Below are 57,671 nucleotides of genomic sequence, written 5' to 3'. Positions count from 1 at the left end.
AATTGTTCCAATTGCTGAACAACATTTTGCCCACGATTATATACTGTTGTCGCAAATAAACTTTGTTTCACTTCTTCATATGTTGGATTCCTTTTTCCTGAAACTTCAAACCAACTATCTATGCTAACAATATCCACCTTTTTTAAATACGGGCGATTGATTTTTTCTTTAAACTTCGCTTCATAAGAAGAGTCCCAACTTGCTGTTAACCACCAGTTCATTTGATACAAAACATTTCCTTTATACTGATTACGAACAAAATCAATTGTATCGCTCCAGTATCCTTCTGCATACTCCATATTCACGAAATTAGAAGCAATCTTTAGTCCATACACATTGTATTTACTTGTAATGGAATTAAAAATATCTTGCAGAATAACCGTCTTCCAATTCCAGAAGAAATCATTAATGTTACTTGGGTTCCATTCTGTCTCTCCAACATTCCCCTGTTGAATATACGGGAACGGTTCCACTATAACTTGAATATTACGCTTTAATAATTCTTGAATTAAAATTATAGCTTGTTGCTTTTGCGCTTGATTAATTACCATGTTAGTAGAAGTCACATTTGGGATATCTACTTGAATCGGTACATTTACTGTATTTAAATTTAAGCGCTCCACATCCGCTAATACTTTCGCTACATTTCCAACTTCCCATACTGTTACGTTTCCTGATTTGATTTTTCCAGATTGAACAGTATTTACATCTGCCTGTACATTTCCTTGAAAACAAAAAGAAAACAACATAATAAACACTCCTAAAAAACTTATTAAACTCTTATTTTTCTTCACAACTTTCCCCCTATAATTTTTGGCTTTCTTGATTATTTTATACAACGTTTCATATATATTCCACAAAAAATCCAATAAATTTTTATTGATAAAAATGCTATTCATCCTTTATTCACATCTTACTCATACTAAGCCCCTAAAAATAGTAAGATAAATAAAAAAGGAACGGATTTCCGCTCCTTTTTTATCTTTTTACGATTATCAATCCATTTCCCTTTTAGGCTCTACCAACATGATGTGGGATTCCTTTTCAGTGAAAGGTTTATGCTCAACGCCTCTCGGGACAATAAACATCTCGCCCTTAGAAATTTTCACCTGTCCATCACGGAAATCGATGAACATCTCCCCTTCAAGCACAATAAATAGCTTATCCGTATTAGGATGCTCATGCCATATAAAATCTCCATTAGCTTTAAAAAGCTGAATTTGATCATCATTCATTTCACCAATCACTCGTGGATACCAATAATCGTTAATTTTAGATAACTCGTCATTTAGTTTAATAGGTTGGTAATGGATAATAATCCCTCCTCATTTTTAACTTCCACTATATTACAATAATCTAAGTAAAAAAGTCGTCATTACGCTTAAAAAGAAAATGCTTCGGCCAGAACTTTTCATTCAGACAGTACAAAGGAGTGATTTCAATGAAAGTTCTTTCAATCCAATGTTTCCTTTAACTCTCCATAAGTATAGAACAGTGATTTTCAAATAAGAATGGACCCCTGTTGACATTAGTATGGATTATTGATGAACTTCTCGCGATATTTAGTAGGCGAAATGCCAACTCGCTTCTTGAAAACTCTACTAAAATAAAAAGGGTCTGCGATTCCAACAGCCTGCGCAATTTGTTGTACAGGCACACCACTTGTACATAACATTTTTTGAGCCATCTTTATACGATAGTTCAATAAATATTCTGCTGGCCCCATACCTGCATGCTTTCTAAACACGTAAGAAAGACGATTTCGATTAACATTATTTTGTTCTGTAAGCGTATGTATTGTAATATCTTTATAATAGTATTTGCGAACGTAACTAGATATTCGTTCGAATAAAGTATGCGACTCATAGTTGTTTTCTCTATTGACAACACTTAATAAAGCTTCATTCAACGCTTCGCGAAACAGCATTTCGGTCTGAAGCATCGAAATGCCTCCACGCTGATTATACACATCCCAAAGACGCATAAGTAATTCGACAAGACGAGGAGATTGTCCTGTTAATAATTCAAAATGCTGATGAGTAAAGCCAGAGTCTTCTCGTTCTGAATTGCTTATCTGATATAAAACAAGAATATATTCCCAGTTTATTTCACCAAGCATTTTATGGGCTAATGTCATTTTTGCACCCCCATGTATAACTTTTCCTGGGGAAAGGATATACGGCATACCATTAAATTGAAATTGCGTCTTCCCTGTAAGTGGAAATACAAATCCTGGGAAAGAATCTGTAGACTCAGCACAAGGCACACCTGGATTTTTAGCATAACGATATACTCCTTCTACTCGGAAAGGATTATTGGCAAGATACTCTGCTAACTCATTCACGTCCAACTTCACAATGCACGCCTCATTTCAATAATAGTTTTCTTGTAATTCGCGAGATTAATTGGTGTACATTCTGGGCAACGCTAAACTAAAAATAGTACATACGACTTAACAAGATCTGGTTATTAACCTATAAATATATTGTTTTTCATTTATTGACAAAAGTATCCTCCCTATATTATTGATAATGATTTTCATTGTAGTTTGATAAAAAAACATTTGTCAAGTTGGATAGCGTAGAAAAATGACGAAACAAGGGGTACAGAGGGACCGTTCTGTTGCAAATAATACCTGGTCTTTGTTAACTAATTCCCCTCAAAACTGGAATAATCATGTTAATAGTTGTAATGGCTTTATTTGTTACAGCACTTGCAGCATGTGGAAATAATCGTAATCCTGAAGAAGTTGCTACAGCGTATTTCGAAGATGGAAACAGCCTACTATCAAATTAAATGATAGTAGGCTGGCTGTTAAAATTATTTAAGAACTGGGTTATGTTCTAAATGATAAGCTTTCATTATCAAAAAGATTATTACTAGTCCCTCCACAAACAAAAACACCCTATCACTTCGGTTCTAAATTTAGCACCTTCCCCTCTATTCCCTCCGTATTCAATGTAGTCGTATGATACGTTCCACTTACCCAATCATCTATTTGATCATGATACCAATCGCTTCTAAAATGTCCCGATTGTCCTGGCCCTACGATATGATAACCGTTTGACATATCTTTCGTATCAATAACAAATCGCCAAGAAGCCCCGTGATTTACAATGCCGTTATCGCCGTAACTCGCTGCTTGAACGGTAACTTGACTTCCGCCAATTGGAACTGGTTTCTCACGATTAAAAGCGAGTAACGCTAACATACTAGATGATTTCGAAATTGGATGTGTAAAAGCGAGTTGATGATAATCGCCCCACTTCCAGGCTCCAACATCGGGTCCATATTCCTTCTGCAATTTCTTCATTACATTCTCGTACGATGTATGCACAACTTTTGTGAAACCTCCGTACTTAGAAAACCATGCACTATTTTCTCCTGCTACTTGTTTCCGGATTAATTCATCCACAACTTGTGACTTCCCTTTAAATAACTCCATTACATCTTTAGGTATTTCTTTTGAAAATAACGTATTTGAAATCTCTTTCATTAATAAATGGAATATTAATGGTGCCGCTTCATCTTTACTATCGTAAAAATTCCACTTTGTTAATTGGTTTACACCTTCTTTCTCTACCTCATTTAAAGATGCTTTATTTAACTCTTTTAAAAATATAGGAGTAAACTCTTTCCCGTATAAATTCTTTTGATCCATCTGTAACTCTTCTAAATCTTTCACCGTATACTTTTCCTTCTCTTGCAAAAATTCTTGAATACGCATTTGCCTATATGGCTGTGCCCACGTATTGCTAATATGGTACGGATAATCATCATCAACAATTTTATTATTCGCAGTTGAAATAAAACCTTCTTTCGGATTTATAACTTTCGGCAGCTGATCAAATGGAATATATCCTTCCCATTCATATTCATCTGTCCATCCTGGAACAGGCAAGCTACCATCGCCTTTTTTACGCACTGGTATATTTCCATTCGCTTTATAAGCAATCGTGCCATCGTTTGATGCAAACACAAAGTTTTGCGTTGGTGTATGGAAATCTTGAAGAGCGGTTTCAAACTCCGTCCAGTCTTTTGCTTTGTTCATATTTAATACAGCTTTTAACTCAGCTGACGGTTCTAAAGCAGTCCACTTTAAAGAGAATACGGTTTTCGTTTTCTCCTTCCCCTTATCCGCAAACTCTGAAATTACTGGCCCATGCCTCGTAATCGTAACGTTATAAGGAATTGTCTTCCCGCCTTTTACTTTAATGGATTCATCAACAACTGTAGCTTTCTCCCATTTATCGTTATACAGAAATTCAATTTCATTATTAGGATTTCTCTTCTCAATATATAAATCTTGCACATCAGGCCCCGTATTCGTAACGCCCCACGCTATTTTATCATTGTGTCCTAATATAACACCTGGTACTCCAGCGAAAATAACGCCACTCACATTTAAATCTTTCATTTCAAGTCTCGTTTGATACCATATAGAAGGTGTCGCAAGAGATAAATGAGGGTCATCTGCTAAAATCGGCTTACCTGACGCACTCTTCTCACCGCTCACAACCCAGTTATTACTACCGTTAAACTCCGGGGGAATTATCGTTTTTGAAAAACTTTGCGCTACGTCCACATTTGTATTTTTCAGTTCAGCTAGCAATCTAGGAGCATCTTTCGGATATTTAGGAAATAGCTCATTTGCTTGCTCTTTCGAAAGGTTTTTCAGCGCCCAATATCGAAACGCCTGTCCATGCCAATGTCCTCCTAAGTCAAACGCCATATACTTTCCAATTGTTAAAGAATCCACGATTGACCATTCAGAAGGCTCATAACCTAATATAGTAAACTCAACCGGCAATTTCTTTTCCACTTTTGCCTCACGTATAAAAGCGTTCACCCCATCAGCAAATGACTGCAGGGCATATTTTGCTTCTCCATCATATTGACTAACTGAAGCTTCTGCCGCTCGCCGTAAACCGAGTGTTCGAAACAATTTATCTCGGTCAACAGCTGCTTCCCCAACAACTTCACTTAACATACCAGAAGCTTGTCTTCTACTTAAATCCATTTGGAACAACCGATCTTGCGCTTGTACATATCCTTGCGAAAAATATAAATCATGTGCATTTTCCGATTTAATATGCGGGACACCTTTACTATCCCGCTTCACCGTAACAGCGTGTTGTAAATCCTCTAGCTTTATCGTTCCATCTATCTTTGGCATAGATTTCAGCGTATATATATTCAAAAAAATCGCAGCGGAAATAACTAACAAGAGAACGATACTACTAGCCCAAATAAAAATTCTTCTTCCCCTTTTTCGTTTCTTCTTTATAACTACCTCCATATAACCACCCCTTTCTCACACTATTCGCTTCTTTTTGAGAAAGAACCTTTTAAAAACATTGAAAAACCCCCTTCATTTTCCTACCAATGAAGGGGGTCTTTCTTATCGTTTGCTACGCCAACTTTCATTATGCCCAAGATTTGCACCTGTCGCTACTTGCACATCATATAACATTTCACTAAAGAAGCGTTTATCTACTTCTTTTGGTACAATGCGTCTTTCATCATCAATTTCATCGTATTCATATGAACCATGATTCACTGTACCTGCTTTATAAAATTGAATGTCAAATACACATACATCTTCTTCATCTTCATAACCAATCGGCGCTCCGCTAAATGAAAGCTCTGCCCCTAATCCAGTACGAGTATCTTCTTTATAAAACGTATAATACACACCGCCATCTTGAACAGATCCACGGATCCATCCAAGCTTCGTCATCTTACCGAATAACAAACGACCATTTAGTAAAATACCACCAAATCTCTCAATAGCACTCTCATCATTCTCTTCTACTACAAACACTGGACGCTCAATTTGTAGGAACGGCTGAACAATTCCCGCACTTTCTAATTGCTCTTTCCATAATTCCTTCTCCGCCCCAGACAATTCTAACGGATGAACGAAACCAATAACAGTGCCAAATGAAAGTTCATAACTCTTCCCGTCAATTGTACAGAACACGCCACCTTCTGCATAACGGAATGCGTTCAGCAACTTCCCTTCCTTATACTCACCCCAAATGAGTGAAATAGAAAATTGCTTCATAATTGGATTATCCATAAATACAGACTTCCATGCATTATGTGACCAATAACGCTTTAACGAAAGTGCCGCTTCTAATCGTTGTTTTTGCATTGAAAGAGTAGTTCGGAGCTCCTTCTTTAAAGAGGCTAATTCTTTTTTAGCCTCTTCAGCCTTTTCTACATCATCTTTTGCATTCGGCTTTGGAAGTGACTTCATACGTTTTCCTTCCTCTGTCTCTAATTCAATTTTTGACTCTGTAGTTAAAATGGTAGTAAAACTTCGATTCCCGAAATCAATTATCTTTTCACCATGTATAGTAAAGCCAAGGTCCGGCACCAATTGATCTTCCAGCTCTTCCTCTGTTATACCACGTGTTTTCGCAGCAAGACTTAGCGCTTCTTTTGCTGCATTACGTACTTGCTTATGTTTATATTTAAATGCTATTGCATGAATAGACATAAGTGCAAGCTTAGATGAAGACAAAGCTAAAGCACGAACGGCATCCGCTGCTATCTTTCCTCTCATTTGAAGCACCCATTCATCAATTTGCTTTATAAGTATGTCGACCATTTTGTCGTCACTATACATTCCGTATAACGAAAGAATTCCACGCTTCTTCACATCTGCGTCTTGAGAAATCCATATTTGATATATCGTTTGCACATATTCTTTTAAGTCCTCTTCATTTAAAGCTCTACCAATTACTTCTGCCGTTTCTTTCTTCTCAATAACAGCATCTGAGATATACTGTTGTAAATAGGCTAACGGAATTGCAGCATCAGCAATTTCATTAGAGTCACGTAAACGGATTTGTGGCTCATCCCCAATCAATTGCAGAAGTGAATTTCTTGTTTGTTCCGTTAAAATACGTGCACATAGTTCTTCGATCTTTTCTTCCTCCGTTTGAAATAAAAACGAGAATTTTCCTGCGAAAGATTCATTTTTACTTTCTTGCAAAGCTTCCTGTACAAGTTTCGTATATTTTTCAAGCTTATACTCTATTAGTATTTTCATCACATTTTCACGAACAATCTTCTTTTTATTATGAAGTTCAACTGCTACATCTGCTGCAGCTTCTACATCTTTTGAAAGCAGTTTAACTACAGACTCACGCATTTTTTTAGATGAATCTCCTAAGCCTTTAATCAAAATCGGACGCATTTTAACCATGTTATCCTTTGCTAACTCTTCTAAAATATATGCTTTTGCCATAGCAGAATACTCATCAAACCGTTCAATTATATATGCTTGTTCTTTTACAATTACACAAACAAGCGCTTCCTTCGCCTTATTTCTCTCTTCACTGTAGCATGCAGCTTCTTCAACTGCATAAGCGATAAGTTTTTCCTTACTTAACCCATACGAAAGCAGATCTTCTAATACTTGTTTCGGCTCTACTCCTCTGACAGAACATTCGTAAAGAAGTTCGTATAAATTAACACTATCATCATCTCCAAACTGTAGTGTAAGTACAGCTTCCCTTTTCGCTACATCATCTATATCCCAAAGAAGCGCAACCTCTAACACCGGCATACCCCAATACATACTTCTATATTTCGGATTTTTAAGTATTTGCTTTATATCCTCAACTGACAACTTCCCTAGTAAATAATCACAATATGTATCCCGCAATGTAGACAATTTAATTTGCAAAGCAGCAACAAAAAATTCTTCTCGCATTTTCCCTCTATTTAGCTCATATCCTTTTTCGGCTAGCGTTCGTGCGATGATGAGATAATTCATTTTACTTACATATTGCAAAGTTTGTTGAATAAATTCAGGATTTCCCTCCAACATAAAGTATAGCAATTCATATTCATACGTCTTACAAAAATCCTCACTATTCAAATCATGTTGCCTTAGACGATGCGCAAAAAATCTTTCCTTAGAAATCCAAAACTGTGTACAAAAACTTTGAATTTCTTCATATGTTTCTCTATTTACACTACCAGTTTTTTTGTAGTTTTGAGACTGACCAAGAGTGTGACACATATAACGTGTTGCATAGTTTATAAAACCCCAAACATTTTTCTTCGCCAATATCTCAATATATCGCCTCGCAACATTCGAATGTTTATGAACACAAAATAATAGCCGCCAAATATGTTCCGGTAAATTCCCACCTATAAATACTTCACTATCATCTTCACCTTTTAAATACCGTTTAACTGCTTCAACCTTTTCCTTTTCCCCTAGCAGTTTCAATATAAATTCTGTATGTTCTTCTAACCTCTCATTCAATAAAAAACTATATGTACGAAACTTTTCATACTCTACATCAAACATTACGAGAAGTAATGTTAATTGCTGTTTAGTTGGTAAAGTATGTAATTGTTCCTCTATATAGTTCGGTTTCTCTTTTGTTAACTCTCTAAGAAAAACATCTGCTTCATTGACGTAACTTGAAATACTAGATAAATACCTACATGCAATTGCTACAAGTTTGTCCAAAGGTAGTGCACTTTTTTCTAAATAAACCTTCATTTTAGAAAAACTGACATGCGCAAAACGGACTACAAGAACATTTAATAATTGCTCCTCGAGTATATGATAAAATAACCGAAAGAAACCCGGATCTTGTTTATGTACTTTCCTAAAATCGTTTATAAATCGCTCCGCAAAATCGCTTCTTTTTTGATCACGAATCGTCGTTAGTTCAATATCTTTTAAAATCTCTTCTTCTTTTGTCTGTAAATATCGTAGTGATAATTGTTCCTGTTCTTCTGTCATATTAATATATTGAAACAACTCAGATGTACTAGTAGTCAAACTTTGTACCCCCCGCATCTTTTTATCTATTATAAAAATACCCTTATTTAATGGTAGTATAGCATAAAACCCACAAAAACGAACGTACATTCTACATTAAATTAATGTAAATTAAAATACACTACTCAACATACATTTCCTTCTCTCTAAACTTCCCATTACACACTTCTCCCCACTAAAATCCTTTAACTTTTTGCTACACCAATTCCTCAAAATCCCCTTCACATAAGCTAACGTTTTCTTATTATTTTCAAACGCAATTTTAAGTGCCTCTAAGACTTTCTCTCCAGAAAGCCTTTGTATCCAATTCTTCAATTCCTTCACAATATATGGGGATAAACTACTAATATTTTGTTCATAAAACTTATAAACTTCACTATTTGGAACGTCCTCTTCTATGGTTTCCACCTCTTCCGCTTCTTCTTTTTCTTCAATAACTACTTGTGAACTACTATTATCCGCTTCTTTTGGCATACCAAAATGCTGCAATAATAATGGAATCTTGTATTCTTCTTCAAGACATTTACGTAAAAATATATGTATGAACTCATTACTTTTTATAGTCTTTAACTCACGTAATACGCACTTCTCTACATTCATATTTGAAATAGGGTTATAGTGTAACCAGTTTATTATGAATACCTCTTTCGTTTCCGTATCATATAAAATCTTTCCATACTCAACAAACCTGTTTAGCAACTTCTCAACAGTCTCCATACTGTAGCCTGTTTCAAGCTCTGCCACACGCTTCGGTAATACGTAAATTCCACATTGCTTCGTTTTCGTACCAGTTAACAAATATATGTAAAAATAACGCTCCTCTGGCGTTAAGTCTAATATGAATTCATCTTGCCAAAAGTTCACCTGCACATTACGGTATACTGCCATATGTTTCCCTCCACTCTTTGCTAGTAAATAGGAAAATTTTAATCCTTCATTATAAAGATAGGACTGCGGGAATGGTTTTGGCATTCGAATTACAATTTTTTTACTACTACAACGCCGGTTTCATTTTTTCGCGCTTGTTTTGTTCTTGTAGTTGTTTTTGTTTTTGTTTTTTCTTAGTGATTTATTACTTGGTAGGGGCTTATGAGGGGCTTGGAAGGGCATTCCACATTACAATCTATCAAATACAATTTGTTCTTCCTACTAAATAGGAGCTATTCCAAATTATTATTTTGGATAGCTCCTTTCAAATTCTTCTTATTTTTTACTTCTATCAATTTCAGCTTCTACATACAATTTATTCTGCTATTTGCGGGCAGTAAAACTCTCATTTCAAAATTCGGTGAATAAACTGCTCGATTGCAGTGCGAGTGGCCCTCACTGATTAAAGTTTCCTTTTATTTTTGCATTGAATCTAACATCTTCACAATAAAGGCAGCTGCCTGACCACGAGTTGCTGTGCCTCGAGGATCAAACTCATTATTTCCAATACCATTAACTACCTTTAGACTGTATAATCGTTGAACCGATTCTTTGTATGTTATTAAATGCTTATCTGTAAATGGTAATGCTACTAACTCACCTGTAATTCCTTTATATCGTAATGCTTTGTCAATCATAATAGATACTTCTTCACGAGTAATTGGTGAGTTAGGATCAAAAATTCCTTCACCACGACCATTAATAATTCCTGCACTTGCACAACGTTTAATACCGTCATGAAGTGATGGATGTGCCTCATTAATATCTACAAATGACTTATTTCCCTCTGGTAGTTTAAGAGCATTCGAGATTAATTTCGCAAACTCCGCTCTCGTTACATTTCGATATGGCGCAAATACACCATTACCTTCGCCTTGCATAATACCTAGACTGTTTAATTTACGAATATGCCCTTCAAACCAGCCACCTGTAATATCATCTTTTGGTTTTTGTACTTCTTCCTTTGGTACATTGTAGTTAATTTTAATCCAACTTGGGTCATAGAAAATCCATTCTCCATTACCTACTTTATACCAACCATTTTTAACCGCTAATACTTTGTATCGATCTCCGTTTGAAGCTTTACGTACAACACGATGTTCAATACCCGCATCACTACGTACATTGATGCCACTACCATTTACCACTAGTTCCATGCTAGGTTCAGCTGGATTATTTTCATTTGGATTAAATGAGTCATTTTTATCTTGTAAAGGCGTATCAATCTGCGCATTTATATTTGCATACCACTGAATTCCTTGTACGAAACCAGCCCAATTACCACGTGAAATTAAAATGTCAGGACATTTTTTCCCGCTCCATTGTTGATGCTTGTAAATATGATCTGCACCAATTCCTTCTTTGTTCATTAAATAACCTGCAAGTCGTTTTGCATTTTCTAACGCTTTATTGTAATCACCGTCTTGGTTAACCGCAATCTCGATACCGATAGACTCCCTGTTTCCTGAACCATCTCCATCTCCTGCATGCCAACCATTTTCGTTTGTTGGTAAGTGTTGATAAATTTGTTTATCATCTACAGTAAAATGCCATGAAGCTGTTCGGAAAGTGCCTTCAGTTGCTTGCTTGTATAAATATTTTGCATGATTTTCAGCATTAGCACCAGCGGCTGTATTTGCGGTCTCATGAATTGTAATGTAACGTGCTTTCATCGGATTTGCAGGACGAATATCAGGATTTCCTGCTGGAACAATCCACTCCACAAATGGAACTCCTGCAAGTGTTCCATATTTCTTCGTACTCTGTGCACTATATTGAATACCTCTTGGCTTTGCAACAGGTTTCATTTGACGATCAGATCCATCATTTCGACCATCTACAGATTCAAATGCCTTTTCAATGTTTGAAATAGCTTCCTTTTCTGCTACTTGTCCCTTCTTAGCATCTTGCATTTTGTTTAATTCTTCTGTTTCATCATGTTTATGCTTATATTCTTCTAAAAGCATTTTTTCATTTTCAGATACTTCTGCTTCGTTAATTTGTACATGATCAGGAACTTCCAACTTGAAATTAGAATAATTTAATCCGCTCGTTCCATGTTCTCCTTCAGCAATATTTAGTTGATCAGTTTGAGATTTGTTTATCTCTTCTGCTGATGCTGATAAAGGTACACTCCCTAAAATCACTAGACTTGTTGATAGTGCGATTACTTGTTGTTTGATTGTCTTATTCATTATTATAAATAGATATACACACATTCTCGCCGTGTATATATCTCAACCTCCTTTTGTTGTCACATTAATTTTAAAAATACAAATCTACTATGTACTTCTAATATATTTTCTTTTTATTTATATATTTAAATTATATTATTTTATGCCCGTTAAGAAAATATTTATATGTCATCCCTACAAATGAATTTCATCTAACATATTTTTTACAAAATCCGTCAACAAAAATTATTTTACAACTAATTACCAATACCGTCAAAAGCATTTTCAACAATCCACACTTTAATAGCTATAGTAAATGTTATTTCTTTCACATTATATACTATTGAATTCCCCTATCAAATTTCTACTTCTCAAAAATAGATTATAATACCCTGTACTAATTCTTCACTAAGAAGAAACTTTACAATTTTGCTATAAATACAAACATATATAACTTTCCACAGCAAGAGTGTATACAATCACCAGCGGATAGCATTTATTTTGAAGAACTAGAAGATACTTGGGAAAATTATTTCAAATTAAAAGAAGTTATTGATAATAGCTATAATTTTTAGAAAGACAACTTACACAATATATAATTATAACAAGTCGATTTCTTATTTTAATAAGGAATCGACTTTCTTACTATTTAATTTACTGATTAACATCCCACTCTAAAATTATTTTACTAAAGATACTATTATAGATACCGAATTATCTATAACGGAACGTTCTGGGCGTGATTTCATTAACACTGTTAATCCAATTAGGGACGTGACTAATGTTTGCGCTAATGCTTTTGCGTTCAAATCACTTTGTAGTTCTCCTGATCGAATTCCCTTCATAATTAATTCTTGAAAAATAACTGCAAGATACATTTGATGTTCTCTAGTCAGTACTTCAAACCTTTCATTATGAGGAGCAAGCTCAACCATTGTGTTAATACAAAAACAGCCTTTACTGAACTCTTTTTTATATTCCTCTTCCACCATGTTTTCAAAAAACATCCGAATTGCTTCTTTTACAGATTGTTCTTTTTGAAGTTTTGTTCGTATACGAGCCGCATGTAAGTTGGTGTATCTCCTTAATGCCGCTTCAAATAAACCCTCTTTATCACCAAAGGCTGAATATAAACTCGGTTTTTGTATTTCCATTTTAGCAGTTAGATCACTTAATGAAGTTGCAGCGTATCCTTTCTCCCAAAAAAGTTGCATAGCAGCATCCAAAGCTTTTTCTTCATCAAATTCGCGTAGTCGAGCCATTTAAAAATATCCCCTTCCTCTACATTTTTAGATTATAAACCAACACTTTATGTACCAATCAGTATATTATATATCGTATTAAATTATAAATGACGTGTCAAAGAAAACGAAATTAACTCAAAATAAACTTGACATATACATTTACTCGAGATTATATTTTACTTACAAAATAACATACCGTTCGGTACGTTATTTACAATAATACAAAAAGGAGCTGATTTTATGAATAACAAAGAAAAGATGATGACCACTCTAAAACATAATCATCCCCAGTTACATTCACCTATTAGCGCAAACATGTCCCGCTATATGACTCTATTATTCGCAATAGCTTGCGGGATGGCGGTCGCAAATATATATTTCGCTCATCCACTACTTGATTCTTTATCAAATGAATTTAAGATTAGTCATTCAACTATCGGTATTGTGATTACTATTACTCAAGTTTGTTATGCAATCGGATTACTTTTATTAGTTCCACTTGGTGACTTATTAAACCAAAAAAGACTTATTATTGTTCAAATGCTTTTATCCGTTATCGCTTTAATTGTAATTGGGGTCGCTCCCTCAGCCATCGTACTTTTTATAGGTATGGCCTTAGTAGGAATTCTTGCAACAGTTACACAAACACTCGTCGCATACGCATCAATTTTAGCGAATCCAGCAGACCGTGGACGTATAGTAGGTTTCGTTACAAGCGGCGTTGTAATCGGCATTCTCCTTGCGCGTACATTTGCAGGCGCATTAACAGATTTAGCTGGATGGCGGTCCGTTTATCTCACCTCCGCTACACTTATACTATTCGTAACTGTTTTGTTATATCGTAATTTACCTACTCTCGAACAGAACAGAATGACAACTATACCTTACCAGAAGCTAATACGTTCTGTACTTTTATTATTTGTAGAAGAACGACTCTTACGCATTCGCGGAATATTAGCATTGCTCATTTTCACTTCATTCAGTATTTTATGGACTTCTTTAGTATTGCCTCTAAGTGCTACACCACATAATCTTTCACATACAGCTATTGGTGCGTTCGGCCTTGCTGGAGTTGCAGGTGCATTAGCTGCTACTAAAGCTGGACAATTAGCTGATAAAGGATTAGGACAAAGAACAACTGGCATAGCTTTATCTTTATTAGTACTTTCATGGCTCCTAATTATATCTATTAAACACTCTCTATTATTACTAATTTTCGGCATTATCCTCTTAGATTTAGCGGTGCAAGCTGTACATGTCACCAATCAAAGTATGCTGTTCACAGTGCGTCCCGAAGCAAGAAGTCGACTTACTGCCAGTTACATGATTTTTTATTCTATCGGTAGTGCAACAGGTGCAATTCTTTCAACAAATACGTATGCAAAATATGGTTGGGATGGAGTCTGCATATTAGGTTTATCTGTTAGTGCTTGTGCTCTTTTATTTTGGGCAATGACCTTACGGCGATCATCACAACTAAAAGAAGAATAATTCATTTGTATATTTTTCTACAAGACTATAGAATAGCATTTATTTTTCAAAATAAATCAACGGCATTTTCATATAAAAAATGCCGTTGATTCCAAACTTTTATGTATACGATTCGCCATTTCATGATAATAGATCAATATACTAGCGAAATACATCTATTACAAATTACCTTTAACTTGTCCGACAATTTCGTTTATCGTATTTCGATCAAACTTATCACTAATTTCGTATGGCTCACGATCTCCTACGAATTGCACGCCTACAATATCATTGCGATCCTTACCGTATTGCACTTCAATGATAGATCCACGCTCTATTTGTTTCCAAATGAGGCCTGCTTCATCTTTATTATCTAAAATAATGCAGTCTTCAATATTTTCGTCAATCCCAATTAACTTGTTATCATCCATATATCCAATCTCGTATTGTTGACGTTCTTTCGCTTTTCCGCTTACTAATATACCTTTGCTACCATATGAGTAATCCATATAGTCCTTTTTCTCCGTTTGTACCACTTTCGGCTTTTGTGCTTCAGTTTTTTCAGCAGCTCCACAACCTGTAATAAGACTGATTGGCATAACCATAGTTAATACTACTCTAGTAAATTTCTTTATCATTTATAACTAACCTCACATACTTAATTTAAAATACTATTTATTTCCTTATTATAAAATAACATGATAATACAGAGAAAGAGCCAAAGATAAAATATTATTTACATCCGTATTGTCCCTCCCTTTACATTAATATAGTATCCTCATAAGTATGAATAGCTAGGCTTTCAAAATTAATACGGGAATATTATAGAAAGTAGACATCCTACTCACATAAGATTAGTATTAGAATTGAAAATATATAAACTAGATGATTACTTATATTAAGGAAGGAAGTACACAGCTATGGATTTTAAAACAGTCATGCAAGAGCTTGAATCCCTTGGTAAGGAAAGAACGAAAAAAACATACATCTCTAACGGTGCACACGAGCCGGTTTTTGGCGTAGCTACAGGTGCTATGAAACCAATCGCTAAGAAAATAAAAGTAAATCAAGAGTTAGCTGAGGAACTTTATGCCACAGGTAACTACGATGCTATGTACTTTGCAGGCATTATTGCAGATCCAAAAGCTATGAATGAGTCTGATTTTGATCGCTGGATGGACGGGGCATATTTTTATATGCTATCTGATTATGTGGTAGCAGTAACTTTATCGGAGTCAACTATCGCCCAAGACGTTGCTGATAAATGGATTGCAAGTGGGGATGAGCTACGAATGTCAGCGGGCTGGAGTTGCTACTGCTGGCTTTTAGGAAATCGCAAAGACAATGAATTTGCCGAAAGCAAAATTTCCGATATGCTTGAAATTGTAAAAAATACAATTCATGATGCACCAGAACGAACAAAATCTGCTATGAATAATTTTATAAATACTGTAGCAATTTCATATGTGCCACTACACGAAAAAGCAGTCGAGACTGCAAAAGAAGTTGGTATAGTTGAAGTAAAACGTGATAATAAAAAAAGCAGTTTGTTAAATGCTTCCGAAAGTATTCAGAAAGAAGTCGATAGAGGAAGAGTTGGTTTCAAACGTAAATACGTTAGATGTTAGATTATTAAAAAAGGTGTCAATCAAGAAAGATTGGCACCTTTTTTAATGTAGAAGTAGAAAATGAACTACCTCCCTAAAAATCATTCATTTCCCTCTTTACAACTTATATGTTAGAAATTTCTTCTTTCACTTTATACACCCTATCTCTTTTCTCATCGTTTTTAACAAAAGTAAGCTTTCCTTCTGTAACAAAACCTTCCAATGCTAAGCATACTTGTCCATATGCTTTTGGCTTATTCGTTGTAAATCTTTCATCTGATATTTTACCAGATCGTATTAATTGTTCGCATAACTCCAGTGCACTTATTTCTTCAGAATCCATTAATTCCAATATATCTTTTTGCAATGCTGATAAAGGTGCAGGTATCTCGGCTACCTCTACCTTTTCTTGTTTATTTTCTTTTTCGTCTTCAAATAAATCTTCAAATGAAATTTGATTCATTACATCTTTTCCTTTCTCATAACGAATTTGCTTAACATGAACTGAACCCTATATGTACTAGAACTTTTACATTTAGTTATTGTTATGTAGTCCTTACCTCTTTACATAAATTTTATAACTCATGTGCATTATTTTAAGTAGTATATTTCCATTATACCAAATATACGTTCTGTCATCTATTGTAGAATTCGTTATTACTGAACTGAAAGCAATAGTGAACATCGGTTGCACAAATCATGCAAACAAAAAAATGCTAATCGCATTGTTTGAACTACTTCCACATGTCTATCAAGCTAAGAAAAACGAACATCCAAAATAAAAAAGCGAGGTTACTATTGTAGTACCTGAAAAGCAGGCAGTCTTTAAGGCTTAGTTAAGTAAGTATTCTATGTTGCGAATGAAAAAGGATCTGATATGAATATCAGATCCTTTTTCATTGCTTCTTTTATAAATGTAACTTCTTGATACATACATCGTTTCACACGATAACTGGTTCATACGTGCTTACATTATCATACACAGTTTTCGCAATTCTAGGAGGAAGATTAACACACCCTCCAAATCTGACTTTTTAATAGAATCAAAGTGTATTTTTACTTACCAGACTTAATTTTTTCATTATATTCTTCTAAGGTTAACCCTTTTTCTTTTAGATAAACAGCAACTTCTTTTCCTACATAACGATAGTGCCATGGCTCATACTTAATGCCAGTAATATTCTCTTTATCTTTCGGATAGCGGAGAGTAAATCCATACTCCGCAGCATTCTTATCTAACCATTTGAATGCATCGGTAGTTTCAAATTTTGCATTTAAATCTTCTACAGTATTCTGCCATTCAACTGAAATAATGTCTAACGCTAATCCAGTATGATGTTCACTTGCACCAGGATACTGAAGATATTCCAATGCCTTAGCACTAGCCTCTTTATCCGACAAACCTTGCGATTTATAGCTTTTAACTGAAGCATCATAATACGTTTGTTGTAATTTTATAGCTCGATAACCTGATCTTAAATAAAGATTGATTCCCTCTTTTTTTGCAGCTGCTACCATATCCTGATAGGAAGTTGCAATTCTACTATCTATTTTCATATTCGGCTTAGCATTTTGAGTAATACTTGTTAATTCAATTCCTAGTTCCTTTGATAACATATGCTCTCTATTTACAAGAATAATTCTCCAATCATTAGGATCAGAGATAGGTAAAACATCTTTTTTATTCGCATGTATCTCTTTTTTATTTTTATCGTTATTATTAGTAGTTTCCTGAGATGTTTGCTTTCCACTACAAGCAGCAAGACTCCATCCCATTGCCAATACCAATGCTAAAATTATAAATTTTTTAATTGTATCTCATTCCCTTTTTGTTTATTAGTCTTTATACCAATTTCCCAACACGTCTCTAGGAATCTCCTTGAAATCCTTCAAAGAAACGGGGCCGACAAATTTTTTAATTCCATGTTTTTTAGACTCTTCATCCGAATAATCTTTTAAAAATTGAATTTTAAATTGTTTCTTACCATCAGCGTAGTCGGTTACTGTCGGTACGATTGCCGCTTGTCGTATACCAAAAGTTTTATCTTCATACTCAACAAATTGTACATAAGATAATCCTCCAACCAATGTTTCTAATTTTTCTTGCGCAGAAATAAGATTTCCAAGAGAATAATAGATTAGCGTTTCATGTCCATCTTTATTTTGTTTCCACTCAATTGGTTGAATTACATGTGGATGATTTCCAATTACTACATCTACACCTAAATCTGTTAAATATTGAGCAACTTCTTTTTGTTGCTTTGAAGGTGTAGATGTATATTCTACTCCCCAATGCACCATAACAATCACCATATCAGAGCTACTCTTTGCCTTTTCCACATCATTTTGTATCGCTTTTTTATCAATTAAATTTAAAGCCCAAGACTTATCAGCCGGAATTTTAATTCCATTCGTACCATATGTATAATTTAGTAACGCAAAGCGAATACCATTTTTTGTAATCGTTTTTATTTCATTACGCTCGTTTTGACTCTCATTAATGCCTACTGGGATAACATCCGGATATTTCTTCCAGTATTCTCTTGTATTCGCAACACCTTTAATACCCATATCCATAGCATGATTTGTCGCTTGAGTCACTATATTGAATCCAGTGTCCACTAAAGATTGGCCTACTTCTTCAGGTGTATTGAAAGTCGGATATCCCTGTACTTTTAGATTATTTCCTGCAATTGGAGTCTCCTGGTTCACGATAGCAAGATCACTTGATTTAACAGCTTTTTTGATATTTTCATAAATATAGTTATAATCATATGAACCGTCTTTTTGTTTGCCATCTTTAATTACTGCGTCATGATATAAATTATCACCCGTTGCTATTAAATTCACAACCGATTTTACTTTTTTATCTTCCGTAAAATTAGGAGACTGTTGGATAGGACTCTTCTCTACCCAATTTGGTGCTTTTAATGATGTATCTATATTAGATTCAGCCGGTGGTAATGAAGCTTTAGATGTCTTAACATCTGTATTACCACAAGCAGTTAAAAGCACTAAAAAAATAAGACATAATAAAAAAAACTTTTTACTTCTCTGTAAAGTATCTAACATGTGATCCTCTTTTCTGTTTTATTACTTATAACCAGTTCTAACAAATCATTCTTTAAAACAACGTATTTTGGTTTTACCCTTAATTATGGAAGGACACTCTGTTACATCTGCTTCGGAATATACAGATAATCATTTTCCATTCTCTAGCAATCTATCAATTCCATCAGAATTGATAGATTGCTAGAAAAACATGATCCATCAGGATGTCGACTAGTTTCATATACCTGTTCCAATTGCAGTAACTCGTTTAATCTAAACAAGATAGAAGAATAGTTCATATAGCCTCTTCTCTTGCTTTACGTTTGTGAGTGGCTCCAAAAAGAGGGGATCGTTGCTGTACCCCCTTTAAATATTATGGAATCATTGTAACTAATTTCTTTACGTTAAGCGACAAACATTATACCGATAACGATAAGTAAGACCCAAGAACTTATTTTACCAATATACAAAAAAAGTAGCAATCTTTTGACCCATATAAAGAAGCCAATTAGGAGAAATGAAAGGAAGATTCATTTTAATTAATTCCTTCCTTCATTGATTAATAAAAAAACAAGCCACCCAACTATTGGATGGCTCTATACTATAAAGAGAATTTGTTATTGGATTACTTCAATTTCCCTTCAAAAACAATCTTCCTACCGCACGGCTCAACTACTGTTTTGCCGTCTTTCTTTACTTCATGAAAGATTGGCTCTTCCATACGACGAGACGGAGCGTAGCCTTCTTGTTCCATACGTGCTAAGCAGTCTGTAATTGTTTCATTTTCAAGTACTTCAAATTTCTTTTTATTAGGTTGTTTTGTCATGCCCTAACCTACTTTCTATTTTTCTTGATGCGAATTGATTTTTCATGTAGACCATATATAACATTGCGAGAATTCCCATTATAATCATAACCGCAATAAAAAAGCTTGTATACTGTATTTTTTCTATAAATACGCCGCCTAATACAGGCCCCATAATACTTCCTAAACTAAAAGCGATTCCGGATAATATATTACCTGCCGGTAGTAAATGTCTCGGTAATAAATCAGTCATAAATCCAAGCCCTAAAGAGAAACACGATCCAATAACCATACCCGCTAAAAGCATGCAGGCAAAGACGATCCAGTAATATTGATCAAATACAGCGGCAAGTAGAAAAATGCCCGTACTTATGCTAAACGTCCACGTTAATATACGGTCCCTTCCGTATTTATCACTCAATATACCGAGCGGAATTTGTGTAATAATACCCCCAACTGCAAATGCTGGTAATAAGAAGGATACATCTGAAACAGACCACCCTTTACGAAGTGCGTATACTGGTAAGTTACTGTTTAGCATTGCTTCAAGTACGCCATATGCAAGTGGTCCCAGCAGTGCAATCCATCCTAATCCAACAACTTGTTTATAACGAGAAAATGATGATTCACTCTTCACCTCTCTTTCATCTTGCGCTGGGAATGCATTTTTTGTTGGAAGTAGTAAAAGCCAACCTATTAAACAAAGTATAGTAGATATAATAAATGGTGTTGCAAGACCGTACTGCACAGTGCTTGCTAAATACGGACCAACAGCAAAACCAATTCCGAAGAATACACCGTATATCGATACTTGTCTCCCTATTTTACTTGGGTCTGATGTTGTCGTGATCCATGTTTGTGTTCCGACATGAAGCATATGATCTCCGACTCCAACTAGAAATCTAAGGATAAACCATACCCAAAATGAAAATGTTTGTGTAAAAAAGAATAATGAAATAATAACGAGAAACCCACCTATAACAATAATCGGCTTCATTCCAAACCTTTGCATCGGTTTTTCAAGAAACGGCGAAATAACTAATATCCCGATGTACAATGCCGTCGCATGAATACCATTAATACTTGAACTAACCCCTTCTTGTTCAAAAATCATTGCAATGGCTGGTAAGAGCATTCCTTGTGACAAACCCGAGATTGCTACAATCCCAACCATAATCCAAAAAGTAAAACGCATTGACATCCTCTGTCCCTCTCCTTCTCACGCTTCCACTTTTCATTATAAACTGTTTCTTCAAATGCGTGTACGAATATTCGCAATAAAAAACAAGCTAAAAGAATGAACCTTTTAGCTTGTTATCTTATCCTTCCCAAACTTGCGCTTTCACATTGTAATGAAAGTGTTTAAAATATGGATTTTCATAAAATGAAGGTCCATATAAGTAATGTTGCATATGAGCTGTTAGTGGCTGCTGCATTTGTAAAGGAACTACAGCTGGTGAAACTTGCATATACATCGGATCTATCATTATTTTTTTATAGATATGATGATTATATGGCGAATAAGCGATTAAGGATGGTTTATACATTGATAATCTCCCCTTATACATACAAATGTTATAGTATATGCAACACTTCTCATTTCGGGGATTATTTATGTTCTAACCAATTCTCTACATGTTTTATAAATACATCTAAACAATCAATAAACGGTGAGTGTCCGCAATCTTCTAATACCTTCAACTCTGCATTTGGCAAATGTTTCGCTAATTCCTCACCGACTACTTGCGGTACGACATAATCTCTATCACCTTGTATGACGAGTGTCGGCGCTTTAATATGATGAATTTGCTTACTTCCCTCTACAACCCCATTATGTTCATCCGAAATATTAAATGTAATGAGCGCATAATTCACATCTACGAAATTACGTTGCGTTAACATATCATCTAAATACTTTTCATAACGGTCCGGTTCAGGTTGATTATGTGTATATATTAATAGATTCCATACTGTACGGTAATATAGTTTGTTCATATTTTTTATCGCGTCTAATACTGGAGCGATTTGTACTGGATCTTGCGCAATTTCTTCTTTTGTCTTTACTAAACTTGATACGATTGGCTGCCCATTCGTATCTTTTTTAAAGATTGGGTATCCTTTCATTCCTACTGATTCTACTAAAATTAACTTTTCTACAAAAGTTGGGTGATTCGCTGTAAATTGCATCGCAACGCCACCGCCCATTGACCAGCCCATTAATGAGAATTTCTCTAGCTTTAACTCGTCGATAAATAATTTTACATCGTCTGCAAAGTCTTGTAATGAATCTATCGACTGATTATACGTTGATTGTCCAAACCCTCTTAAATCAAGAGCGTAAATATGGTATTGATCTTGCAACTTTTCAATAACTAAATCCCAATGTTGTGACGATGTCATGTTCCCGTGAATGAGTACAAGAATATCTGTATTTCGCCTTCCAACTTCCTGATATGCAATCGTTTCTCCGTTCGATAGTGAAACAAACTCCATTGTTGCAGGCTTAATCATCACAAGTTCCCCCATTCTATTTAATAGAAAGAAAATTCTTTACTTAATTAAAGAATAGCACGCAGAATATACGTTCGCAACATAAAACCTATAAGAATTTTTTACATAAATCAACATGTCTATTACTAGACAATTATTATAAAAAAGTATATAGTTAGCTAGGTAACTAATTTGAAAGGATCAAAATACATGGACGAAAAACAACATTTTTTTCACATCGTCAGCCAGACTTCTCGGAAGTTTACGAAGAAATTTAATGAACGTGTATCTCCAACAGGGTTATTTAGTGCGCAATGGGCTGTTATTTTCCGCATTAATCAAACTGGTTCTTGTTCACAAACAGAATTGTGCCAGTATTTAAATGTTGAATCACCAACGATGACTCGTACGTTAACACGTATGGAAACGATGGGATGGATTATTCGTACAGAAGGTAAAGATCGCCGCGAGAAGCTCATTTCTTTATCCGAAACAGCGATAAAGATGATTCCAGTATGGCAAGAAGAAGTTGATACTTTCGAAGAAAAAACGCTAGAAGGTATTAATGAAGATGATTTACATCAAGCATTTCAAGTGTTACAACAAATTATTAAAAATTTAGATTAAATTGGAGGGATGACGATGCAAAGTGAGAAACTTTGGACGAAGGATTTCCTCGGAACTTGTTTTAGTAGTCTATTTCTCTTCTTAACATTTTACATGCTTATGACTACTCTGCCTGTCTATGTAATAGACGGCCTAAAAGGAAAACCTGAGGAAATTGGTTTAGTTGCAACTGTGTTTCTTATTTCTTCTGTTTTATGTAGACCATTCACAGGAAAATGGCTCGATGATTTAGGAAGAAAGAAAATATTATTTATTTCACTTTCATTATTTTTAGCCGCTACTGTTATGTATTTCGGTGCGCAAAGTTTATTCTTATTACTTGCCCTTCGCTTCTTGCACGGTATTGGGTTCGGGATGGCAACGACAGCTACTGGTACGATTGTAACTGATGTTGCGCCAGCTCATCGACGAGGCGAAGCACTTGCATATTTCGGCGTATTTATGAGTCTGCCGATGGTAATTGGTCCTTTTTTAGGTTTAACAATTATTTCTCATTTTTCGTTTACTGTGTTATTTATCGTTTGTTCCGTATTTTCATTACTTGCATTTTTATTAGGACTACTTGTAGATATTCCGCACGAAGCACCTGTTAGCAAACAGAAACGTGAAAAAATGAAATGGAAAGACTTAATCGAACCATCTTCTATTCCGATTGCACTTACAGGATTTGTTTTAGCCTTTTCTTATAGTGGTATTTTATCCTTTATTCCTATTTATGCGAAAGAACTCGGTTTAAGTGAAATTGCAAGTTACTTCTTTATTGTATACGCACTTGTCGTTGTCATTTCTCGTCCATTTACAGGAAAGATTTTTGATCGCTTCGGTGAAAATGTACTTGTTTACCCTGCTATCATTATTTTCACAATCGGAATGTTCATATTAAGCCAAGCACAAACTTCATTTTGGTTCCTTGGCGCAGGTATGCTAATCGGTTTAGGTTACGGGACATTAATTCCGAGTTTCCAAACGATTGCGATTTCTGCCGCTCCAAACCATAGACGTGGTTCTGCGACAGCTACGTATTTCTCATTCTTTGATAGTGGTATTGGTTTTGGTTCTTTCATTTTAGGTATTGTCGCAGCGAAATCCAGTTATCATAATATGTATTTTATCGCAGCTATTATCGTTGCGTTCACTTTACTTTTATATTATGGATTACACGGACGAAAACAAAAATTCAAGAAACAACCTACAGACGGAAAAATTTCCGCTTAACGTTAATAAGGAAAGTAAACTTCCCCGTTTACTTTCCTTATTTTGTATTTCTTTCAAGACGAGCGTATACTTATAGTAGAAATAAAAAGGAGGGCCATATATGAAACTAAAAAAATCTCCCCTACTCTTACTTATACTAACATTCATATTTGTAATTACAGGGCTTGGGTTTACTTACTTCAAACAAAATAAAACGACCCCATCAAAACATAATGTGACAAAAGAAAACTGGTTAAATGACCCTTACTTACGTTGGTCGTACACACACATGAAAGAATTCACTTTAGTTAATGACGTAAAAAACAATCCTGACCAAATTGCTCACTTCCCTTCCGCATTGCAAAACTTAGACGATTTTGCTGTGGAGCGTAGATTCGGAAATACAACTCCTCTAAAAAAACTTTTAGACGATAACAAAACAGATGCTTTTGTCGTTGTACATAATGGACAACTTGTTTACGAACGATATTTCAATGGGTATAAACAGAATGAACCTCATGGTATGGCATCATTAGCAAAAGTCTTTACCGGGGCAATTATACAATCTCTCGCTGAAGAGAATCGTATCGATTTAGAGAAAACAGCTGACACTTACATAAAAGAATTAAAAAACACACCGTTCGGTAATGCCACACTTCAGCAATTAATGGACATGCAAGTGTCAGCAGAATACCCGACCCACGGATATGAGCAGCCTGGGCTAGAAAATCAAGATGCACAATTATATTTAGCTAGCAATATTTTACCCCGCGGCAAAAATTACGACGGTCCGATGAAAATTTATGATATGTTACGAGAAGCCGAAGAAACGGCACCGCCTGGTTCTGCCTTTTCTTACAATAACGGATCAACAGAAACGCTCGCTTGGATTATTAGAACTATTACTAGTAAATCACTAGCTGAAAATGTAAGTGAACGAATTTGGTCTCAAATTGGTATGGAAGAAAACGCGTATTACGTTACAGATGAATCAAAAGTAGAACAAGCTAGTGCTGGATTAAATGCAACTGCTAGAGATATGGCGAGATTTGGGCAATTACTATTAAATAATGGGGAATATAACGGAAAACAAATTCTCCCTTCTTCTATTACAGAAAGTGTAAAAAATGTCCAAGAAGGTGAACTTGCAATTGGCCCTGGAGCTTCCATTTCTTATCATAATCAATGGTGGATTCCCCACAATGAACAAGGTGCTTTCGAAGTGTTAGGTAGTTACGGACAAACACTTTACATCGATCCGAAAGCAAATATGGTAATCGCTCACTTCTCTTCTAACGCAACGCCAAGTAATGAAATACATTCGGTTTACTCAAATATGTATATTGATATTGCACATCATTTGGAGAAGCTTCCACGGTAGTGGAAGCTTCTTCTTATTGCGTTGTTTTATTTGAAACCACTACCCTCATCACGGTTATTCATAATGAAACTTTTTATTAGCAATCCAATAATACGTTACGAAGAGTGTCAATAAAATCCACACTATAGTTAGTAATCCAGTAATTATTGCGTTTGAATTTACTACCCCCGTGACTAACGTTTCCATTGCATACTTACTCATACCGGCTGGATTAAGCTGATCCATTATTGGATTCAAACCGACGATTACTCTGCAGGCTAAAAGGAAAACAATTGAAATTAATGCAATAATACCTTGACTGTGAAAAATAGCACTTATCATTGTTGTGAAAGATACGATAAAAAGAACCCAAATTAGATAAAATAGTAATCCAGTAATTAGGTGTGCAAATGGAACGGCAGTAAAAAGAAAATTTACATATAGATAAGAAGCTACGTATCCAATTGTTACACTAAACGCTACCATTAAATAGTTTGACACTATTTTCCCACCTACATATGAAGTAACAGTAACGGGCCTTGTTAAAATAAAGGCCAACATACCATTAGCTTTATCTGTTTGAATTGCACCCATCATAGAAATCACTAGAATCATAAGTCCAAGCTGATCAAACTGGGATCCTAAAGTACTCGCTAATACTTCGCCCCCTTTTTGCGCTGCCATACTCAGATCAATTGTAATTCCCTGGCCTCCACCTAATGCTTCTAGAATTGATGGCAAATAATGAGTTACTATCGGCTGTGTTGCACCTAAAAATATAAAAACAATTGGTAGCCAAATAATCTTAAAATCACGTAACATTTGAACATATTCTTTTTTTATCAATACCATTGAGTTATTCATTTTTACACCACCAATTTCAAGAAAATTTCTTCTAAAGTATCGTTGCTCATTTTAAATTTAACAATGTCCACTTTATGTTCGAGTGCATTTTGCAGTAACATATTTTTGTTTATTTCGATACTTTCAACCTTCACTTTGATTTTAAGCCCAACCACTTCTACATTCTTCACATACGGTAATTTCTTTACAACTTCAATCCAATTTTGATCTTTAGTTGTTATTTCAATAATTAATTTATTTTCACGATTACGTTGTAAAAGCTCCGTAATCGTTGTGTCTTCTATTTTTGTTCCATCTTTTATAATGACAAATCGTTCACAGATTTCTTCTGCATCGCTTAAGATGTGGGTTGATAATAAAATGGTTGTATCTTTTTTTATTTCTTTAATCAGATTCAATACTTCCCGCCGGCCGATCGGATCTAATGCGGATACTGGTTCATCCATGACAATAAGCGAAGGTTTATGCAATAATGCTTGTGCAATACCAAGTCGTTGTTTCATTCCACCAGAAAATGTACTAACCTTTGCATTTTCTTCTTCCTTTAGTCCAACTTTCTCCAACATTTTTGGAATCGACTTTGACAATTCTTCTTTTTTCAACCCCGAAAGTTGGCCCATAAACGTAAGCGTTTCTCTCGCTGTCATCCAATGAAAAAAATTAGGATATTGAGGTAAATAACCAATTTCACTTTTCATTTTTGATATTTTTATCCCATTCAATAAAACTTCACCAGCAGTTGGATTAGTAATATCCGAAATTACTTTTATTAATGTGGATTTCCCTGCTCCGTTTGGTCCAATTAATCCGACGCATTCCCCTGCTTGCAGTTCCATCGAGAAATTATTCACAGCAATTTTTCCTTTAAATGATTTTGTTACATTTTTAATCTCTAATTTCATAATTTCTCACTGTCCTTTCTCCCTATAACAAAGTACAAGATAGGTCCCAATATATTAACGAAAAGAATAATTAACGTCCATACAAGTACATTTTTTCTTGTTTTCCTATGTCGATATAAATCAATGAATGCAATTAAAACTAAAAGTGCTCCCACTGCAATAACTGGTAATATAATGGGTAGAAAAGCCATAATATCAATGTCTTTAAGATCATTCAATCCATAATGTATTTTCATTGTCATCACTCCTTTTAAATCTCATTATCATTATTGATAATGATAAAATAAAAACGGATGGATTGCAATCATTATTCTCATTATTTATAATGAGAATAAAAAAACAATACATAAGGTGATATAATGAGTAATAAAGTTGAAATTTTAATGCATCCGGTAAGAATGAAAATTTGCCAAGTGTTAATGAGAAATAAGGAAGATGGGCTAACACCATTAGAAATGGTAAAAATCATTAAAAATGTACCACAAGCCACACTATATAGACAGCTACAAACTATGGTTGATTCTGGTATCGTCCATGTAATTAAAGAAAAAAAGGTGAAATCTGTTTCTGAAAAATATTACGCAATCAATGAAGAAGATGCAAAAATTGAAGGAAGTGAATGGAAAGGATTATCTGATGATGAAAAGTTAAACTACATTTCCTATTATCAGTTATCACTTATGACACAATATCAAAGTTACCTTAAGAAATTAGAGGAACAAAACAGTCAAGAAGATAAGGCTACTTTTTCTGTAGTAGAATTAAAGCTAGATGAAGAACACTTTGGAAAATTTCAAAACGAACTTAACGAATTAATGATTAAATACTACAATAGCCAAAGTAAAGATGACGAAATAGAGACTCCGGTTCGGACTGTCGCTATTACAATTATTCCAGAAACGTGAACTCACTCAATATACATAATACAAGCCGATGCTTCCTTACCATAGGAATCATCGGCTACCTTCATTTCGAAAATTGTTTTGACTACTACTGTACGGCTAGCGAAAAAACTTATCTAGAAGCTGCAATGTTGTAGCATCTAGAATTAGAATGTGCTTAAAGGTCCTATCTTTCCTATATTACATGAATTCTATTCTTTCTTTTCTCATGCTAGTCTCATACGATCCACACTCTCTCCAAACGCTTTTTAAAAAGAAGCATGGATAGACTAATAAATATAAATTAGGGATCCACCAAGACATATCAAAATCTAAACGGATTGTCCAAAATGCTAGAGCTTGTAACCCTGAGCAAAAAGTTAAAATTAATGATAAAAACGCAAAGTGGCTCCAAATATGTTTTTGTTTAGAATACAAATACAAACTTAAAAGTCCCGTTAAAGAGATTAGCAAATCCAAGGGTAAAAAAGACCAGTTCCATGCTACTAAAATTGGGTCTTCATAATCTTTAAATAAATATTCTTGCGGAATCATATGGAAAATTGTTATAAACCAATATACAACAAATCCAAGATCAGTAATAAGGAAAAAATACTTTAATTGATTCAATGTATACGTTCCTCCACCATTTCTTTTTTCTTCGCTTCATGTGCCGCACTATTAAAATTTAATATTACGACTCCAACTAAAATAAAAAGAATTGCTAGTATCTTAATTATATTGATACTTTCTCCAAAATAAATAAAACCAATTGTTGTAATCGTTACAATTCCCATACCTGACCATACCGCATACGCTACGGACATTTCCATCCCCTTTAATGCAAATGAAAGAAATGCAAAACTTACTACATAAAATACAAAAATAAGAATGCTTGGTACAAGTTTCGTTAATCCATCAGATAGTTTCATCGCAGCTGTACCCGCTACTTCAAATAAAATTGCTAAACTTAAATAAATCCACTGCACTATTCTCCCACCTTCTATTTCGAATTAGAAATTCCGTACAGTAACATATCCATAATTGATTCAAGCATACTTCCCAATGTATAATCACTCTTTTCAATAAACATAGGATCATATATGCGATTCAGTGCCCCTAAATACACTTCAATAAAAAATGGAATTTGAATTTTTCTTATGCTTCCTTCTCTTATTCCCTCTTCTATTAAACCGATTACAGTAGACCAGCCTTCACGTAAAAACTGATCTAATTTTAACCATTGGTAATAATGATGTTTTTTTAGTTCTACTAATAATCGTGCATCCATAAATGTAAATTGTTGTGGAATGCAAATTAAAATGAGCCTTATTTTTTCAACTGTTTGTAACGTATCATCTTTAGCGATATTTTTTTCCTTTTCTTGAATACTTTCTATTACATTACGAATAACTTCATCTACTATTCCATCTTTTGAAGAGAAGTGCTCATAGATTGTCCTCTTACTGACAGCTAATTGTTTTGCTAAATCACTAATTGTAAATGTAAACCCCTTCGTTTGAATTTGATGAATTGTTTCTGTTACTATTCTTTGTTTCATAATCCGCCCCCTAAACCTTTGGTACCACTTTAGTTTTTTTGGTACCATTTCATTTTACAATATTTAACACGATATATACAACTAACATTTCAAATTTTCTTATTTTTAACTCAAAACAGGTAAACATAAGAGCGTTGAGAATCATACCTGCATATTCAACAATTAAGTGAATGTATAAAATAACACTCATACATAAAGATTTAAATAAAGTTAAATACAATTCTATAAGGCTATGTTTGTATATGTTCTTTTTTAGTTTGGTGAGGCCGGATAGAAAATATTAGTCACTGAGCACTAATATTTTTTGTTTCATATGATTCCTATAACAATTACAAAGCTGAATCATCATTGTTGGGGCTGCTTACTTCTGCTAAAAAGACACCCTTATAGGAGTGTCTTTTCTACTCTCTTTAAAGAATTTATATCAACCTCATAAGTATTCCCATATGGTCTAAGTGATGGAATCTCTTCCTTTGCCCCATAAAATAATAGTTTCAAATCATCATCTTTATACTGAACTACGAAGAAGTCATCGAATTGGTCAAATGTGTTTTGATTAATCGTGATAAACCCTTTTTCTTGAGCAGTTTTTTTAACACTTATTCTTCGTCCATCTTTAATGACATCATATCCATGCTGATTCGTCACTTTGGATAGCTCACCATTCGTTGTAAAGGACACAAAAAAACTCACCTAGACGACCTATAAGATGCCTTAATTCAGTCGCCTTACAACCAAGAACATTCATTTTAAATCGTAACATTTCAAAGTATGCCTCATATAACTTTTTAATTTGTGAGATTCCTATTTTGTCCTTATCCTCATTGACAAGAAGTTTCCCATTATCCCACTCACCTACAACAGATTCACACTCTGCCCCTTTAGTTTTATGAAAAACTAATCCAGTATAAGGATAATTTTCACCTACATATCTATAAGTTTTTTTATTTATATATAAACAGATTTTTATTAACAGCTCTTCCTTTGTTATAGCGGTTATAACAATAATCAGCAGGATTCATACTCCCCGGTTTCGTATGAAATTTTGTTATTAATCTGTCCTTTACCTCTGCAGATGTTAAAATATCGCCTATTTTTTCTTTAAGTGCCTCTATAAATTGCTCATAAATAGTCAATATAACCCTCTCCTCATGTTTCTCAATAGTTTTACACCTAGTAGAACTTGCACTCTACAATTTGGCCTAATTGTAGAATAATATATTTAAAGTTCTTCATAAATATCTATAACTTACTATATAGATTTTACATTTAATTAAATTTCATAGACTATTAGAGTAAAATATAAATTGGAGAATTTTATTAAATGCTCAAAATAAAGATAATACTCCATTAAGAGCTCGTTTATTTAGGAAACGTGTCTTTTTTTATTGGCTTTTTAAATAAGGTAAACGTGAAGAAGCATTATGAAAAGCAGGACAATAATATTAAATTAACTTCCATTCGAAGGAGTTTAAGCCTTGCATGAATGACTATAATGTCTATTTGGTTGAGCAATCGATATGTTTTGCCGAAACGTCAATATATTAAAAAAGGATCTCTCTTGATAAAGAGAGATCCTTTTTTTACTTCTTCTTTTCTGTCGGTTGGCTTTGTTTAGCGAAATTAGATGAATCATCGAAATTCGGTTGCTTTTTACCAGCATTATTACTTCTACCTTTTCCCATATGTAATGCACCTCCCTCCTCCTTACTATTCCCAATAAAAAACTCCTCTTGCATCCAAGAGGAGTTTTTGTTGTGCTATTATTAATAATGCCTAACTGTTACCGCAGTACTTCCAACACGGTCCTATCCTAACTTTTAACCATGGTGGTGATCATGGCCATCAAGCCTATGATTATCTATCCGTCTTGGCGTTTTCCTTTAAACGATACCCTAGTCTTCGATCGCTTGGTAGGCCGTGGTCCAGAAGTCTTGGATAAGATGCGATGGGGCCGGAGTCGACATCCCAACCTGGGTGAACAGAATTCCAATAAACTGTTTATCTGGATCAGCGTAAGCTGAAGTACCGGTTCCACCATCCCAGCCGAATTGACCGATAGACGCGTAGTCTCCAAGATAGGTACGCACCGCCATCCCAAAGCCCCAGCCACCTTGGATCCCTTGTCCGAACGACAAATGGACGTTATTTTTGGCCAAATCGTCTCGGTATACTTGTTGTTCCGGAGTAAGACGGTTGGTGGTCATCAGCTGTACTGCGGGCCTAGACAGGATCCGTTTAGTGCCGTGCATCCCTTTATTCAAAAGCATCTGCAAATACGCGTGATAATCGTCGACGGTTCCAAGCAGTCCACCACCGCCTGCTTGGAATGCTGGAGGTTTGCTGTAACGTCCACCCGCCCCCTCATCCCACACGATGAATTCACCTGTCTCCGGATTGGGGGTGAAGGCTGGTGGAAGCCGATCAATCTTGAGCTGAGGTACGTAGAATCCAGTGTCCTTCATTCCTAGCGGATCGAATATGCGTTCGTGCAAGAACGACTCGAACGTCTGACCTGTGACCCTGGCAACAAGAACGCCGATTACTTCTATACTGATATGATACTGCCACCGCTCTCCGGGCTGATAGCTTAGCGGAAGTGCACCTAGGCGACGCATAAACTCATCTGGATCGGGCATATCCTGCCCTGGCGTGTCGAATATCCCACTCTCGAAGAACGAGTTCATGATTGGAGAATCCATCAACGTGAGATCCACTCCGAGCCCGAATGTGGAGGTCAACAAGTCTCGTACAGTGATAGGACGCCGTGCTGGGACGGTCTCTTCTAGCGGGCCATCGGGTCGTTTCAACACTTGCCGGTCGGCGAGTTCCGGTAGCCATTTGTCTACTGGGTCGTCTAAATGCAGTTTGCACTCATCGAGCAAAACCATTACTGGTGAAACTGCGATTGGCTTGCTAGTGGACGCCAATCGAAAAATCGTGTCCCGACGCATTGGTGCACCACCATCATGCCTCATTGTTCCAAGTGCTTCGACGTGCGTCTCGCCGTTTCGGCTGACTAAGGCGACGAGCCCAGGAATCTTTCCAGAATCGACATGCCGCGCCAATATATTGCGCATTTTGCGCAATCCTGTTTCAGAAAAGCCCTTATTGTTTTGTCCCATTTTGTTCTCCTTTAGTTTAGATTGAGATTTCTAATACATATTGACAATCAATTATTAGTTCTTCAAATAGAAAGATTCCCCTTTTTAATAATTTCGACAAGATGCATTTACATACATGGAGGCACCATGCATCACTATCAACCTAAGATAGGCTATATTTATGGGGATTTAATAATGGGAAATGCAATCATTAAAAACATTGATACAGCCATAAGAAATATGAATACTACAGCAGTAAAGGTACTTTCTTCAAAAATATCTTTATACTGTCCACTTGTTTCAACGCTGTTATTCTTAAGTAAGGCTTTAAAAGCAGCTTGTACATCTTTGCTCTTAGATGTTGTTTCTAATTTTACATAAATCGTTCTACCATAAGCTACATTTGAAACCACAACAGGTGGAGCTGAATGACTTACTCCTTTACGAGTTAACTCATCAAAAGTAAACACTATTATCAAACAGATTGGATGGATTGTTAGGTAGCTCAGCACTTACGGTATACAATATTTGCTTATATGCCGCTACCATCATTTTTTGTCAGGGTTATGATGGTACTACTCTTATTGAAAATATTTCAATCTCTTTTAAAATATCAAAATTTTCAGATTTTAAAAGGTTATGAACGAAACACCTCGAATAATTGTAATACATATACATAAGGAGGTTGATCTATTTTGTTTCGTTCCTTTACAAATGGTTGCGTCGCCTTAGTGCAGCGCTTCTTGCCAGAACCGTTTATTTTATCATGTTTACTAACTGTTTTCGTTATCTTCTTTGGTATGTTCGCGACTCACCAAACACCTGTAGAAATGATTAATCACTGGGGTAATGGAATTTGGGGACTCCTTGCCTTTTCTATGCAAATGGCACTTGTACTCGTGACTGGATCTGCTTTAGCAAATGCTCCTCTTATTAAAAAAGGATTAACGAAAGCTGCCAGACTACCAAAAACGAATGGCCAAGGCATTATTGCCATTTCAATTGTAAGTTTACTTGGTGCATACATAAACTGGGGCTTTGGAATTGTTGTATCTGTTTTATACGCAAAAGAAGTGGCAAGGCAACTGGACGGATTAGATTATAGACTAGCAATTGCCTCTTCTTACTCTGGATTCCTCATTTGGCATGCCGGTCTTTCTGCCTCTATCCCCCTTACGTTAGCAACAGGCGGCGAAACGTTAATTAAAACGACTGCTGGAAGTATTAAAGAGGCGATTCCGATAACAGAAACGTTATTCTCACCATACGCTCTCGTTCCAGTTATTATTTTTCTCGTTACGATGCCTCTCATTAATAAAGCGATGCATCCAGATGAAAAACATACGATAACTGTAGATCCTAGCGTGTTCCATGAAGAAGCTGCTGCTCAAGAAGTAGAAAAAAATACATTCGCTGAAAAAATGGAAAATAGCATCATTATTACACTTTGCGTTGGATTGTTAGGTCTCATTTATATTTTCAATTACTTTTATACGAAAGGATTTAATCTTACTCTCGATATCGTGATTTTTATGTTATTAATTGCTGGACTTATTTTCCACCGCACTCCGATTCAGTATATTCGCGCTTTTTCAGACTCTACGAAAAGTGCCTCTGGCATTTTACTTCAATTTCCGTTTTACGCAGGAATTATGGGCATGATGATTGGAGCGAATAGTGAAGGACTTTCACTTGGAGGAGCTATTTCTAATTTCTTTATTAGCATTTCAAACGAATCAACTTTCCCGCTCTTTACTTTTTTAAGTGCTGGCATCGTTAATATTTTCGTTCCATCTGGTGGCGGTCAATGGGCCGTGCAAGCACCAATTATGATTCCAGCTGGCGCTGAACTTGGTGTACCTGCTGCAAAAACTGCAATGGCCATTGCGTGGGGCGATGCTTGGACGAATTTAATTCAACCTTTCTGGGCATTACCAGCATTAGCGATAGCTGGTTTAGGTGCTCGTGACATTATGGGATTTTGTGTTGTGAACTTACTATATGCGGGTTTTATCATTAGTCTATGCTTCTTATTCATTTAAACGAAAAGCTAGTTTTATACTAGCTTTTTTACATAATAAATCATTTATTTCCCATGCAATTTATAACTGTCTTCCACTCTATGTCCGTAAGGTGTAATGACTCAAATGCAAAAAAATCTTCGCAAATTTTTCCGATCAAGTGTGGATGTTCCCTCAAAAAATTCCACTGTAACGCTTTAGGAAGAAAATATGTTTCATATTCTTTACTTCCCCTTACTACCTCATCTACTTCTCTTTCACAAATTCCTCTTATTAAATAATCATTTCTTAACTCTATTTGAATTTGTTGAAATGTATCGCTGCATTTTTTCAATTGAAGTAAACACGTAATATACTTTCGAAAAAGTTCGTTATCATACTGACAACAGTTTATAATACGATCGACTTCATTCATAATGTACGAGCCTTTTCTTCTATTTGTAATAACCATTTTTCGCGCTTTGATACTTTACTCCTTTTCACAGATTGAAACACTGACCGTTTTATATCACGAATGCCACAAAAACGTAAAACACCTCTCTTCATCATAATCCAATCTGCTGATCGATATAACAATGCGACGTACCATAGAGGCGAGTCTAACGTATTAATAACCCACGCTTTTTTCCCTTGCAATAATCCTTTCGGCAGAGCCCCTTCATATTTATAAGCAAATCCAGCTACGAAAATACGGTCAATAAAACCTTTTAAAATAGCTGGCATCCCCCACCACCATATCGGATATATAAAGAGAAGTGTATCTGCTTCTTCCACTAATTTTCTATACCGCGCTGTCTCTTCTTCATTTATTAAATCACGTCTTTTCTTCTCTTCATTGAATACAAGTACCGGATCAAATTGTTCCTTGTATAAATCAAGCAACGTAACCGAATGATTTGTTTCCTGTAGCCCTTTTTGCACATGCTCTAAAATTGCCCCGTTAAAACTTGAAGGATTAGGATGAGCGTATATAATCAGTACGTTCACTACAAAACAACTCCCTCTATCGTTAAAGTTACCCCTTCTTTAATAACTTCTCTACAATTTGTACGTTTTTCGAACTTTGCAACAGTCGATTTAATACAGTAAGTAACTCTTCTTTTTCTAAATCTTTCAGTTTCTCTTTAACTGCACTCTCACCAGCACCTTGAATATCATAAACAACTGCCGCCATATGTTTACAATAATTTTCATACGGACATTCGCAACTACTTTTTGAAAAATCTTCGAGATCGATAACTACTTCATAATTCCCTGCATTTCCAGTAACGAAAGCAAACACTTTGTTATCTTGTATTTCAACATCTTCTACATGTCCATCTTCATAATATTCATTTCCCTTATCTACAACGTACTTTGGGATCCATTTCGTTATATCTTTTAATAAGTAAGCGTACATAATTGTACCCCTTCCTTTAATTCCCTTTTGACTTCCAAAACCCTGCATGTTATTCTAAGAACTGTTAAATAGCAAGTCTATTTTGCAAAACGACTGACACCTATTCGGCGAAGGTGTCTCTTTTCATTTGCAGCCGATACGAATTGCCTCTTTCAGGCACATTCAATTTTTGACACTACACACTCAACACCATTCCCTGTATCAGGCTGCTTAAGCAGTCTTTTACTCTACATACTCCGTTATTTTAAAAAAAAGAGAGCTTAGCTCCCTTTTCTCGCCTTATAAAATACCCCTTTTTCAGTATAGAGATATTCATCAGCTAATGTAATTTTCCCATCCAGTTTCAGTTCATCTAATAGTCTTGATAAATAAAATTGATGTAACATCTTTTTCGTGAATTTTCCTTCATGATGCGAAACGATATGTTCTTGAATATCTAACAATGATATTGGCTTATCTTGCTCTATCATATATTCATAAACTGTACTACGCAGTTTTACGTATTTTTCGAGTGTCACAGCAATGCGCAACCCCTTTCTTCTTAAGATAAATTTTCGTAATCGGTTTTTTTGCAACAAAAAAACCTCTCCGATAAGAAGAAGTTACGTATATATCTTCGTCTTATCTCCCAGAACAAATATGTTCTGCTGGAATTAGCACCTGCATCGCGGTTGCTGGGTTTCATCGGGCCAGTCCCTCCACCTCTCTGGATAAGAAAATATTCACTTAATTCTTACTATACGTAATTTCATTTTAATTGTCAAACAAATATAACAAATAATATTTTCTTCTTTACTGTTCATACTATACATATATGAATATGCAAGGAGGATTATGAAATGCATCAAAATGCTCGCGGATATGTACAAGATTCTTTTCAATCATTACAAGAAGCAAAACATTGTTTAGAAGAAGCACTACAGACTGTTGAAAAAGATTTTAATCGCGCTCGTATTGAGCAATCCCTTTATGCGATCGAACAAGCTATTCAACGCTGCGATTACACCGTTCACATTTTAGAACAAGATTGAAAAAACTTCCCATCATAAGGTGGGAAGTTTTTTCAAATGGCATACTTCATAATTATTGCCGTTATGATTAAAAAATATACAGAATTCACAATTTCTAAAACCCCTACTTTTATAATAGAAATTTTTTTGCCATACAATATAATGGCTCGAATGACACTTGGTATAAAAATAAGGGAGCACCACGGATTAATTGCAAATACAATGATTGTTAATAGAATATGATAACCCCAAGATATAAAACGATACTTCGGATTATTTTTCTCACGTATCATCGTTTTCACATAAAACGTACTACCTAAAAAGTATAAGAATGAAATAAGTGCAATGAATAATGCTGTATGATCGATTTGTTTCATTGAAAAATAATAACTAATTAACCCACCAACACAAAACACAATGATCGCACAAATATCATTTAATAGTGCCCTTTCATTTTTTTGACGAGCATAATGCATATTTACTATAAATAGTGGAATCATGACTATTACGAATAAAAGAATGCGCCATTCATATAATAGAGAAATCATCCCAAATACGAACGCAATAATAAAATATACAATTGAAGCATGTAAATACTCTTTTTTTCGTTTTTGTTTTATGTACATAAGGAATGGATACGTAGCTAAATAGATAAAGAACCAAGCTATAAACAATGGAATGTGATATATAGTAGGTTTTCCAAGTATGACACTTAATAGAAATGGTATAGCAAGCATCGCCCATGCACCATGTTGCTTCGGAATAACTAACTTCATTAACTATACACCTCCCTTTTGAAAATAGTTCTCACCTATTATTATACAAATAATTTTATATAGTAACGGATATATATTGGACTATTTTTTGACAATAAAAAATGCTCCTTACAATATGTAAGAAGCATGAAAGAGGCAAACGAATATGTAAGTCGCGACCCTACCTTATATGAGTATGCTTTTCTATGCTATGTTATGCTTATCTAATATACCGTATTTCTTTTTAAATCTTGTGAGAATCGTAATCCAAGAAGTACTAAATAATAGTAAGAAGACAACATTCGAAATTGCATGGCTCAAATCGAAATAAAAACTTGCGATGTAATACGAAATGACTGTTTCCCACGTTGCCTCTCTTATAAAACCGAGAAGTCCCCAGAAATTCATAATCCAGCCAAATAAAAATCCAACAAACAATCCGTACAGGAGTCTTCCCCATAGCTTTTTCATTAAAAATGTATTACGCAATAATCCAGCTATAAAACCAATCATACCCCATGAAAACATTTGCCACGGCGTCCACGGACCTTGCCCTAAAAAGATGTTAGACACAATCGCTGCTGTTGCACCGATCATAAAACCCGCTTCACTTCCAAACACAATTGCAGAAACGATAATAACAAAAGAAGTTGGTTGTACACTCGGTAAAATAGAAAATGGTACGCGGCTAACTGCTGCAATTGCCGCTAATACAGCAACGAGAACAATTTCACGTGAAACAAACGCCTTCCTTTCAAAACGGATATAGAAAGGTAACATAATAACAACTAATAAAAACAAACTACTTAACATGTAATAACCGTCCATAATAAGTGTAGTAAAGAGTAATGTGCCTATTATTACTGCAAAAATACATATTATGAATGCAACATATCGTTTGGACACGCTTCGTACACATCCTCCCACGTTAATGCATATGGCAATTCTTTTCGAATGAATCGGTTAATAGATGTTGTATAAAAGAAGTTACCACTAAAAAATTCTTTCGGTGCATCATTCATAATGACTGCTCCATCAAATAACATCATACATCGATCCACGTATTTCGCTGCAAACTCAATGTCATGCGTTGCCATTACAATTGTTGTACCTTCTTTTTGCAGCTCCCTAAATAGTTCTCCTACTCTTTCTTTCTTCCATGGATCTAACCCCTTTGTCGGTTCATCAAGTAATAATAGCGTTGGCTTTGATAATAACGTTGTACATAATGCAAGAAGTTGTTGCTCTCCTCCGCTACAATCATGCGGATGGCGTTCTTTAAGCGAATACAACCAAAACTGTTTTAGCGTATCTTCTGCTATTTCTTTTCCTTGTTCTCCATATAATTCACGTGCACGTTCATACACCTCATCCCACACTGTATCAAATGTAAAATGATAATATGGATGCTGCGATACATACCCAATACTTTTAAACCGTTCTTTCGAATCGATTTTATGTATCACTTTCCCGTTCCACTTTACTTTCCCTCTTCTCGCTTTTTGTAATCCTGCTAAAATCGTTAACAGTGTAGACTTACCTGTACCGTTCTTCCCAACGAGCGCTACCCATTTTCCTTTTTCAATCGAAACTGATAAATCACGTAAAATAAGCGGACTATTTTTTTCGTACTGGAACGAAATATGCTCTGCGCTTAAAATTACCTCTTGCTTTTCACTTTGTGCTATTGGCTCATTTACATATGATATCGCTGAAAAATTATTCATTTTCATTTGCGCCTCTCGCACCGTAAACGGAATATCTCTCACATTCCACTCTAAAAATAGCCTTGGAATTTGCGGAATAAATGGACGGAACTTTTCTACTTCCCACATGTTCGCTACAACCGCTTTCGGACTACCGTCATACACGATTCGGCCGTTATTCATACAAATCACGCGCGTTGCAAGTGGTATCACTTCATCTAAACGATGTTCACTTAAAACAATCGTAATTCCAAGTTCTTCATTAATACGCTTTAACAATCCTAAAAACTCTTTCGCAGCAATTGGATCTAATTGTGCTGTCGGTTCATCTAATAATAATAACTTCGGCTGCATAACTAATACCGCAGCTAAATTAACAAGTTGCTTTTGCCCACCAGATAACGTGTGAACAGATTGATGCAATAAATCTTGAAATCCTAAAAAGCTAATAAGCTCTGCTATTCGTTTTTGAATAATATGTGATGGTAACCCAATATTTTCTAAAGAAAATGCTAATTCTTGAATAACTGTATCCATTACGAGTTGATTTTCTGGATTTTGAAATACCATACCAATTTCTTGAGCAGATAACAAATCAGGTACATTTTCTAATAAAGTACCATCATAATATGTATCCCCAGTACGCTTACCAATTGGAAGTAATTCTTTTTTAAAATGTTTTAATAAAGTCGTCTTCCCGGATCCTGATCCGCCGGCAAGTGCAATAAACTCTCCTTTTTGAACAGAAAGAGAAATATGCTGTAACGCTTTTTCGTTTTCATCAGCATATACAAATGATAAATTGTTTATTTCTGCATGCGCCACCATAACCATTCCCTTCCTTCCATTATAATTGGTAAACTAATAAACATCGTAAATACGATAAACATCATCCCATCGTATTGCTGAAATAAAATAGATTCGACTTTCGGATAAATGATTAACTTTCCTCCGCCATACGTACTACATATGATAGCAATTATAAATAGAATACTTAAATAACTGAGCGTATACCAATCTCGTTTTTCCATTCTATAGCGAATATATGTCGTACGTTTCGTTACACCAAATCCACGAGCTTGCATAGAATCTGCCGTTTGCAGTGCATCTTCCAATGAACAAATTAATAATACTTGCAGCAATTGCATACCATTTTTGACGCGTTCAATTATCGAACCTGAATCTACCTGCACACCTTTCGTCTTTTGAACGAGTGTGATTTTCTTTAATCGCCTTATAAACAAAGGAACAAATCTCACTGTAATCATCGTTAACAATGCAACTTTCGGTGAAATTCTTGAAAATAAATATAAAAATTTATGACTGGAAATAATATCATTGTATGACGCAAACGTAAACATAACTGCAACTAGTAATAACCCCATTACTATTCCAAACATAATCGCCTCAAGCTTAATACGGCTATCACCTAACCAAAATAACGTAGTTCGACCTCTATGCGTTAATAACGAATTAAATAAAATTACCATAAAGAAGAAAACAATTGTGCTCGGTAGCATCTTTCTTATCTTTTCGCTATTTCCTTGCATCACATTTAACATAATAATTAATACTATTGCTCCAATTAAAAAAAGAGGATGAAGACACATCATACATAGTATCATCACCCCGATATAATAGAAAAAATTCACAAAAGGATGTAAAGAAGAAAAACTTATTTTCATAGCCCTTTACCGAATGCCTTTCTTATTGTAATACGTATACCCACTCAATTGTATCTCCTGGTTTTACCGTAGCTACACCAGCACTATGGTTTGGAAAAGCACCGTTCACACGATATTTCCATCCACTAGTATCCGAAATATCTTTTTCATATAAATCATTAATACCTTTTACATAAATACTATCTCTAGATCCGCTTGCATCAACATCTAATCCTGTACGTTGTAATACTTTATACACAGTATCGCCATCTTGTACATCCATCTTTTTCGCACCCATTATATATCCGTTATTTCCTTTTACCGAGATTGTTACTTGTTTTGCTTTAGGTACTGGTGGTACTGGTGGTACTGGTGGTGGCACTGGGTTTGGTGGTGGTACCGGTGTTGGTGGAGCTGGTACACTATTGTTCTCTTCTGACTTTGTCTTTTGCTCCTGCTTCGGTGTTTCTTTCGGCTGATTCACAACCTTTGCTTCTTCTTTTACTTCTGGTGCTTTCGGTTGTTGTTTCTCTTCTTGTGCTTGTTGCTGCTCTGGTTGCTTATTTACAGCCGGCTGTTCTTTCGGTTGTTCCTGTTGTTTCTCTTCTTTCTTTACCTCTGGTTGTGCCTGCGGCTTTTCCTCTTTCGGCTTCTCTTCTACTTTTTGTTCTTGTTTCTCTTTCTGCTCTTCTTGCTGCTTTTGCTCTGATTCAGCTTGCTTTTCTTCTGTTTTTTCTTCCGGCTTCGCTTCATCTTTTTGTTCTTCTTGTTTCGCTACCTCTTCTTGCTTCGGTTCTACCTTCTTCTCAGGCTTTACAGCTGCCTCTTCACATCCGGCAAGTAGCCCAAGCGAAAGCAGTAAAGAAATGAACCATTTCACCTTACTCATCCTATCTCTCACCTTTCATACGAAAATTAGGAGCAAATAATTGCTCCTAATTTTTTGTTAAGCTGCTTTACGTCTCCATAATACATATGCAGAAGCAATACATAATACACCCATACCTACTTCTGTTGCTGCACTATGAGAAGATGCTCCTGTTTTTGGTAGACTGTTACCGTTTCCGATTTTTTTATTCTTAACCGGTTCGTTATCTGCAACTACTTTTAGATTTTCATCTTTTGTTTCTTGTTGTACTTGGTTTTGTTCTTTCGGTTCTTCAGTAACTTCTTTTTCTACTACATTATTTTCTGGTTCAACGACCTTTTCTGGCTCTTCAATCGGTTTTGGCTTAATTACATCACCAGCGTCTACATTAGACCAATCATAAATAGATTTTCCCATTTCCTTAAATTGAAGTAATGCTAAAAGAGCCTGTTCTGTAGCCATTCCGTTACCATTTTGATCACTTGGTAACCATTTAAATTCACCATTTGAAAGTTGATATGATAATAGGTTTTGCATTGCCTTATGAAGACGATTTTGATCTACATCTTTAACAAGCGATAATCCAATAATTGCTTGCGCAGTACTATTTGAATTTTCTTGTCCATCAGCTGAAAAACCGCCATTTTGCAGCTGTTCGTTATATAAATACGCAACAGCTTTTTGTATAGCTGGTTTCACATCTGATCGCTCTTGATAAGGAGCTAATGCTGATAAAACCATACCTGTTACATCAACGCTACTAGCATTATCTTTACTACCTGAACTATTATAAGTCCATCCACCGTCTGTATGCTGATTATTTAACAGTGCTTCCACTAGAGCAACTCTGTTCCATTTTGATTCAACTGGAATCTCATACTTCTTCGTATCAAATGCAAGTAAAGCAAATGCATAACCTGTAACAGAATTCACTTTATCTGACTCATACAATTTTTGAACTAAATTATGTCCACCTACATTTTTAGGGTCTGCACTCATTGCATTCATCATAATAATTGTTCTAGCTAAATCTGTCGCTGAAAAACGATTAATGCGCTTTTCTACTTTTTCAGTTACTGACTTAACATAATTTAATTTTGCCTCAATTGGCACATTCTTTCCAGAACGAGAAAGCGCTACAGCTACCCAATCACTTTCAATTCCATCTTGTAACATCTTGTCTGATGTTTTAGAAATGGCTTCATTTAATTGTGCACTTGAAACTTGAATGTTCTCTTGCTGTGGTTGTTCTGGTTTTTTCCCATCTGGCGTTTTACCGTCTTGATCACCTTGGTTTTTCTCATCTGGCGTTTTACTGTCTTGGTCACCTTGGTTTTTCCCATCTGGTTTTTCACCGTCTTGATCACCTTGGTTTTTCCCATCTGGTTTTTCACCGTCTTGATCACCTTGGTTTTTCCCATCTGGCGTTTTACCGTCTTGGTCACCTTGATTTTTCCCATCTGGTGTTTTACCGTCTTGACCTTCTGGTTTTGGTTCTTCTGTTTTGCCACCGTTAGGTTCTTCTGTTTTACACGTTCCGAACTTATCTAGCGTTTCTTTCAATGTTTCCTGGCTTATATTGCTCCAGTCTGAAACAAAACGAAAGACAACAACGTCTCCAGATTTTAATTTATAACTATCTGCTCCGACTTCTGCAGACTTATCATTTACATCATACAGCCAAGCACTTGTAGCCCCGGCCATTAAACCATCGATGCCTTTTACATATGTTCCAAACGACATCGTTTCAGATTCTACCTTGTCCCCCATGACCTTTTGCAGCAAACTTAAAGCTGTTTCCCCATCTTTAATTTGCTCTTCTTTCGGACATAACATAATGCCTTTTTGTGATTCCCCAATAATTGCAAGTTTTGCTGTATTTCCTTCAGCAAACGTAATATGTACTGTATTCGCAAAAGAAACAAATACAAGTGTCACTGCCATTAAAGACGTAAGCAGCCATTTTTTCAACATTGCCATCCCAAAATTTCCTCCCTTACTACCATTTACACAAAAAAAGGCCCTTCAAGGGCGTGCGATTGACACTCTCTTTTTGTAAGTGTCGAACAAAAATGTACAACACCTCCTACCCGCATTATTCGCGGCTATATTTGTATAGGAAAAATAATTTTGTTTATGAACGTATCATTGTGATAACATTCACTTTTCTTGGCACAACTTAATTCCATTTAAGTTATCGTAAAACGATAAACCTATACATTCTGTAAATTATAAATTTCTGTATTATTTTACTATTGACAAAGAATTTTGTCCATGCTTTATCGGATTTATTTTCTAAGAATAGTAACTTACTAACCTTTAACAATGTAAACTCTTTTCACTAATAATGACGCCATCTTCATCCGCATAGACATATTCATTTGGATTCCAATCCACTTTTCCAAAGTGCAATGAAATATTTCGTTCTCCTTTTCCTTCTTTCACACTTCTATTTGGCATCGTTCCTAACGCTAAAATACCAATATTAATATTCTTTAGTTCACTAGAATCACGAACATATCCATTCACAATAATTCCTGCTAGCTTTCTTTCTTCTGCAATAGCTGCCAAATTATCACCGAGTAACGCACAATTAGTAGACGCTCCGCCATCAACAACTAATACTGTTCCTTCTGGTAATGTTTGCAATCCTTCCTTCACTAGTACATTATCATCTTTCACTTTTACAGTTGCAATTTTTCCGTAGAATTGTTCTTTCTTCCCAAAAGACCGAAAAGACTGGCGACATATTTGTAATTCCTTTTCAAATTCATCACATAGATCAGTAGTTTTCCACATCTTGTTCCCTCTTTTCCTTTTTCTTTCTACATAACATATTCTTGGCTTATTATCGTTTCCCTGTCTAATATTGCAATAATTTGTATGTGCGGGAAAAGGATACAAAAACTATTGCCTTAAGAAGCTACCTTTATTATAATCTATTTCACAGATTAAATTCAGAATATTAAAAATTAACCTAGTGAAGAAGGAGGGATTTTATGCAAATACAAACTGAGGCAAAAAAACAACCTAGTAAACAAAAGTTTAAAATGCCTGATGCGTACGTACTACTATTTTTTATTGCCTTACTTTGCGCCATTGCTACGTATTTCGTTCCCGCTGGAGAATTTAAAAGGGTTACAAATGGAACCGTTACAACGACAATACCGGGAAGCTACCATTCTGTTCCACAATCACCTGTAGGATTTGTTTCTTTTTTTACCGCTATTGAAAAAGGAATGACACTTGCTGCTCCTATTATCTTTCTAATTTTATTTACAGGTGGAGCCATTGCAATTCTTGAAAAGACAGGTGCCCTTGACGGTTTAATCTATCATGTTATTAACAAATTTCGTAATCAGCAATTACTTTTCATATGTATTGTCGCCGCACTCTTTTCCATTCTCGGAACGACTGGCATTATCGTTAACTCAGTTATCGGCTTTATCCCTATCGGCATCATCGTTGCCCGCACATTAAAATGGGACGCTATCGTTGGCGTAGCAATTATTTATTTAGGCACTTATGCTGGTTTTAATGCTACTATTTTATCCCCCTCACCTTTAGGCATTTCACAAAAGATCGCAGAACTTCCGATGTTTTCGGGAATTGGTTTACGCACAGCAATTTATATATCTTTTTTACTTGCTACCATTCTATATATAAATTGGTATATAAAGCGCTTGAAAAAATCCAATAAAGGAAGCATTCTTGGCGACAACTGGTTTCCAAGTAACGCTCTTTCAAGCGAAAAAGAAACAGAGAAAAAAGAAGTTCCTTGGACGATACGTCATAAATTAATTTTACTCGTTTCAGCTTTATCTTTAATTTCATTTTTAATAGGCGCTTTTCGTCTACATTGGACGGACGCAGAAATGACTGCTACTTTTATTTTCATAGCAATTACAGCAGGAATAATAGGTGGTATGAAAGCAAACGATATCGCTTCTACTTTTCTAGCAGGTTGCCAAAATCTCATATACGGTGCCTTAATCGTCGGAATGGCTCGTTGTATCTCAGTCATTTTAGAACAAGGCAAATTACTTGATACTATCGTTAACCAGCTCGCACAGTCTCTTGAAGGACAAAGCCCTGTATTTGGCGTTATCGGTATGTACGTAAGTAGTGCTGCATTACATTTCCTTATTTCATCCGGGACAGGAGAATCGGTTATTTTTATTCCGATATTAGCTCCATTAGCTGATTTCATGCACATTACACGCCAAGTTACAGTACAGGCTGTTATGCTTGGGGAAGGTGTAGTAAACTGCTTAAATCCAACTTCTGGTGTTTTAATGGGCGTTCTCGCAGCGAGCGGGATTTCTTATGGAAAATGGATTCGTTTCATGGCTCCACTTGCACTCATTTGGTTTATCATTGGACTTGTTTTTCTTATTATTGGGGTGAATATTGAGTGGGGACCGTACTAAAATACCCATATATAATTAACTTGATAAAATATCTATCCTATTCTCCTCTTCAATCCTATAAAAATCATTTATTCTAGTAAAAATATAAGAAGGGATTGATCATAATAATCAATCCCTTCTATCAAAATATAATACCTTTAAAAATCTTAGTTCCAAATTTTATTTACCCATTCAGGATGATCAATAAAAGGATTGCGGTTATGTTGATATTTTGTAAAAATCACTTCATTACGCTTTCGCTCTAAATCATCGACCGGGTCTTGTTCATTCCATTTTAATAAAACCGATAGTTTCCCCATGTATGGATCTTTATTGTTATTCACTTTTTCATTTAGTTCTAAATCTATTTCGCCGTTGTCCCCCTCGTAACGAACAGCCATATAAAACAGCATTCTAGCAATATCTCCTTTTACACTATCACGAGGTTCCCAAGAATCACTATCATATTTACATTCTGTCGCTTCAGAATGATTCACACCACCATTATCAAAATCTAAATTCCCTCGTGAACTATTTACAGATACATCCGTCGCTCTTAAATGATGTAGATCTGTTCCAGGTCCTGCAGTCGTTCCAAAGTCACCGTGAGATTTTGCCCAAACATGCTCACGGTTCCAGTTATTTACTCCTGATCCATTCGTAAGCTTCCCTTGCGAACGACCAGTATATAAGAGTATCACATTATTTTTATTATTTGGATCTTCATCAGTATCTCTTAGTGCTTCCCAAACCGCACTGTATGATAACTTTGTATGATTATCAATAATATTATGCAGTTCCTTCTTTAATTCTAAGCCCGTTTTTCCTATTGCGTTATTATAATATGTATCGTCATAACTTTTTACAATAATCTCTTGTGCTGATGCAGAAGCTACTTCACCGTGTATAGTATCTGTGAATGATAGAGATGCAGAACCTAAAATAAAAAATGAAGATAGTGTAATCATAGCAATCTTTGTATTTCGAAACTTCATATACCCATTCCCCTTTAAAATATAATTTGAAGCTACTAACTAAAAAATACTTTCTCCCCCCAAAACTTTTAGAAACCCATACCCACCCTTTTCTTTTTATTTAATACAAGACTCTATCCAGTCTGTATCACTTCTAAACTTTTTGTTTATTCACATTCCAAACAATTTCACTTTTTACAAGGAATATCCTTTTCTTATAAAGATTATTAACATATTCTTTACAACTAAAAAGTAGTTTAATATTAACTTATAAATTTAAATTTATTTATGCAATAATGCATATTTGATAAATACTTTAAAAAACAGTTTGAATAAAAAGCATTCAAAGAAAACCGTGCCACAAAACAGATACGGTCTAAGACAGAAATAATAAAAATCAAGATGCTAGCTCGACTCTTCCCTTTTCCATAACTGTCTTTATTTTTGTGTAAAACCTTTCTTTCTCTGAATAATACGTACAAAAATAGATTGGATACCATGTAGGCACCAATCTATTTTAATTAAAGAAACTGTGTCAATTCTGAGTTCACAACACGTTGTGCAGTAATAATAACATTTTCAGCTGTTAGTCCATAAACACTATATAGTCCACCAGGTTGATTAGGAACAATTTGAACTTCATATTCAAATGCTTGTCCAAGAGCAGGATGAACTAAGCTTAGAGTTGCAAAAGTAGAAGCATTAGAATTCACATTGAAGTTTACCTGTTCAATTAATACTAATGAACCGTCAAGTCTAAAAACTCTAGCTACTCCAGTAAGTGGGCCCGCAGTACGGTTAAGGATCTTCACCCTAACTTTATTTGCATTAGCAGGTTGATTTCCTACGTTTTCAATTGGTCCTGTAGTAAGAGCCATATAACATCACCTCCATTATATTATTATTATATTCAATGATAAGCATTAATGTTATAGTCTAATTACCCAATTTATTTAAAATAAAATAATGTTCGTTTTTATCTCGTTAATTAATAAAAACGAACATTTTATAATGAATGAATTCGCAAAAAAAATAAATTCATATACTAAACTAAATCAACCTACAACAACCGTTTTTTTTACAGACAATTACTCTTCCTTCCGACTTCCTCACTTTCGCCTAATATTGAGCCGGGAATCTTACTACCCGCATGTTGCGAGTTAAAATGTGTATCCAGCCAATTCACAATTATTTCTTCCAACTCTGGATGAAGTGGCTTTCTTGCCCCTTCTTCATAATTCTTTTTAAAATCTAATGCTTTAAACTCACCTTCAAAAACTTTCAAACTATGATCCATATTTTTTATTACATGTACTTCAGAATCACCCTTCACATAATCACCGATCCGCTTCGCTCTTTCAGGATCAGCCTGAATATCTTTATCACCAGCGATTGCTAATACCGGGCACGTTACTTTCATTAAATCTTTATAAATGTCATGCTGAAAATGCTCTCTAAACCACTTTGCGTTCATCGGTTTAAAACCAACTTTAATCGTATCTTTTTCTGTATTCATCATTTTCTCTTTTATTTTTTCCATTTGCTTCTCTCCACGTTTCTCTACATTGAGAAGGCGCATTAGTTTTCCTTTTATTCCTTTCTGCTCCTTTAGTTCTTTATATGCAATTTCCCTTTGTCTTTTCGTAGCCTCTTCTAATGATTCCGCAGCCCCTGTAAGAAGGATAAGCCCATTAACTGGTGTTCTTGCATTTACTACTGTTGCCAACATACATCCTTCACTATGACCAGCTAAAATGATATTTTCTGGATCAACAAATGGTTGTTCTTTTAAATACGTAATCGTAGACTCTATATCACTAACTAAATCCCACATTCCAGTCTTCAGAAATTCTCCATCACTCTTTCCTACTCCGCGCTTATCAAAGCGGAGCGTCACTACACCCAACCCCGCTATTACATGCGCTAAATCTTTATATATGTTCGCCTCAAGCTTTAGCGGTACGATCGTTCCATCACGATCAATCTCTCCAGATCCCGCGATAATGACAACAGCCGCATACTTCCCATCAGCTTTTGGCTTTGTAATCGTACCTTGTAAAGTACACTCACTATTGATCGCTACTTCATATTCATCAAAAGTCATCATTTTGTCCCCCTATTCTTTTATATCCAATTTAAATTTCAAACTCGTTATTATATTTTTATACTCTCTTACATCTTTCATTGGAGCGAAAACTGGATTCTCTGCAATACTTTGTAACATGCTTCGCTTTATAATCTCTTCATTTCTAACTGTTTTAGCGCCGAGCGGAAACTCTGCAAACCATCCATCAATCGCATCAAAATAGGAATCTCCATGTAAATGCAGGCTATTTACTGTAAAGCTAGCCGCACAAACCGCTGCATATTTCCGTAACATTTCTAATGCTCTTTCAAAATTACCTTGCATACAATATACTTGCGCAGCAGCATAGTATACTTTTAAAGTCATATTAGGATGTAATGTTTCTATTTCATATATATCTATTAACATGAAAGCTCTATTTAAAATTACCTCTACCTTTTCAGCGCTTGAGGCATTTACTACTACATAATTCGGTATTGTCGCAACGAGTTGTATTAAATGTTGGTACATACTAATTTGCATTATTTCATTTGCCTTTTCAACATTTCCAAGCATTTGATACGCTTGTGCGATTAGATCTTCCGCTGGAACGTTAGGTCGTATCGTTCCGCCAAGTAATTGAAGCACCTCATTTGGTTTATTGAGTATAAGATAGCAAGTTGCTTGAAACGATACCGCCTCTTTCACAAGAGAAACATCGTCACTTTCTTCCTGTACCCTGCTAAAGAGAGACATTGCCTCTTCTAACATTTCAATTCTTTTATCCGTATCCTCTGTTAACATATGGTGATTAATAAAAAGTAGTCCCATTTGAAGTAATAACGGAAAACAAGAATAATATTTTTTGATTATTCCTCTGCACTCTATCATTACTTCATCAAATGGTTCTTCACTAAAAGCTTCCGCTAGTCTATGATATAAATCCTTAATATCTTCCTGCTCCATTTGTGGTGTATAACTAATTAGTTCATCAATACTTATGTTAAAGTACGATGCTAACAGTGGTAAAAATGTAATATCCGGATAACTCTGCCCTGTCTCCCATTTGGAAACAGATGCCTTCGTAATACCAATATACATCGCTAACTCTTCCTGCGTAATTCCCTTTTCTTTTCTCTTATCCGCAATTATTTTATGAATGTTTATCTCCTTCACATCATCACCTCATACTTTTATTATATGCTTTTATTTCACACAAAATATGGATTTAAAGTCGACTTTCGTTAACAAAATCAACTGTTAGGAAACATCTCTCTAAAATGAAAGGCAGGAACATATTTGATATGTTCCTGCCTTTTTATTGTGGGGTACCGATACTAGCCCTCTAGTTAAGATTTTGAAGTGCTGCAAAATCAAAAATTTTATCTCACCACAGTTTTCTATGAGAATCTAGTGAACAGCTTATTTGCATAGTTTTCGATATAGGAAGTAAATTCAAGTTATTTTTAAAGTAGGTATACCTAGTAAAAATTTTTGAATTGTGCCCGTTTGTTGAAGTTTAATTTTCAATATACTTTTGTACTGAGTCCAGTGCTTTTTTTAATTCTTCTGATTTTTGAGTGCCGATTACTACTGTGTTATATTGCAACTTTAACTCTATTCCTTTATTTCCATTCATGTTATAGGCTTTTTCATTCTTAAGGTTAAAACGAATTCCCCATCCTCCAAATCGTTTTATCGGACTGTAAGTAATGCATTCATAATGATGTATATCTTTGAAAAGGTACTGCTTATATTGAAAATGAAAAGGAACAAAGCGGACATAAAGACCTTTTTCACGGACCTCAATGATCAGTTTCAATACTCCAAGCATTAATACAGGAAAGGCAATCCCGAACAACAACCACATAACAATTAAGACACCATTAGGAGCTGGTTTATCTCCAAACGGGATATCAAGAATAATTTGTTGAATAAATCCATACCACATCAGCATGGATATCCCTAATATGAGTATCCATACCCAAATTGGGGATCGCTGAACCTCACGAAAGATAACTTGTTCTTGTTGTTTCATTAATGATTATAACCTCCTAAAAGGTTTATTTTTTTTCACTCATTTTAAGCCGTTTTGCACTTCCAAAAAATGCGCTCCCAATTATGAATATAACGGAAGAAAGATACATTGTTATCCCTGAGTATTTATTATCAAAAATTGTAAAATTAAGTAAATTAATAAACATCATCAATATAAGTGATATGTACAATCCATTAATATATTTCATTTATCTCCCCCCTTTACTTTTTTAAAAACCCCTATGTGATAAATAGTGGTTTCTAAAGGTAATATTCAGGATGCCCTTTTCCCTATTTTACCATTTTAGAGAGTTGATATGTTGTTTGTTTTCGGCTGAATACTGTACACATAATCGGTTAACATAACGTATTATTACGTAAATAAAAAGGATAATCAGCCCCATAATGAACTAACTATCCTATAAAATATTATCTAAATTCAATAAAACTAGAACTTCTTTTCCTATGTATCATTATTTCGTTATTTCACCAAATTGCGCTCTCGTTACTTTCACCAAATCATCCACTTTAAGCTCAATTTGCACGCCGATTTTCCCTCCACTTACAATCATCGTTTCAAGTGATTGGGCGCTTTCATCGATACATGTAGAAAATAACTTTTTCATCCCAACTGGTGAACAACCACCGCGAATATATCCTGACACTTTCGTAATATCTTTTACAGGAATCATTTCAATCTTTTTTTCACTTACTGCTTTTGCGGCAACTTTTAAATTTAGTTCCTCATCTACCGGAATAATAAACACATGATAATTTTTACTATTCCCTTGAGCGATTAACGTTTTATATACTTCTCTCACTTCTCGTCCAATTTTCTCGGCTACTGATACGCCATCAATTTTCCCATCGTCTGGATCATATGACATCATCGAATATTCAATTTTTTCTTTATCTAATATTCGCATCGCATTTGTTTTATCTTTTTTCATAACGTTCTCCTTAAAACTTTATTTCATATCATTAAGTTTTCCTTTATTATACACCCTTTTCCATTTCTCCTACATAACTTCACGTATTTTTCAAAACTAAAAATATTGATAATTCAAAAATCATCTGATATAATTTGGAAAAACTTACGTTAAGGAGATATTTGCAATGCGAAATTTTAATACTTCTTTCCAACTTCATCATCATACGTAACGCCGTGTATCCGAAGAAAAGTTTTTCTTCGTGGGTACAGGGCTTTTCCTGTTGACCCACGAAGCGTTCATAAAGCTATGTGGGTATTTTTATACCTGCATAGCTTTTTTTAATTTAAAAAAGGAGTGATTATGATGGAAATGAGAAATGTAAAAGGAACGAAAGACTATTTACCAGAAGAACAAGTGCTGCGAAATAAAATTAAAAGAGCTTGTGAAGATACGTTTGAACGATACGGATGCAAACCTTTAGAAACGCCGACGTTAAATATGTATGAGCTTATGTCTTACAAGTACGGCGGTGGCGATGAAATATTAAAAGAAATATATACACTTCAGGATCAAGGGAAACGTGAGCTCGCCTTACGATACGATTTAACTATTCCATTCGCAAAAGTTGTGGCAATGAATCCGAACCTCCGCCTCCCTTTTAAACGTTATGAGATTGGGAAAGTATTTCGAGATGGGCCAATTAAACAAGGAAGATTTCGTGAATTTATACAATGCGACGTTGATATCGTCGGTGTTGAGTCTGTCATGGCAGAAGCTGAACTTATGGGTATGGCGTTTGAACTGTTCCGAACGTTAAACTTAGAGATAACGATCCAATATAATAACCGAAAATTGTTAAATGGTATTCTTCAGGCCATTAACATCCCTACTGAGTTAACAAGTGACGTCATTTTATCATTAGATAAAATCGAAAAGATTGGGATTGATGGTGTACGAAAAGATGTATTAGAGCGCGGAATTTCTGAAGAAATGGCTGATACGATATGTAATACCGTATTATCTTGTCTAAAGCTTACTATCGCTGACTTTAAAGAAGCTTTCAATAATCCACTCGTTGCCGATGGAGTAAACGAACTACAACAATTACAGCAATATTTAATCGCCCTTGGAATAAATGAAAATACGATATTCAACCCGTTTTTAGCGCGAGGACTCACAATGTATACAGGTACTGTATATGAAATCTTTTTAAAAGATGGATCGATTACATCTAGCATCGGTAGCGGTGGTCGATACGATAACATTATCGGAGCTTTCCGTGGTGATAATATAAACTATCCAACAGTCGGTATTTCATTCGGTTTAGACGTTATTTATACAGCACTATCGCAGAAAGAAACAATCTCATCTACAGCGGATCTATTTATCATCCCGCTTGGGACAGAGTTACAATGCTTACAAATTGCCCAGCAATTACGTTCCACCACTTCCTTAAAAGTCGAACTTGAACTAGCAGGACGCAAATTAAAACGTGCCCTTAATTATGCCAATAAAGAGAATATCCCTTATGTGCTTATCATTGGTGAAGACGAACTTAGTACAGAAACCGTTATGCTGCGAAATATGAAGGAAGGTAGTGAGGTGAAGGTCTCCCTTTCTTCTTTAAGTAGTTATTTATAATACGAACCACCCTCGTTTGGGTGGTTTTTCTATTTTATAGATAATCAATAATTAGTTTACATAAAATAATTACAAGCTACCTAAAACTAAAAATATATAATATCCAATTACCTGTTATTTTTAGTAATATATAGATATATTATTTTAGGAGGATTTACTTTGAAAACTTACATACAAGCACTAAAGTGGATCACAGGAATCTATCATCTTTTATTAATTCCTTGTTATTATTTATTTCCAAGTCTTGTTAACCTAGATGGATTACCTTTACTACTATTGATTGCTTTACATATCACTACTATTTTATTAGCTAAAAAAGCAGGGATGAATACGTACGCTCATTATATAGGTATTATCGTTACTCTAGTTGCCTTCTTTCCTTATATAGAAATCCTTCTACATATTATAGCAGCCATTTTTCTTTTATTAGATGCTGTTTCTATGAATGCAAAAGAAGTGTATGATTCATAGATGGATAAAATGAAACTTTAATCCATAGAGTTTTGAGATAGGTCGGCAAAAAGGATTTACTTTTTAAGTAAACCTTTTTTTCATTTTTAATTACTTTCCTTACTCAAGACTAATAAAAGAATATTCTGTTTAATTTTTATAAATTTCTAAATATTTATAATACATTCGAATTAACATACATTTTAGTTATGTAAAAAATCTAAGTTTTAAGGAGATGAATCCATGCTTAAAAAGTTGGTAGCAGGTGCATTATTAACTGTTTCGTCGTTAACTGGAGGAATGGGATTAGTATCAGCTAGTACCGAAAAAGATTATACGATTTCCTCTTTCGAATATGTAACTGTAGATGAAAAGACTGTTGATTCATTTAACAAATTGAGTGCTCCATTAAAGGAAGACGTAAAAATAACGTTAGTTCTACCGAAACAAAATCAAAATGGTGACTGGTTATCTTATGGATTTTCGAGCAAAGAAAGTTTAGAGGCTTTTATTGAAAAAGATAAACAAAGGTTGAATAATTCAATCACTCCCCTTGGTGTTGGAGGAAGCGGACCTGGTAGTACAGACTTCTATAAACGCACAAATCAAGGTAGCGAGTATTTTTCTGTAAGTAGCGGTTATAAAAACTTGTCTGCTAGTTGGCAAAATCAAATTGTTTCTGTACGTACAGCATCCCCTACCGCTAGCTATTCAACAACACTATGGGAACGTACTTCAACTGAAGGATATGGAAAAGGTGTTGTTTTTAAACATGCTGATTGGTATGGTCAAATTGCAAACTTAAATAACTTTCCAACTTCAGCAGTTGAAGTTAAAAAGTAAAAATATAGAAATAAAAGGTGTTTTCACGTATGGAAACACCTTTTATTTCTACAACTATTTCACATATCTCATCTATACCAATTTCAACTCTTAATTATTATTTTTCGTATTCCTACTCTCCAAAACCTTCTCCATATTATGAGTTGCCCATTCCATCATTAATAGAATCACTGGACGTAGTGATTCACCAAGCTCAGTTAATGAATATTCTACTTTTGGCGGCACTTCACGGTATACTTCGCGATGTATGATGCCATCTGCTTCAAGTTCTCTCAGCTGCAGTGTTAACATTCTTTGTGTGATATTTGGTTTTAATCTTTTTAATTCATTAAACCGCTTTGTACCATCTAATAAATGATACAAAATTACCCCTTTCCATTTCCCTCCAATCACCTCAACCATAGCTTCAACTGGACAAGAATATTTATTTAAAAATGGGTAATTTATATTATTTTCGTTTGGACAATCCATAATAAATCCCTTCCCTTAACATTAGTATCTTTTTTGATACTATACCACATAAATGTGCGTACTTGTATCTATGTTACTTTAAAAATATACTTTACTTACAAAAATAAATTCATGAAAAGAGGAACTTTTATGACAAATACAAAAGAAATTACAAAAGAAAAAATTATGGAGGCTTTTCATTTCAGACATGCATGTAAAGAGTTCGATCCTATGCACAAAATTTCAGAAGAGGATTTTAAATTCATTTTAGAAACAGGCAGATTATCTCCTTCTTCTTTTGGATATGAACCTTGGAAATTTATTGTCGTACAAAATAAAGAATTAAGAGAAAAACTACAACCGTATTCATGGGGCGCTGGTGGGCAACTTGCAACAGCTAGTCATTTTGTTATTGTTCTTTCAAGAAACATTAAAGATATGCATTATGATGCAGAGTATATTAAATATATGATGAACGATATTATTGGATTGCCTGAAGACACTCAAAAAATTAGATATGAATTCTTCAAAAAGTTCCAGGAAACAGATTTTAACTTATTACAATCCGATCGTGCTGTATTTGATTGGGCATCTAAACAAACTTATATTGCTTTAGGTAATATGATGACGAGTGCAGCTCAAATCGGTATTGATTCTTGTCCAATAGAAGGATTTGATAAAGAGGAAGTAGATTCTTTACTTCGTCAAGAAGGCATTATACAAGGCGATAATCTTGAAGTATCAGTTATGGTTGCCTTTGGTTACCGTAAAGAAGAGCCAAAGCGTGATAAAACAAGACAGACTATGGATACAATTGTTGAATGGATTAAGTAATATAGCACAGACAAATAATGCTCCTAATAGCTGTATACTCATACTAAAGAAGAATCAATTGTTTTCTTACGTATGAATTTGGTTTTTCATGGAAAGATATGTTAGTATGTATACAGTTTGAGTGCTCTATTTTTAGAGTCGAACAGGAGGAGAATGAATATGTCTGATATTGAAGTTGGCGAAGTGTTTACACTTAGCGATGAGAATAATGAGGATCAGGAAGTAGAAGTACTTGGAGCAATGGATGTCGAAGGTGCAGAATATATTGCAGTTGCCTTTGTTGAAGATATCCAAACAGAAACTGAGGAAGACATTGATATTTTCTTTTTAAAAGTAGAAGAAGATAATGAGTTTTCATACATTGAAAATGATGAAGAGTTTGATAAAGTATCTGCTGCTTTTGATAAGATTTTAGATGAACAAGAACAAGAGTAAACACGAGGGGGGATGCATATCCACCCTCTTTTTTTATTCATCACTCATTCAGTGATTTATGCAGTAACTCCAGTACATCTTTCATCGCAAAAGGTCCATCTT

The 57,671-nt window shown here is 35.0% G+C and carries 57 protein-coding genes, 2 pseudogenes and 1 riboswitch (2 of these 60 cut by a window edge); of the genes and pseudogenes, 14 read left to right on the top strand and 45 right to left on the bottom strand.

Features of this window, described 5'->3' with window-relative positions:
* From ACO6VI_RS17985 to ACO6VI_RS17950, 8 genes are all read right to left on the bottom strand, one after another.
* Positions 1 to 794, bottom strand: partial view of a glycoside hydrolase family 113 gene (locus tag ACO6VI_RS17985; protein WP_063547946.1) — the 5' portion only. Its footprint begins 274 nt before the window's first position; 794 of the gene's 1,068 nt are visible here — the first part of the coding sequence; its start codon is at positions 792 to 794; the stop codon falls past the left edge of the window.
* 201 nt (positions 795 to 995) lie between these two features.
* Positions 996 to 1,235 (bottom strand): cupin domain-containing protein, encoded by a 240-nt coding sequence (locus ACO6VI_RS17980; RefSeq protein ID WP_000997182.1) that lies wholly within the window; start codon positions 1,233 to 1,235, stop codon positions 996 to 998.
* Between the two features lie 293 nt (positions 1,236 to 1,528).
* Positions 1,529 to 2,356 carry a helix-turn-helix transcriptional regulator gene (locus ACO6VI_RS17975; protein WP_422423759.1) on the bottom strand — a complete coding sequence of 276 codons (828 nt, stop codon included), beginning with the start codon at positions 2,354 to 2,356 and terminating at the stop codon, positions 1,529 to 1,531.
* A 552-nt stretch (positions 2,357 to 2,908) separates the two neighbouring features.
* On the bottom strand, positions 2,909 to 5,299 hold the full coding sequence (locus ACO6VI_RS17970) for a penicillin acylase family protein (RefSeq protein ID WP_161519902.1): 2,391 nt from the start codon (positions 5,297 to 5,299) through the stop codon (positions 2,909 to 2,911).
* A 102-nt stretch (positions 5,300 to 5,401) separates the two neighbouring features.
* Positions 5,402 to 8,815, bottom strand: a complete 3,414-nt coding sequence (locus tag ACO6VI_RS17965; RefSeq protein ID WP_422423757.1) for a DUF4132 domain-containing protein — start codon at positions 8,813 to 8,815, stop codon at positions 5,402 to 5,404.
* 111 nt (positions 8,816 to 8,926) lie between these two features.
* The gene (locus ACO6VI_RS17960; RefSeq protein ID WP_063547954.1) at positions 8,927 to 9,703 is read right to left on the bottom strand and encodes a DnaD domain-containing protein; all 777 of its coding nucleotides are present in this window, start codon (positions 9,701 to 9,703) and stop codon (positions 8,927 to 8,929) included.
* Between the two features lie 455 nt (positions 9,704 to 10,158).
* Positions 10,159 to 11,937 (bottom strand): S-layer homology domain-containing protein, encoded by a 1,779-nt coding sequence (locus ACO6VI_RS17955; protein WP_063549340.1) that lies wholly within the window; start codon positions 11,935 to 11,937, stop codon positions 10,159 to 10,161.
* A 659-nt stretch (positions 11,938 to 12,596) separates the two neighbouring features.
* Positions 12,597 to 13,178 carry a TetR/AcrR family transcriptional regulator gene (locus ACO6VI_RS17950; protein WP_063547956.1) on the bottom strand — a complete coding sequence of 194 codons (582 nt, stop codon included), beginning with the start codon at positions 13,176 to 13,178 and terminating at the stop codon, positions 12,597 to 12,599.
* Between the two features lie 222 nt (positions 13,179 to 13,400).
* Here ACO6VI_RS17950 and ACO6VI_RS17945 point away from each other — a divergent pair, with 222 nt between their 5' ends.
* Positions 13,401 to 14,651 (top strand): MFS transporter, encoded by a 1,251-nt coding sequence (locus tag ACO6VI_RS17945; protein ID WP_063547958.1) that lies wholly within the window; start codon positions 13,401 to 13,403, stop codon positions 14,649 to 14,651.
* A gap of 158 nt (positions 14,652 to 14,809) precedes the next feature.
* Here ACO6VI_RS17945 and ACO6VI_RS17940 read toward each other — a convergent pair whose 3' ends face one another.
* Positions 14,810 to 15,268 (bottom strand): hypothetical protein, encoded by a 459-nt coding sequence (locus ACO6VI_RS17940; protein ID WP_063547960.1) that lies wholly within the window; start codon positions 15,266 to 15,268, stop codon positions 14,810 to 14,812.
* Between the two features lie 282 nt (positions 15,269 to 15,550).
* On the opposite strand from ACO6VI_RS17940, the gene ACO6VI_RS17935 reads away from it, so the two are divergent.
* Positions 15,551 to 16,258: a DNA alkylation repair protein gene (locus ACO6VI_RS17935; protein ID WP_063547962.1), complete on the top strand. Its 708-nt coding sequence runs from the start codon at positions 15,551 to 15,553 to the stop codon at positions 16,256 to 16,258.
* A gap of 103 nt (positions 16,259 to 16,361) precedes the next feature.
* Here the strand turns inward: ACO6VI_RS17935 and ACO6VI_RS17930 are convergent, their stop codons facing one another.
* The 7 genes from ACO6VI_RS17930 to ACO6VI_RS17900 form a co-directional block, all read right to left on the bottom strand.
* Positions 16,362 to 16,700, bottom strand: coding sequence for a DUF3895 domain-containing protein (locus tag ACO6VI_RS17930; protein WP_063547964.1), 339 nt, complete (start codon positions 16,698 to 16,700; stop codon positions 16,362 to 16,364).
* 593 nt (positions 16,701 to 17,293) lie between these two features.
* Entirely contained in the window at positions 17,294 to 18,025 is a 732-nt protein-coding gene (locus ACO6VI_RS17925; protein WP_000241993.1) for a M15 family metallopeptidase, read from the bottom strand.
* 48 nt (positions 18,026 to 18,073) lie between these two features.
* The gene (locus ACO6VI_RS17920; protein ID WP_063547966.1) at positions 18,074 to 19,309 is read right to left on the bottom strand and encodes a CapA family protein; all 1,236 of its coding nucleotides are present in this window, start codon (positions 19,307 to 19,309) and stop codon (positions 18,074 to 18,076) included.
* A gap of 604 nt (positions 19,310 to 19,913) precedes the next feature.
* Positions 19,914 to 20,114 (bottom strand): NETI motif-containing protein, encoded by a 201-nt coding sequence (locus ACO6VI_RS17915; RefSeq protein WP_000166303.1) that lies wholly within the window; start codon positions 20,112 to 20,114, stop codon positions 19,914 to 19,916.
* Positions 20,098 to 21,294, bottom strand: coding sequence for an MFS transporter (locus ACO6VI_RS17910; protein WP_000062798.1), 1,197 nt, complete (start codon positions 21,292 to 21,294; stop codon positions 20,098 to 20,100). Before ACO6VI_RS17910 ends, ACO6VI_RS17915 begins: the two co-directional genes overlap by 17 nt.
* A gap of 118 nt (positions 21,295 to 21,412) precedes the next feature.
* The gene (locus ACO6VI_RS17905; RefSeq protein ID WP_063547968.1) at positions 21,413 to 21,640 is read right to left on the bottom strand and encodes a hypothetical protein; all 228 of its coding nucleotides are present in this window, start codon (positions 21,638 to 21,640) and stop codon (positions 21,413 to 21,415) included.
* Positions 21,641 to 21,701: 61 nt separating this feature from the next.
* The gene (locus ACO6VI_RS17900) at positions 21,702 to 22,604 is read right to left on the bottom strand and encodes an alpha/beta fold hydrolase (RefSeq protein ID WP_063547970.1); all 903 of its coding nucleotides are present in this window, start codon (positions 22,602 to 22,604) and stop codon (positions 21,702 to 21,704) included.
* A 189-nt stretch (positions 22,605 to 22,793) separates the two neighbouring features.
* Here ACO6VI_RS17900 and ACO6VI_RS17895 point away from each other — a divergent pair, with 189 nt between their 5' ends.
* The 3 genes from ACO6VI_RS17895 to ACO6VI_RS17885 all read left to right on the top strand — a co-directional run bounded on the left by ACO6VI_RS17895 (position 22,794) and on the right by ACO6VI_RS17885 (position 25,785).
* Entirely contained in the window at positions 22,794 to 23,210 is a 417-nt protein-coding gene (locus ACO6VI_RS17895; protein ID WP_063547972.1) for a MarR family winged helix-turn-helix transcriptional regulator, read from the top strand.
* Positions 23,211 to 23,225: 15 nt separating this feature from the next.
* A complete protein-coding gene (locus ACO6VI_RS17890; protein ID WP_001190320.1) occupies positions 23,226 to 24,425 on the top strand; it encodes an MFS transporter in 1,200 nt (399 codons plus the stop codon).
* 100 nt (positions 24,426 to 24,525) lie between these two features.
* Complete coding sequence (locus tag ACO6VI_RS17885; RefSeq protein WP_063547974.1) at positions 24,526 to 25,785, top strand: serine hydrolase domain-containing protein; 1,260 nt, start codon at positions 24,526 to 24,528, stop codon at positions 25,783 to 25,785.
* Positions 25,786 to 25,839: 54 nt separating this feature from the next.
* Here the strand turns inward: ACO6VI_RS17885 and ACO6VI_RS17880 are convergent, their stop codons facing one another.
* Genes ACO6VI_RS17880 through ACO6VI_RS17870 form a run of 3 tightly spaced genes read right to left on the bottom strand, consistent with a single transcriptional unit; the run spans position 25,840 to position 27,766 of the window.
* Complete coding sequence (locus tag ACO6VI_RS17880) at positions 25,840 to 26,628, bottom strand: ABC transporter permease subunit (RefSeq protein ID WP_063547975.1); 789 nt, start codon at positions 26,626 to 26,628, stop codon at positions 25,840 to 25,842.
* 2 nt (positions 26,629 to 26,630) lie between these two features.
* A complete protein-coding gene (locus ACO6VI_RS17875) occupies positions 26,631 to 27,530 on the bottom strand; it encodes an ABC transporter ATP-binding protein (protein WP_063547977.1) in 900 nt (299 codons plus the stop codon).
* Positions 27,527 to 27,766, bottom strand: coding sequence for a PLD nuclease N-terminal domain-containing protein (locus ACO6VI_RS17870; protein WP_000690914.1), 240 nt, complete (start codon positions 27,764 to 27,766; stop codon positions 27,527 to 27,529). The genes ACO6VI_RS17875 and ACO6VI_RS17870 overlap by 4 nt, the downstream gene beginning before the upstream one ends.
* A gap of 123 nt (positions 27,767 to 27,889) precedes the next feature.
* Here ACO6VI_RS17870 and ACO6VI_RS17865 point away from each other — a divergent pair, with 123 nt between their 5' ends.
* Positions 27,890 to 28,435 carry a transcriptional regulator gene (locus ACO6VI_RS17865; RefSeq protein ID WP_063547979.1) on the top strand — a complete coding sequence of 182 codons (546 nt, stop codon included), beginning with the start codon at positions 27,890 to 27,892 and terminating at the stop codon, positions 28,433 to 28,435.
* Between the two features lie 177 nt (positions 28,436 to 28,612).
* Here ACO6VI_RS17865 and ACO6VI_RS17860 read toward each other — a convergent pair whose 3' ends face one another.
* The 6 genes and pseudogenes from ACO6VI_RS17860 to ACO6VI_RS17835 form a co-directional block, all read right to left on the bottom strand.
* Positions 28,613 to 29,041 carry a YvaD family protein gene (locus ACO6VI_RS17860; protein ID WP_063547981.1) on the bottom strand — a complete coding sequence of 143 codons (429 nt, stop codon included), beginning with the start codon at positions 29,039 to 29,041 and terminating at the stop codon, positions 28,613 to 28,615.
* Entirely contained in the window at positions 29,038 to 29,400 is a 363-nt protein-coding gene (locus tag ACO6VI_RS17855) for a DMT family transporter (RefSeq protein WP_080469846.1), read from the bottom strand. The genes ACO6VI_RS17860 and ACO6VI_RS17855 overlap by 4 nt, the downstream gene beginning before the upstream one ends.
* 14 nt (positions 29,401 to 29,414) lie before the next feature.
* On the bottom strand, positions 29,415 to 29,972 hold the full coding sequence (locus tag ACO6VI_RS17850) for a TetR/AcrR family transcriptional regulator (protein WP_063547983.1): 558 nt from the start codon (positions 29,970 to 29,972) through the stop codon (positions 29,415 to 29,417).
* A gap of 384 nt (positions 29,973 to 30,356) precedes the next feature.
* Positions 30,357 to 31,108: pseudogene (locus ACO6VI_RS17845) on the bottom strand (DUF7225 domain-containing protein).
* A gap of 759 nt (positions 31,109 to 31,867) precedes the next feature.
* The gene (locus ACO6VI_RS17840) at positions 31,868 to 33,097 is read right to left on the bottom strand and encodes a serine hydrolase domain-containing protein (protein ID WP_161519905.1); all 1,230 of its coding nucleotides are present in this window, start codon (positions 33,095 to 33,097) and stop codon (positions 31,868 to 31,870) included.
* A 224-nt stretch (positions 33,098 to 33,321) separates the two neighbouring features.
* Positions 33,322 to 33,634: pseudogene (locus ACO6VI_RS17835) on the bottom strand (thiol-activated cytolysin family protein); the annotation flags it as partial.
* Positions 33,635 to 33,771: 137 nt separating this feature from the next.
* Between ACO6VI_RS17835 and ACO6VI_RS17830 the strand changes: the two are divergent.
* A complete protein-coding gene (locus ACO6VI_RS17830; protein ID WP_065484492.1) occupies positions 33,772 to 35,118 on the top strand; it encodes a short-chain fatty acid transporter in 1,347 nt (448 codons plus the stop codon).
* A gap of 40 nt (positions 35,119 to 35,158) precedes the next feature.
* Here the strand turns inward: ACO6VI_RS17830 and ACO6VI_RS17825 are convergent, their stop codons facing one another.
* From ACO6VI_RS17825 to ACO6VI_RS17810, 4 genes are all read right to left on the bottom strand, one after another.
* Positions 35,159 to 35,512, bottom strand: coding sequence for a type I restriction-modification system subunit M N-terminal domain-containing protein (locus tag ACO6VI_RS17825; RefSeq protein ID WP_120460013.1), 354 nt, complete (start codon positions 35,510 to 35,512; stop codon positions 35,159 to 35,161).
* Positions 35,509 to 36,084, bottom strand: coding sequence for an NAD(P)H-dependent oxidoreductase (locus ACO6VI_RS17820; RefSeq protein ID WP_078993945.1), 576 nt, complete (start codon positions 36,082 to 36,084; stop codon positions 35,509 to 35,511). Before ACO6VI_RS17820 ends, ACO6VI_RS17825 begins: the two co-directional genes overlap by 4 nt.
* Positions 36,085 to 36,112: 28 nt before the next feature.
* A complete protein-coding gene (locus ACO6VI_RS17815; protein WP_088020600.1) occupies positions 36,113 to 36,496 on the bottom strand; it encodes an SWIM zinc finger family protein in 384 nt (127 codons plus the stop codon).
* Positions 36,497 to 36,756: 260 nt separating this feature from the next.
* Positions 36,757 to 37,074, bottom strand: a complete 318-nt coding sequence (locus tag ACO6VI_RS17810; RefSeq protein WP_002094089.1) for a hypothetical protein — start codon at positions 37,072 to 37,074, stop codon at positions 36,757 to 36,759.
* Positions 37,075 to 37,114: 40 nt separating this feature from the next.
* Positions 37,115 to 37,213: riboswitch (SAM riboswitch) on the bottom strand.
* A gap of 122 nt (positions 37,214 to 37,335) precedes the next feature.
* Between ACO6VI_RS17810 and ACO6VI_RS17805 the strand changes: the two genes are divergently transcribed.
* Positions 37,336 to 37,527: a hypothetical protein gene (locus ACO6VI_RS17805; RefSeq protein ID WP_000554029.1), complete on the top strand. Its 192-nt coding sequence runs from the start codon at positions 37,336 to 37,338 to the stop codon at positions 37,525 to 37,527.
* A gap of 32 nt (positions 37,528 to 37,559) precedes the next feature.
* Here ACO6VI_RS17805 and ACO6VI_RS17800 read toward each other — a convergent pair whose 3' ends face one another.
* The 7 genes from ACO6VI_RS17800 to rraA all read right to left on the bottom strand — a co-directional run bounded on the left by ACO6VI_RS17800 (position 37,560) and on the right by rraA (position 45,298).
* Positions 37,560 to 38,282: a YwiC-like family protein gene (locus tag ACO6VI_RS17800; RefSeq protein WP_000779946.1), complete on the bottom strand. Its 723-nt coding sequence runs from the start codon at positions 38,280 to 38,282 to the stop codon at positions 37,560 to 37,562.
* Between the two features lie 183 nt (positions 38,283 to 38,465).
* Positions 38,466 to 39,167, bottom strand: a complete 702-nt coding sequence (locus tag ACO6VI_RS17795) for an ECF transporter S component (protein ID WP_023522507.1) — start codon at positions 39,165 to 39,167, stop codon at positions 38,466 to 38,468.
* Complete coding sequence (locus ACO6VI_RS17790) at positions 39,140 to 40,801, bottom strand: ABC transporter ATP-binding protein (protein WP_043924685.1); 1,662 nt, start codon at positions 40,799 to 40,801, stop codon at positions 39,140 to 39,142. Before ACO6VI_RS17790 ends, ACO6VI_RS17795 begins: the two co-directional genes overlap by 28 nt.
* Complete coding sequence (locus ACO6VI_RS17785) at positions 40,774 to 41,652, bottom strand: energy-coupling factor transporter transmembrane component T (protein WP_015055161.1); 879 nt, start codon at positions 41,650 to 41,652, stop codon at positions 40,774 to 40,776. Before ACO6VI_RS17785 ends, ACO6VI_RS17790 begins: the two co-directional genes overlap by 28 nt.
* Positions 41,653 to 41,674: 22 nt before the next feature.
* Positions 41,675 to 42,520 (bottom strand): DUF4430 domain-containing protein, encoded by an 846-nt coding sequence (locus tag ACO6VI_RS17780; protein ID WP_161519906.1) that lies wholly within the window; start codon positions 42,518 to 42,520, stop codon positions 41,675 to 41,677.
* 57 nt (positions 42,521 to 42,577) lie between these two features.
* The gene (locus tag ACO6VI_RS17775) at positions 42,578 to 44,479 is read right to left on the bottom strand and encodes a DUF4430 domain-containing protein (RefSeq protein WP_063548010.1); all 1,902 of its coding nucleotides are present in this window, start codon (positions 44,477 to 44,479) and stop codon (positions 42,578 to 42,580) included.
* 339 nt (positions 44,480 to 44,818) lie between these two features.
* On the bottom strand, positions 44,819 to 45,298 hold the full coding sequence (gene rraA / locus ACO6VI_RS17770) for a ribonuclease E activity regulator RraA (RefSeq protein WP_063548012.1): 480 nt from the start codon (positions 45,296 to 45,298) through the stop codon (positions 44,819 to 44,821).
* Between the two features lie 200 nt (positions 45,299 to 45,498).
* Between rraA and ACO6VI_RS17765 the strand changes: the two genes are divergently transcribed.
* Positions 45,499 to 46,929 carry a YfcC family protein gene (locus ACO6VI_RS17765; RefSeq protein WP_063548014.1) on the top strand — a complete coding sequence of 477 codons (1,431 nt, stop codon included), beginning with the start codon at positions 45,499 to 45,501 and terminating at the stop codon, positions 46,927 to 46,929.
* A 146-nt stretch (positions 46,930 to 47,075) separates the two neighbouring features.
* Here ACO6VI_RS17765 and ACO6VI_RS17760 read toward each other — a convergent pair whose 3' ends face one another.
* The 7 genes from ACO6VI_RS17760 to ybaK form a co-directional block, all read right to left on the bottom strand.
* The gene (locus ACO6VI_RS17760; protein ID WP_000672183.1) at positions 47,076 to 47,903 is read right to left on the bottom strand and encodes an endonuclease I family protein; all 828 of its coding nucleotides are present in this window, start codon (positions 47,901 to 47,903) and stop codon (positions 47,076 to 47,078) included.
* Positions 47,904 to 48,403: 500 nt separating this feature from the next.
* Entirely contained in the window at positions 48,404 to 48,760 is a 357-nt protein-coding gene (locus ACO6VI_RS17755) for a hypothetical protein (RefSeq protein WP_001229415.1), read from the bottom strand.
* Between the two features lie 200 nt (positions 48,761 to 48,960).
* Positions 48,961 to 49,986 carry an alpha/beta hydrolase family protein gene (locus tag ACO6VI_RS17750; protein WP_202626570.1) on the bottom strand — a complete coding sequence of 342 codons (1,026 nt, stop codon included), beginning with the start codon at positions 49,984 to 49,986 and terminating at the stop codon, positions 48,961 to 48,963.
* Positions 49,987 to 49,998: 12 nt separating this feature from the next.
* Positions 49,999 to 51,123, bottom strand: a complete 1,125-nt coding sequence (locus ACO6VI_RS17745; protein ID WP_098818703.1) for a helix-turn-helix domain-containing protein — start codon at positions 51,121 to 51,123, stop codon at positions 49,999 to 50,001.
* Positions 51,124 to 51,466: 343 nt separating this feature from the next.
* Complete coding sequence (locus ACO6VI_RS17740; protein ID WP_000813118.1) at positions 51,467 to 51,985, bottom strand: DUF6141 family protein; 519 nt, start codon at positions 51,983 to 51,985, stop codon at positions 51,467 to 51,469.
* Between the two features lie 25 nt (positions 51,986 to 52,010).
* Positions 52,011 to 52,193 carry a hypothetical protein gene (locus tag ACO6VI_RS17735; RefSeq protein ID WP_000875162.1) on the bottom strand — a complete coding sequence of 61 codons (183 nt, stop codon included), beginning with the start codon at positions 52,191 to 52,193 and terminating at the stop codon, positions 52,011 to 52,013.
* A gap of 264 nt (positions 52,194 to 52,457) precedes the next feature.
* Positions 52,458 to 52,934: a Cys-tRNA(Pro) deacylase gene (gene ybaK / locus ACO6VI_RS17730; protein WP_098818704.1), complete on the bottom strand. Its 477-nt coding sequence runs from the start codon at positions 52,932 to 52,934 to the stop codon at positions 52,458 to 52,460.
* A gap of 345 nt (positions 52,935 to 53,279) precedes the next feature.
* Between ybaK and ACO6VI_RS17725 the strand changes: the two genes are divergently transcribed.
* From ACO6VI_RS17725 to ACO6VI_RS17715, 3 genes are all read left to right on the top strand, one after another.
* Positions 53,280 to 54,557, top strand: a complete 1,278-nt coding sequence (locus ACO6VI_RS17725) for a histidine--tRNA ligase (protein WP_161519909.1) — start codon at positions 53,280 to 53,282, stop codon at positions 54,555 to 54,557.
* A 159-nt stretch (positions 54,558 to 54,716) separates the two neighbouring features.
* Positions 54,717 to 55,028: a hypothetical protein gene (locus ACO6VI_RS17720; RefSeq protein WP_000860701.1), complete on the top strand. Its 312-nt coding sequence runs from the start codon at positions 54,717 to 54,719 to the stop codon at positions 55,026 to 55,028.
* A 222-nt stretch (positions 55,029 to 55,250) separates the two neighbouring features.
* Positions 55,251 to 55,850 (top strand): hypothetical protein, encoded by a 600-nt coding sequence (locus ACO6VI_RS17715; protein ID WP_023522519.1) that lies wholly within the window; start codon positions 55,251 to 55,253, stop codon positions 55,848 to 55,850.
* Positions 55,851 to 55,940: 90 nt separating this feature from the next.
* Here ACO6VI_RS17715 and ACO6VI_RS17710 read toward each other — a convergent pair whose 3' ends face one another.
* Entirely contained in the window at positions 55,941 to 56,321 is a 381-nt protein-coding gene (locus tag ACO6VI_RS17710) for a winged helix-turn-helix transcriptional regulator (RefSeq protein WP_000340580.1), read from the bottom strand.
* Between the two features lie 129 nt (positions 56,322 to 56,450).
* Between ACO6VI_RS17710 and ACO6VI_RS17705 the strand changes: the two genes are divergently transcribed.
* Together ACO6VI_RS17705 and ACO6VI_RS17700 are read left to right on the top strand one after the other, a co-directional pair.
* On the top strand, positions 56,451 to 57,134 hold the full coding sequence (locus ACO6VI_RS17705) for an NAD(P)H-dependent oxidoreductase (RefSeq protein WP_000185606.1): 684 nt from the start codon (positions 56,451 to 56,453) through the stop codon (positions 57,132 to 57,134).
* 153 nt (positions 57,135 to 57,287) lie between these two features.
* Positions 57,288 to 57,569 (top strand): DUF1292 domain-containing protein, encoded by a 282-nt coding sequence (locus tag ACO6VI_RS17700; RefSeq protein ID WP_003271045.1) that lies wholly within the window; start codon positions 57,288 to 57,290, stop codon positions 57,567 to 57,569.
* Positions 57,570 to 57,609: 40 nt separating this feature from the next.
* On the opposite strand, the gene ACO6VI_RS17695 is transcribed toward ACO6VI_RS17700, so the two are convergent.
* A protein-coding gene (locus ACO6VI_RS17695; protein ID WP_065484514.1) for a pyruvate kinase crosses the window boundary here: on the bottom strand, positions 57,610 to 57,671 show its 3' portion. Its footprint extends 997 nt past the window's final position; the window shows 62 of its 1,059 coding nt (coding positions 998-1,059); its start codon lies off the right edge, out of view; it ends in the stop codon at positions 57,610 to 57,612.

Source organism: Bacillus sp. PSXD-155 (assembly GCF_049310765.1).
Taxonomy (GTDB): Bacteria; Bacillota; Bacilli; order Bacillales; family Bacillaceae_G; genus Bacillus_A; species Bacillus_A cereus.
This window is presented reverse-complemented; position numbering and strand designations above follow the sequence as displayed.

Bases quoted from the DNA above. Each gene is read 5' to 3' on its own strand.
- ACO6VI_RS17800 (WP_000779946.1), bottom strand. From the start codon at position 38,282: ATGAAGTTAGTTATTCCGAAGCAACATGGTGCATGGGCGATGCTTGCT.
- ACO6VI_RS17760 (WP_000672183.1), bottom strand. From the start codon at position 47,903: ATGAAGTTTCGAAATACAAAGATTGCTATGATTACACTATCTTCATTT.
- ACO6VI_RS17865 (WP_063547979.1), top strand. From the start codon at position 27,890: ATGAGTAATAAAGTTGAAATTTTAATGCATCCGGTAAGAATGAAAATT.
- ACO6VI_RS17890 (WP_001190320.1), top strand. From the start codon at position 23,226: ATGCAAAGTGAGAAACTTTGGACGAAGGATTTCCTCGGAACTTGTTTT.
- ACO6VI_RS17775 (WP_063548010.1), bottom strand. From the start codon at position 44,479: ATGGCAATGTTGAAAAAATGGCTGCTTACGTCTTTAATGGCAGTGACA.
- ACO6VI_RS17895 (WP_063547972.1), top strand. From the start codon at position 22,794: ATGGACGAAAAACAACATTTTTTTCACATCGTCAGCCAGACTTCTCGG.
- ACO6VI_RS17900 (WP_063547970.1), bottom strand. From the start codon at position 22,604: ATGATTAAGCCTGCAACAATGGAGTTTGTTTCACTATCGAACGGAGAA.
- rraA (WP_063548012.1), bottom strand. From the start codon at position 45,298: ATGTGGAAAACTACTGATCTATGTGATGAATTTGAAAAGGAATTACAA.
- ACO6VI_RS17805 (WP_000554029.1), top strand. From the start codon at position 37,336: ATGCATCAAAATGCTCGCGGATATGTACAAGATTCTTTTCAATCATTA.
- ACO6VI_RS17740 (WP_000813118.1), bottom strand. From the start codon at position 51,985: ATGAAACAACAAGAACAAGTTATCTTTCGTGAGGTTCAGCGATCCCCA.
- ACO6VI_RS17880 (WP_063547975.1), bottom strand. From the start codon at position 26,628: ATGAATAACTCAATGGTATTGATAAAAAAAGAATATGTTCAAATGTTA.
- ACO6VI_RS17840 (WP_161519905.1), bottom strand. From the start codon at position 33,097: ATGGGACAAAACAATAAGGGCTTTTCTGAAACAGGATTGCGCAAAATG.
- ACO6VI_RS17935 (WP_063547962.1), top strand. From the start codon at position 15,551: ATGGATTTTAAAACAGTCATGCAAGAGCTTGAATCCCTTGGTAAGGAA.
- ACO6VI_RS17790 (WP_043924685.1), bottom strand. From the start codon at position 40,801: ATGGTTATGGTGGCGCATGCAGAAATAAACAATTTATCATTTGTATAT.
- ACO6VI_RS17850 (WP_063547983.1), bottom strand. From the start codon at position 29,972: ATGAAACAAAGAATAGTAACAGAAACAATTCATCAAATTCAAACGAAG.
- ACO6VI_RS17765 (WP_063548014.1), top strand. From the start codon at position 45,499: ATGCAAATACAAACTGAGGCAAAAAAACAACCTAGTAAACAAAAGTTT.
- ACO6VI_RS17940 (WP_063547960.1), bottom strand. From the start codon at position 15,268: ATGATAAAGAAATTTACTAGAGTAGTATTAACTATGGTTATGCCAATC.
- ACO6VI_RS17910 (WP_000062798.1), bottom strand. From the start codon at position 21,294: ATGTCAATGCGTTTTACTTTTTGGATTATGGTTGGGATTGTAGCAATC.
- ACO6VI_RS17735 (WP_000875162.1), bottom strand. From the start codon at position 52,193: ATGAAATATATTAATGGATTGTACATATCACTTATATTGATGATGTTT.
- ybaK (WP_098818704.1), bottom strand. From the start codon at position 52,934: ATGAAAAAAGATAAAACAAATGCGATGCGAATATTAGATAAAGAAAAA.
- ACO6VI_RS17755 (WP_001229415.1), bottom strand. From the start codon at position 48,760: ATGGCTCTTACTACAGGACCAATTGAAAACGTAGGAAATCAACCTGCT.
- ACO6VI_RS17945 (WP_063547958.1), top strand. From the start codon at position 13,401: ATGAATAACAAAGAAAAGATGATGACCACTCTAAAACATAATCATCCC.
- ACO6VI_RS17825 (WP_120460013.1), bottom strand. From the start codon at position 35,512: ATGAATGAAGTCGATCGTATTATAAACTGTTGTCAGTATGATAACGAA.
- ACO6VI_RS17715 (WP_023522519.1), top strand. From the start codon at position 55,251: ATGCTTAAAAAGTTGGTAGCAGGTGCATTATTAACTGTTTCGTCGTTA.
- ACO6VI_RS17915 (WP_000166303.1), bottom strand. From the start codon at position 20,114: ATGACAAAACAACCTAATAAAAAGAAATTTGAAGTACTTGAAAATGAA.
- ACO6VI_RS17960 (WP_063547954.1), bottom strand. From the start codon at position 9,703: ATGGCAGTATACCGTAATGTGCAGGTGAACTTTTGGCAAGATGAATTC.
- ACO6VI_RS17875 (WP_063547977.1), bottom strand. From the start codon at position 27,530: ATGAAATTAGAGATTAAAAATGTAACAAAATCATTTAAAGGAAAAATT.
- ACO6VI_RS17785 (WP_015055161.1), bottom strand. From the start codon at position 41,652: ATGAAAATAAGTTTTTCTTCTTTACATCCTTTTGTGAATTTTTTCTAT.
- ACO6VI_RS17725 (WP_161519909.1), top strand. From the start codon at position 53,280: ATGGAAATGAGAAATGTAAAAGGAACGAAAGACTATTTACCAGAAGAA.
- ACO6VI_RS17950 (WP_063547956.1), bottom strand. From the start codon at position 13,178: ATGGCTCGACTACGCGAATTTGATGAAGAAAAAGCTTTGGATGCTGCT.
- ACO6VI_RS17885 (WP_063547974.1), top strand. From the start codon at position 24,526: ATGAAACTAAAAAAATCTCCCCTACTCTTACTTATACTAACATTCATA.
- ACO6VI_RS17870 (WP_000690914.1), bottom strand. From the start codon at position 27,766: ATGAAAATACATTATGGATTGAATGATCTTAAAGACATTGATATTATG.
- ACO6VI_RS17980 (WP_000997182.1), bottom strand. From the start codon at position 1,235: ATGAATGATGATCAAATTCAGCTTTTTAAAGCTAATGGAGATTTTATA.
- ACO6VI_RS17710 (WP_000340580.1), bottom strand. From the start codon at position 56,321: ATGGATTGTCCAAACGAAAATAATATAAATTACCCATTTTTAAATAAA.
- ACO6VI_RS17930 (WP_063547964.1), bottom strand. From the start codon at position 16,700: ATGAATCAAATTTCATTTGAAGATTTATTTGAAGACGAAAAAGAAAAT.
- ACO6VI_RS17705 (WP_000185606.1), top strand. From the start codon at position 56,451: ATGACAAATACAAAAGAAATTACAAAAGAAAAAATTATGGAGGCTTTT.
- ACO6VI_RS17920 (WP_063547966.1), bottom strand. From the start codon at position 19,309: ATGTTAGATACTTTACAGAGAAGTAAAAAGTTTTTTTTATTATGTCTT.
- ACO6VI_RS17905 (WP_063547968.1), bottom strand. From the start codon at position 21,640: ATGTATAAACCATCCTTAATCGCTTATTCGCCATATAATCATCATATC.
- ACO6VI_RS17970 (WP_161519902.1), bottom strand. From the start codon at position 5,299: ATGGAGGTAGTTATAAAGAAGAAACGAAAAAGGGGAAGAAGAATTTTT.
- ACO6VI_RS17955 (WP_063549340.1), bottom strand. From the start codon at position 11,937: ATGAATAAGACAATCAAACAACAAGTAATCGCACTATCAACAAGTCTA.
- ACO6VI_RS17780 (WP_161519906.1), bottom strand. From the start codon at position 42,520: ATGAGTAAGGTGAAATGGTTCATTTCTTTACTGCTTTCGCTTGGGCTA.
- ACO6VI_RS17815 (WP_088020600.1), bottom strand. From the start codon at position 36,496: ATGTACGCTTACTTATTAAAAGATATAACGAAATGGATCCCAAAGTAC.
- ACO6VI_RS17700 (WP_003271045.1), top strand. From the start codon at position 57,288: ATGAATATGTCTGATATTGAAGTTGGCGAAGTGTTTACACTTAGCGAT.
- ACO6VI_RS17750 (WP_202626570.1), bottom strand. From the start codon at position 49,986: ATGACTTTTGATGAATATGAAGTAGCGATCAATAGTGAGTGTACTTTA.